The 48,427-nt window shown below is 62.8% G+C and carries 30 protein-coding genes and 6 rRNA genes (1 of these 36 cut by a window edge); 26 read left to right on the top strand and 10 right to left on the bottom strand.

All coding sequences use genetic code 11. From position 1 onward, the window contains the following. The 3 genes from ACP4XC_RS21900 (at position 1) to rrf (ACP4XC_RS21890) (ending at position 5,235) form a co-directional block, all read left to right on the top strand. Positions 1-1,270, top strand: a 16S ribosomal RNA gene (locus ACP4XC_RS21900). Between the two features lie 491 nt (positions 1,271-1,761). Continuing rightward, positions 1,762-4,888 (top strand): 23S ribosomal RNA (locus ACP4XC_RS21895). A gap of 230 nt (positions 4,889-5,118) precedes the next feature. Next, positions 5,119-5,235 (top strand): 5S ribosomal RNA (gene rrf, locus ACP4XC_RS21890). Between the two features lie 47 nt (positions 5,236-5,282). On the opposite strand, the gene ACP4XC_RS21885 is transcribed toward rrf (ACP4XC_RS21890), so the two are convergent. Continuing rightward, entirely contained in the window at positions 5,283-5,684 is a 402-nt protein-coding gene (locus ACP4XC_RS21885; RefSeq protein ID WP_427175198.1) for a Mu transposase domain-containing protein, read from the bottom strand. After that, positions 5,593-6,027: a hypothetical protein gene (locus tag ACP4XC_RS21880; RefSeq protein ID WP_427175201.1), complete on the bottom strand. Its 435-nt coding sequence runs from the start codon at positions 6,025-6,027 to the stop codon at positions 5,593-5,595. Before ACP4XC_RS21880 ends, ACP4XC_RS21885 begins: the two co-directional genes overlap by 92 nt. Before the next feature lie 1,003 nt (positions 6,028-7,030). Here ACP4XC_RS21880 and ACP4XC_RS21875 point away from each other — a divergent pair. The 6 genes from ACP4XC_RS21875 (at position 7,031) to ACP4XC_RS21850 (ending at position 17,682) form a co-directional block, all read left to right on the top strand. After that, positions 7,031-8,554, top strand: a 16S ribosomal RNA gene (locus tag ACP4XC_RS21875). 491 nt (positions 8,555-9,045) lie between these two features. After that, positions 9,046-12,172 (top strand): 23S ribosomal RNA (locus ACP4XC_RS21870). Positions 12,173-12,402: 230 nt separating this feature from the next. Beyond that, positions 12,403-12,519 (top strand): 5S ribosomal RNA (rrf, locus tag ACP4XC_RS21865). The 16S, 23S and 5S rRNA genes sit together here, the layout of an rRNA operon. A 614-nt stretch (positions 12,520-13,133) precedes the next feature. After that, positions 13,134-13,421: an HU family DNA-binding protein gene (locus tag ACP4XC_RS21860; protein WP_427172834.1), complete on the top strand. Its 288-nt coding sequence runs from the start codon at positions 13,134-13,136 to the stop codon at positions 13,419-13,421. A gap of 152 nt (positions 13,422-13,573) precedes the next feature. Continuing rightward, complete coding sequence (locus ACP4XC_RS21855; RefSeq protein WP_427172833.1) at positions 13,574-15,721, top strand: cytochrome c oxidase assembly protein; 2,148 nt, start codon at positions 13,574-13,576, stop codon at positions 15,719-15,721. After that, a complete protein-coding gene (locus tag ACP4XC_RS21850; protein WP_427172832.1) occupies positions 15,721-17,682 on the top strand; it encodes an NHL domain-containing thioredoxin family protein in 1,962 nt (653 codons plus the stop codon). The genes ACP4XC_RS21855 and ACP4XC_RS21850 overlap by 1 nt, the downstream gene beginning before the upstream one ends. Before the next feature lie 103 nt (positions 17,683-17,785). On the opposite strand, the gene ACP4XC_RS21845 is transcribed toward ACP4XC_RS21850, so the two are convergent. The 4 genes from ACP4XC_RS21845 to ACP4XC_RS21830 all read right to left on the bottom strand — a co-directional run bounded on the left by ACP4XC_RS21845 (position 17,786) and on the right by ACP4XC_RS21830 (position 22,281). Then, positions 17,786-18,778 (bottom strand): hypothetical protein, encoded by a 993-nt coding sequence (locus tag ACP4XC_RS21845; protein ID WP_427172831.1) that lies wholly within the window; start codon positions 18,776-18,778, stop codon positions 17,786-17,788. A 107-nt stretch (positions 18,779-18,885) separates the two neighbouring features. After that, complete coding sequence (locus ACP4XC_RS21840; protein ID WP_427172830.1) at positions 18,886-20,592, bottom strand: helicase HerA-like domain-containing protein; 1,707 nt, start codon at positions 20,590-20,592, stop codon at positions 18,886-18,888. A 50-nt stretch (positions 20,593-20,642) separates the two neighbouring features. Beyond that, the gene (locus ACP4XC_RS21835; protein WP_427172829.1) at positions 20,643-21,344 is read right to left on the bottom strand and encodes a type 1 glutamine amidotransferase domain-containing protein; all 702 of its coding nucleotides are present in this window, start codon (positions 21,342-21,344) and stop codon (positions 20,643-20,645) included. A 67-nt stretch (positions 21,345-21,411) separates the two neighbouring features. Further along, positions 21,412-22,281 (bottom strand): aldo/keto reductase, encoded by an 870-nt coding sequence (locus tag ACP4XC_RS21830; RefSeq protein ID WP_427172828.1) that lies wholly within the window; start codon positions 22,279-22,281, stop codon positions 21,412-21,414. Between the two features lie 99 nt (positions 22,282-22,380). On the opposite strand from ACP4XC_RS21830, the gene ACP4XC_RS21825 reads away from it, so the two are divergent. The 16 genes from ACP4XC_RS21825 (at position 22,381) to otsB (ending at position 43,881) form a co-directional block, all read left to right on the top strand. Then, the gene (locus tag ACP4XC_RS21825) at positions 22,381-23,178 is read left to right on the top strand and encodes a hypothetical protein (RefSeq protein ID WP_427172827.1); all 798 of its coding nucleotides are present in this window, start codon (positions 22,381-22,383) and stop codon (positions 23,176-23,178) included. 184 nt (positions 23,179-23,362) lie between these two features. Next, complete coding sequence (locus ACP4XC_RS21820; protein ID WP_427172826.1) at positions 23,363-25,687, top strand: PxKF domain-containing protein; 2,325 nt, start codon at positions 23,363-23,365, stop codon at positions 25,685-25,687. A 268-nt stretch (positions 25,688-25,955) separates the two neighbouring features. Continuing rightward, a complete protein-coding gene (locus ACP4XC_RS21815) occupies positions 25,956-26,945 on the top strand; it encodes an LLM class flavin-dependent oxidoreductase (RefSeq protein WP_427172825.1) in 990 nt (329 codons plus the stop codon). A gap of 179 nt (positions 26,946-27,124) precedes the next feature. Then, positions 27,125-28,147: a LacI family DNA-binding transcriptional regulator gene (locus ACP4XC_RS21810; RefSeq protein ID WP_427172824.1), complete on the top strand. Its 1,023-nt coding sequence runs from the start codon at positions 27,125-27,127 to the stop codon at positions 28,145-28,147. 83 nt (positions 28,148-28,230) lie between these two features. Further along, positions 28,231-29,532 (top strand): extracellular solute-binding protein, encoded by a 1,302-nt coding sequence (locus ACP4XC_RS21805; RefSeq protein ID WP_427172823.1) that lies wholly within the window; start codon positions 28,231-28,233, stop codon positions 29,530-29,532. A gap of 13 nt (positions 29,533-29,545) precedes the next feature. Then, positions 29,546-30,511: a carbohydrate ABC transporter permease gene (locus tag ACP4XC_RS21800; protein ID WP_427172822.1), complete on the top strand. Its 966-nt coding sequence runs from the start codon at positions 29,546-29,548 to the stop codon at positions 30,509-30,511. Between the two features lies 1 nt (position 30,512). Beyond that, on the top strand, positions 30,513-31,487 hold the full coding sequence (locus ACP4XC_RS21795) for a carbohydrate ABC transporter permease (RefSeq protein ID WP_427172821.1): 975 nt from the start codon (positions 30,513-30,515) through the stop codon (positions 31,485-31,487). Between the two features lie 3 nt (positions 31,488-31,490). Further along, positions 31,491-32,573, top strand: a complete 1,083-nt coding sequence (locus ACP4XC_RS21790) for a glycoside hydrolase family 130 protein (RefSeq protein ID WP_427172820.1) — start codon at positions 31,491-31,493, stop codon at positions 32,571-32,573. A gap of 55 nt (positions 32,574-32,628) precedes the next feature. Further along, the gene (locus ACP4XC_RS21785) at positions 32,629-34,692 is read left to right on the top strand and encodes a hypothetical protein (RefSeq protein WP_427172819.1); all 2,064 of its coding nucleotides are present in this window, start codon (positions 32,629-32,631) and stop codon (positions 34,690-34,692) included. A gap of 26 nt (positions 34,693-34,718) precedes the next feature. After that, positions 34,719-35,777 (top strand): hypothetical protein, encoded by a 1,059-nt coding sequence (locus ACP4XC_RS21780; protein ID WP_427172818.1) that lies wholly within the window; start codon positions 34,719-34,721, stop codon positions 35,775-35,777. 67 nt (positions 35,778-35,844) lie between these two features. Continuing rightward, positions 35,845-38,442 carry a glycoside hydrolase family 2 protein gene (locus tag ACP4XC_RS21775; RefSeq protein ID WP_427172817.1) on the top strand — a complete coding sequence of 866 codons (2,598 nt, stop codon included), beginning with the start codon at positions 35,845-35,847 and terminating at the stop codon, positions 38,440-38,442. Then, positions 38,439-39,320, top strand: a complete 882-nt coding sequence (locus ACP4XC_RS21770) for an N-acetylglucosamine kinase (RefSeq protein ID WP_427172816.1) — start codon at positions 38,439-38,441, stop codon at positions 39,318-39,320. Before ACP4XC_RS21775 ends, ACP4XC_RS21770 begins: the two co-directional genes overlap by 4 nt. Positions 39,321-39,368: 48 nt before the next feature. Further along, positions 39,369-39,584 carry a hypothetical protein gene (locus tag ACP4XC_RS21765; protein ID WP_427172815.1) on the top strand — a complete coding sequence of 72 codons (216 nt, stop codon included), beginning with the start codon at positions 39,369-39,371 and terminating at the stop codon, positions 39,582-39,584. A gap of 41 nt (positions 39,585-39,625) precedes the next feature. Next, positions 39,626-39,916: a hypothetical protein gene (locus ACP4XC_RS21760; protein ID WP_427172814.1), complete on the top strand. Its 291-nt coding sequence runs from the start codon at positions 39,626-39,628 to the stop codon at positions 39,914-39,916. Positions 39,917-40,321: 405 nt separating this feature from the next. After that, positions 40,322-40,918, top strand: coding sequence for a hypothetical protein (locus tag ACP4XC_RS21755; RefSeq protein ID WP_427172813.1), 597 nt, complete (start codon positions 40,322-40,324; stop codon positions 40,916-40,918). 335 nt (positions 40,919-41,253) lie between these two features. Then, positions 41,254-43,881 (top strand): trehalose-phosphatase, encoded by a 2,628-nt coding sequence (otsB, locus tag ACP4XC_RS21750; RefSeq protein WP_427172812.1) that lies wholly within the window; start codon positions 41,254-41,256, stop codon positions 43,879-43,881. Here the strand turns inward: otsB and ACP4XC_RS21745 are convergent. The 4 genes from ACP4XC_RS21745 to ACP4XC_RS21730 all read right to left on the bottom strand — a co-directional run bounded on the left by ACP4XC_RS21745 (position 43,838) and on the right by ACP4XC_RS21730 (position 47,581). Beyond that, a complete protein-coding gene (locus tag ACP4XC_RS21745) occupies positions 43,838-45,049 on the bottom strand; it encodes an FAD-dependent oxidoreductase (protein WP_427175197.1) in 1,212 nt (403 codons plus the stop codon). The genes otsB and ACP4XC_RS21745 overlap by 44 nt on opposite strands. Before the next feature lie 47 nt (positions 45,050-45,096). Next, complete coding sequence (locus ACP4XC_RS21740) at positions 45,097-46,023, bottom strand: AEC family transporter (protein WP_427172811.1); 927 nt, start codon at positions 46,021-46,023, stop codon at positions 45,097-45,099. A gap of 127 nt (positions 46,024-46,150) precedes the next feature. Next, positions 46,151-46,594 carry an aspartate 1-decarboxylase gene (gene panD / locus ACP4XC_RS21735; RefSeq protein ID WP_427172810.1) on the bottom strand — a complete coding sequence of 148 codons (444 nt, stop codon included), beginning with the start codon at positions 46,592-46,594 and terminating at the stop codon, positions 46,151-46,153. Positions 46,595-46,654: 60 nt separating this feature from the next. After that, entirely contained in the window at positions 46,655-47,581 is a 927-nt protein-coding gene (locus ACP4XC_RS21730; RefSeq protein ID WP_427172809.1) for a LysR substrate-binding domain-containing protein, read from the bottom strand. Positions 47,582-47,723: 142 nt separating this feature from the next. Between ACP4XC_RS21730 and ACP4XC_RS21725 the strand changes: the two genes are divergently transcribed. Then, on the top strand, positions 47,724-48,427 hold the beginning of the coding sequence (locus ACP4XC_RS21725) for an amino acid permease (protein ID WP_427172808.1). Its footprint extends 760 nt past the window's final position; the window shows 704 of its 1,464 coding nt (coding positions 1-704); it begins with the start codon at positions 47,724-47,726; the stop codon falls past the right edge of the window.

The raw sequence follows: 48,427 nt of genomic DNA, 5'->3' as shown, positions 1-48,427 counted from the left end.
GTAATGGCTCACCAAGGCGACGACGGGTAGCCGGCCTGAGAGGGTGACCGGCCACACTGGGACTGAGACACGGCCCAGACTCCTACGGGAGGCAGCAGTGGGGAATATTGCACAATGGGCGAAAGCCTGATGCAGCGACGCCGCGTGAGGGATGACGGCCTTCGGGTTGTAAACCTCTTTCAGTAGGGAAGAAGCGAAAGTGACGGTACCTGCAGAAGAAGCGCCGGCTAACTACGTGCCAGCAGCCGCGGTAATACGTAGGGCGCAAGCGTTATCCGGAATTATTGGGCGTAAAGAGCTCGTAGGCGGTTTGTCGCGTCTGCCGTGAAAGTCCGGGGCTCAACTCCGGATCTGCGGTGGGTACGGGCAGACTAGAGTGATGTAGGGGAGACTGGAATTCCTGGTGTAGCGGTGAAATGCGCAGATATCAGGAGGAACACCGATGGCGAAGGCAGGTCTCTGGGCATTAACTGACGCTGAGGAGCGAAAGCATGGGGAGCGAACAGGATTAGATACCCTGGTAGTCCATGCCGTAAACGTTGGGCACTAGGTGTGGGGGACATTCCACGTTTTCCGCGCCGTAGCTAACGCATTAAGTGCCCCGCCTGGGGAGTACGGCCGCAAGGCTAAAACTCAAAGGAATTGACGGGGGCCCGCACAAGCGGCGGAGCATGCGGATTAATTCGATGCAACGCGAAGAACCTTACCAAGGCTTGACATGGGCCGGACCGGGCTGGAAACAGTCCTTCCCCTTTGGGGCCGGTTCACAGGTGGTGCATGGTTGTCGTCAGCTCGTGTCGTGAGATGTTGGGTTAAGTCCCGCAACGAGCGCAACCCTCGTTCTATGTTGCCAGCGCGTGATGGCGGGGACTCATAGGAGACTGCCGGGGTCAACTCGGAGGAAGGTGGGGACGACGTCAAATCATCATGCCCCTTATGTCTTGGGCTTCACGCATGCTACAATGGCCGGTACAAAGGGTTGCGATACTGTGAGGTGGAGCTAATCCCAAAAAGCCGGTCTCAGTTCGGATTGGGGTCTGCAACTCGACCCCATGAAGTCGGAGTCGCTAGTAATCGCAGATCAGCAACGCTGCGGTGAATACGTTCCCGGGCCTTGTACACACCGCCCGTCAAGTCACGAAAGTTGGTAACACCCGAAGCCGGTGGCCTAACCCCTTGTGGGAGGGAGCTGTCGAAGGTGGGACTGGCGATTGGGACTAAGTCGTAACAAGGTAGCCGTACCGGAAGGTGCGGCTGGATCACCTCCTTTCTAAGGAGCGCCTACAGTCACCTTGCCCCGTGTATGCGGGTGTGGAGGGGTTGTCAGGAGTAGGCCCGTTGCGCAGACGCTAGTTCTGCGGCGGGTGCTCACGGGTGGAATATCAACGAATAGCGGCCGCCGGTTTTTTCCCGGCACCCAGTACGGATACACGCCCTTTGGGGCGGTGGTCCTGGAACGGTGCGGGGGGTTGCGGGTGGTTTAGTGTTTGGCACACTGTTGGGTCCTGAGGCAACAGGGCCGGGGTTTTGGCTCCGGGACTTGTGTGTTTCTGGTTTCCTGGCTGCACCGATCATGCGCGTTTGTGTGTGTGGGGTGTGTGGTACGGGGTTGTTGTTTGAGAACTACATAGTGGACGCGAGCATCTTTTATAAGAAGCAATTTCCAAGATATATGAACCTGGATCTGTTGCGTCATCCTTCGGGGTGGGGTGATGGTTTCTGTGGTTCTCTCGAAAGAATAGCGTTTTATTGATCTTTTGTGGTCAAGTTTTTAAGAGCACACGGTGGATGCCTTGGCATTAGGAGCCGAAGAAGGACGTAGGAATCTGCGATAAGCCTGGGGGAGTCGATAACCGGACTGTGATCCCAGGGTCTCCGAATGGGGAAACCCCGCCAGGGGCGCGAGCTGCCTGGTGACCCGCATCTGAACACATAGGGTGCGTGGAGGGAACGCGGGGAAGTGAAACATCTCAGTACCCGCAGGAAGAGAAAACAATAGTGATTCCGTCAGTAGTGGCGAGCGAACGCGGATCAGGCTAAACCGTTCCATGTGTGATAGCCGGCGGGCGTTGCATGGTCGGGGTTGTGGGACTTTCCATACCAGCTCTGCCGGGCTGGTGAGGTGTGATGTGCGGGCATAGGTGAACGGTCTTGAAAGGCCGGCCAGAGAGGGTGTGAGCCCCGTAACCGAAATGTTTGGCACCGCCTGGAGAGTATCCCAAGTAGCACGGGGCCCGAGAAATCCCGTGTGAATCTGTCAGGACCACCTGATAAGCCTAAATACTCCCTAATGACCGATAGCGGACCAGTACCGTGAGGGAAAGGTGAAAAGTACCCCGGGAGGGGAGTGAAACAGTACCTGAAACCGTGTGCTTACAATCCGTCGGAGCCAGTCTGATTCTGGTGACGGCGTGCCTTTTGAAGAATGAGCCTGCGAGTTAGTGTTACGTCGCGAGGTTAACCCGTGTGGGGAAGCCGTAGCGAAAGCGAGTCTGAACAGGGCGTTGCAGTGGCGTGATCTAGACCCGAAGCGAAGTGATCTACCCATGGCCAGGTTGAAGCGACGGTAAGACGTCGTGGAGGACCGAACCCACTTCAGTTGAAAATGGAGGGGATGAGCTGTGGGTAGGGGTGAAAGGCCAATCAAACTTCGTGATAGCTGGTTCTCCCCGAAATGCATTTAGGTGCAGCGTTGCGTGTTTCTTACCGGAGGTAGAGCTACTGGATGGCTAATGGGCCCTACAAGGTTACTGACGTCAGCCAAACTCCGAATGCCGGTAAGTGAGAGCGCAGCAGTGAGACTGTGGGGGATAAGCTTCATAGTCGAGAGGGAAACAGCCCAGACCACCAACTAAGGCCCCTAAGCGTGTGCTAAGTGGGAAAGGATGTGGAGTTGCGAAGACAACCAGGAGGTTGGCTTAGAAGCAGCCATCCTTAAAAGAGTGCGTAATAGCTCACTGGTCAAGTGATTCCGCGCCGACAATGTAGCGGGGCTCAAGTACACCGCCGAAGTTGTGGCATTCAGATTTTTGCTAAGCCCTTGTGGTTCAGGCGTCTGGATGGGTAGGGGAGCGTCGTGTGGGCAGTGAAGTCGCGGTGTAAACCAGCGGTGGAGCCTACACGAGTGAGAATGCAGGCATGAGTAGCGAAAGACGGGTGAGAAACCCGTCCGCCGAATGATCAAGGGTTCCAGGGTCAAGCTAATCTGCCCTGGGTAAGTCGGGACCTAAGGCGAGGCCGACAGGCGTAGTCGATGGACAACGGGTTGATATTCCCGTACCGGCGAAAAACCGCCCATGCTGAACAGGGGATACTAACCGCCCGGAGCCTGCCCTATCACCCTTTGGGGTGTGTGGGTTTTGGCCGAGCGCGGGACCTGATCCTGGGAGGTAAGCGTATTAACAGGTGTGACGCAGGAAGGTAGCCGGGCCGGGCGATGGTTGCCCCGGTCCAAGGATGTAGGGCGAACGGTAGGCAAATCCGCCGTTCATGATGCCTGAGATCTGATGGGACTCCCTCACGGGGGGATTCGGTGATCCTATGCTGCCTAGAAAAGCATCGACGCGAGGTTTTAGCCGCCCGTACCCCAAACCGACACAGGTGATCAGGTAGAGAATACTAAGGCGATCGAGAGAATTATGGTTAAGGAACTCGGCAAAATGCCCCCGTAACTTCGGGAGAAGGGGGGCCCCTATCGTGATGGACATTCACTGTCCGGAGCGTGGCGGGGCCGCAGAGACCAGGGGGAAGCGACTGTTTACTAAAAACACAGGTCCGTGCGAAGTCGCAAGACGATGTATACGGACTGACTCCTGCCCGGTGCTGGAAGGTTAAGAGGACCGGTTAGCCGCAAGGCGAAGCTGAGAATTTAAGCCCCAGTAAACGGCGGTGGTAACTATAACCATCCTAAGGTAGCGAAATTCCTTGTCGGGTAAGTTCCGACCTGCACGAATGGAGTAACGACTTCCCCGCTGTCTCAACCATAAACTCGGCGAAATTGCAGTACGAGTAAAGATGCTCGTTACGCGCAGCAGGACGGAAAGACCCCGAGACCTTTACTATAGTTTGGTATTGGTGTTCGGAGTGGCTTGTGTAGGATAGGTGGGAGACGTTGAAGCCCGGACGCCAGTTCGGGTGGAGTCATCGTTGAAATACCACTCTGGTCACTTTGGACATCTAACTTCGGCCCGTAATCCGGGTCAGGGACAGTGCCTGATGGGTAGTTTAACTGGGGCGGTTGCCTCCTAAAAAGTAACGGAGGCGCCCAAAGGTTCCCTCAGCCTGGTTGGCAATCAGGTGTCGAGTGTAAGTGCACAAGGGAGCTTGACTGTGAGAGAGACATCTCGAGCAGGGACGAAAGTCGGGACTAGTGATCCGGCGGTACATTGTGGAATGGCCGTCGCTCAACGGATAAAAGGTACCTCGGGGATAACAGGCTGATCTTGCCCAAGAGTCCATATCGACGGCATGGTTTGGCACCTCGATGTCGGCTCGTCGCATCCTGGGGCTGGAGTAGGTCCCAAGGGTTGGGCTGTTCGCCCATTAAAGCGGTACGCGAGCTGGGTTTAGAACGTCGTGAGACAGTTCGGTCCCTATCCGCTGCGCGCGCAGGAAATTTGAGAAGGGCTGTCCTTAGTACGAGAGGACCGGGACGGACGAACCTCTGGTGTGTCAGTTGTACTGCCAAGTGCACCGCTGATTAGCTACGTTCGGATGGGATAACCGCTGAAAGCATCTAAGCGGGAAGCTCGCTTCGAGATGAGATTTCCATACACCTTGTGTGTGAGAGGCCCCCAGCCAGACCACTGGGTTGATAGGCCGGATGTGGAAGCGAGGACTAACGACTCGTGAAGCTGACCGGTACTAATAGGCCGATAACTTACACCACACACCACCCCGCAAACGAACTTCAAAAGCGTTTGCACCCATGGGGTGGTACAAAGAAACAAGACTGCTTGCGTCCACTATGTGGTTCCCAACCAACAAACCCGCACCCGCGGCACGTTGCCTGGCGAACCAACAACTGAATAACAACACCACACCTGCCCGCACCGGGCAGGAACACATGTTGTAACCACAAGATTTCCCACCCCCTAGAACGGGGTGCGGAGCAAGGGTTACGGCGGTCATAGCGTGGGGGAAACGCCCGGTCCCATTCCGAACCCGGAAGCTAAGACCCACAGCGCCGATGGTACTGCACCCGGGAGGGTGTGGGAGAGTAGGTCACCGCCGGACATAAATTAGAGCTCAGGCTCCGACAACAACGTCGGAGCCTGAGCCATTTAAGCCCACCTTTCCGTAGCGGGCACGGTGTACGTTCCCAGGGGATATGCCCGGGTCAAGGGTGGTGACGAGGACCCGCCTGGTGGTGCCAACACCGGCCATCCTCGCCTCCACGAACTCTTCGAGTGATTTGCGGGCTGGGAACCCGGCTGCCCGCGCGGGCTCCGGGTCCGGAGGCTTCCCGGGCGGCGGCTTCTCGTGAGAGAACCGCGGAAAGGTGCTCCCCGTGGGTCCTCCCGTTCTGACGGCCCTGGTCCGGGAGCCTGGCTGCTGCTTCCCGGATCCGGGGCCTCCGGGTGGACGGAGTAGTCATTCGCTCCCATCCGGACGTAGTAGTCCGGCGGGAGCCTGACCCAGGTCGCAAATCCGGTCACGGGCGGAACCGGCGGCAGTCCCAGCATCGCCGCCTTGTCCTGGCTGAGCAGCTCCGCGGGCCGGGCCCCGGTCCGCCGGACCAGCCGGGCGTTCGCCCTGGGCAACCACGGGCCGAGCTGGGGCATACTCCGGCCGGATCCTGGCCACGTTCTCCCGGAACCACGCCGGGGACCCGGACCAGCCCACAAGCTCCGCGAGCACAGTGGCCGGCATACGCGGGTTCTCCGTCAGCAGGGCCCTGACCGCCGGTTCCACGGCCTTGATCCCGGAGTCCTGCGGCCCACGCACATACGTCGGCGGACCCTCGGCGCTGACCGCTCTCGCGACCGTGTTCCGGGAAATACTCAGCCGCGCCGCTATCGACCTCATCGGCTCACCCTCGGCAAGATCAACCGCGGAGTGGGAGCCCAATCCTCCACTGTGATCACCCACCCACTCGTCTGGGAACGGGTGGCTCAGTTTTCGACCGTCACCGACACCTTGTGCAGGCATTCCCGGGCTACCATGCCGCTTCCTGACTGCGGTGCGGCCCAAACAGCCCACCGCAATAAGCAGCGCATCGACCTCACGCCCTGCGAAGGGCGCGTGAGCTCGAGGACCACTGCCTGGTCGTCAGTGGCGGGTAAGGCATGAACCCACTGAGCCGGCCGTCTACGCCGGGACACGATCACGCGGCCGGCATCCTGCCTTTCCAGCTCGAGCGCAGGTGGAAGTGCGGGGCGACCCTCGAGGTACGAGTGTCACCCAGAATGCGAAACTATGGCACCGGTCGCCGAGAGACTGCTCCGCATGTGCCGCCAAACCCACGACGAACCTGTGACTCAGTACACAGTGGAGGCCCGGTGGAGGGATCGCCCGGTTAGGGGCGCTATTCCCTGTGTTGGCGGGGTTTTTGACCCCGCCGATCGCATTCTTAGTGGACTTGCGGTGGGGGCCGGTTGGGGGTATTGTTTTCTAAGTCGCCGAGAGGGAGACCAGCGAGAAGCTGGAAGCTGAAGGCGACCGACCCCCTAACAAAACAGCCTGAAAAATGGTTCGCTGACTGGCGTGCCTGGATCGGGTGGGGACCTTCCTGGATGGGTGTGAATCGTTGAGATACGGTTTGTGTTTTGATTCGGGATCGGGTAAGTTTGGGAAGTTGCTCCGGAGCGATCCGCGACCGTGTGGTTGTGGTGGTGCCGGGTGTGTCTGTTGTTTGAGAACTCAATAGTGTGCCAAGTTTGTTGATACCAATTTATTTATATGGATTGGTTGAATTGACTGGATCCGCCACCCCGTGGTGTGGTCTGGTTTTTACAGCTGGTTTCAAATTTTGCAGCCGTTTTCTCCCGTTTTCCCGGGGGTTGGTGGTTGTGTTCGTTTTTGTTTTACTTCAACGGAGAGTTTGATCCTGGCTCAGGATGAACGCTGGCGGCGTGCTTAACACATGCAAGTCGAACGATGAACCTCACTTGTGGGGGGATTAGTGGCGAACGGGTGAGTAACACGTGAGTAACCTGCCCTTAACTCTGGGATAAGCCTGGGAAACTGGGTCTAATACCGGATATGACTCCTCATCGCATGGTGGGGGGTGGAAAGCTTTTTGTGGTTTTGGATGGACTCGCGGCCTATCAGCTTGTTGGTGAGGTAATGGCTCACCAAGGCGACGACGGGTAGCCGGCCTGAGAGGGTGACCGGCCACACTGGGACTGAGACACGGCCCAGACTCCTACGGGAGGCAGCAGTGGGGAATATTGCACAATGGGCGAAAGCCTGATGCAGCGACGCCGCGTGAGGGATGACGGCCTTCGGGTTGTAAACCTCTTTCAGTAGGGAAGAAGCGAAAGTGACGGTACCTGCAGAAGAAGCGCCGGCTAACTACGTGCCAGCAGCCGCGGTAATACGTAGGGCGCAAGCGTTATCCGGAATTATTGGGCGTAAAGAGCTCGTAGGCGGTTTGTCGCGTCTGCCGTGAAAGTCCGGGGCTCAACTCCGGATCTGCGGTGGGTACGGGCAGACTAGAGTGATGTAGGGGAGACTGGAATTCCTGGTGTAGCGGTGAAATGCGCAGATATCAGGAGGAACACCGATGGCGAAGGCAGGTCTCTGGGCATTAACTGACGCTGAGGAGCGAAAGCATGGGGAGCGAACAGGATTAGATACCCTGGTAGTCCATGCCGTAAACGTTGGGCACTAGGTGTGGGGGACATTCCACGTTTTCCGCGCCGTAGCTAACGCATTAAGTGCCCCGCCTGGGGAGTACGGCCGCAAGGCTAAAACTCAAAGGAATTGACGGGGGCCCGCACAAGCGGCGGAGCATGCGGATTAATTCGATGCAACGCGAAGAACCTTACCAAGGCTTGACATGGGCCGGACCGGGCTGGAAACAGTCCTTCCCCTTTGGGGCCGGTTCACAGGTGGTGCATGGTTGTCGTCAGCTCGTGTCGTGAGATGTTGGGTTAAGTCCCGCAACGAGCGCAACCCTCGTTCTATGTTGCCAGCGCGTGATGGCGGGGACTCATAGGAGACTGCCGGGGTCAACTCGGAGGAAGGTGGGGACGACGTCAAATCATCATGCCCCTTATGTCTTGGGCTTCACGCATGCTACAATGGCCGGTACAAAGGGTTGCGATACTGTGAGGTGGAGCTAATCCCAAAAAGCCGGTCTCAGTTCGGATTGGGGTCTGCAACTCGACCCCATGAAGTCGGAGTCGCTAGTAATCGCAGATCAGCAACGCTGCGGTGAATACGTTCCCGGGCCTTGTACACACCGCCCGTCAAGTCACGAAAGTTGGTAACACCCGAAGCCGGTGGCCTAACCCCTTGTGGGAGGGAGCTGTCGAAGGTGGGACTGGCGATTGGGACTAAGTCGTAACAAGGTAGCCGTACCGGAAGGTGCGGCTGGATCACCTCCTTTCTAAGGAGCGCCTACAGTCACCTTGCCCCGTGTATGCGGGTGTGGAGGGGTTGTCAGGAGTAGGCCCGTTGCGCAGACGCTAGTTCTGCGGCGGGTGCTCACGGGTGGAATATCAACGAATAGCGGCCGCCGGTTTTTCCCCGGCACCCAGTACGGATACACGCCCTTTGGGGCGGTGGTCCTGGAACGGTGCGGGGGGTTGCGGGTGGTTTAGTGTTTGGCACACTGTTGGGTCCTGAGGCAACAGGGCCGGGGTTTTGGCTCCGGGACTTGTGTGTTTCTGGTTTCCTGGCTGCACCGATCATGCGCGTTTGTGTGTGTGGGGTGTGTGGTACGGGGTTGTTGTTTGAGAACTACATAGTGGACGCGAGCATCTTTTATAAGAAGCAATTTCCAAGATATATGAACCTGGATCTGTTGCGTCATCCTTCGGGGTGGGGTGATGGTTTCTGTGGTTGTCTCGAAAGAATAGCGTTTTATTGATCTTTTGTGGTCAAGTTTTTAAGAGCACACGGTGGATGCCTTGGCATTAGGAGCCGAAGAAGGACGTAGGAATCTGCGATAAGCCTGGGGGAGTCGATAACCGGACTGTGATCCCAGGGTCTCCGAATGGGGAAACCCCGCCAGGGGCGCGAGCTGCCTGGTGACCCGCATCTGAACACATAGGGTGCGTGGAGGGAACGCGGGGAAGTGAAACATCTCAGTACCCGCAGGAAGAGAAAACAATAGTGATTCCGTCAGTAGTGGCGAGCGAACGCGGATCAGGCTAAACCGTTCCATGTGTGATAGCCGGCGGGCGTTGCATGGTCGGGGTTGTGGGACTTTCCATACCAGCTCTGCCGGGCTGGTGAGGTGTGATGTGCGGGCATAGGTGAACGGTCTTGAAAGGCCGGCCAGAGAGGGTGTGAGCCCCGTAACCGAAATGTTTGGCACCGCCTGGAGAGTATCCCAAGTAGCACGGGGCCCGAGAAATCCCGTGTGAATCTGTCAGGACCACCTGATAAGCCTAAATACTCCCTAATGACCGATAGCGGACCAGTACCGTGAGGGAAAGGTGAAAAGTACCCCGGGAGGGGAGTGAAACAGTACCTGAAACCGTGTGCTTACAATCCGTCGGAGCCAGTCTGATTCTGGTGACGGCGTGCCTTTTGAAGAATGAGCCTGCGAGTTAGTGTTACGTCGCGAGGTTAACCCGTGTGGGGAAGCCGTAGCGAAAGCGAGTCTGAACAGGGCGTTGCAGTGGCGTGATCTAGACCCGAAGCGAAGTGATCTACCCATGGCCAGGTTGAAGCGACGGTAAGACGTCGTGGAGGACCGAACCCACTTCAGTTGAAAATGGAGGGGATGAGCTGTGGGTAGGGGTGAAAGGCCAATCAAACTTCGTGATAGCTGGTTCTCCCCGAAATGCATTTAGGTGCAGCGTTGCGTGTTTCTTACCGGAGGTAGAGCTACTGGATGGCTAATGGGCCCTACAAGGTTACTGACGTCAGCCAAACTCCGAATGCCGGTAAGTGAGAGCGCAGCAGTGAGACTGTGGGGGATAAGCTTCATAGTCGAGAGGGAAACAGCCCAGACCACCAACTAAGGCCCCTAAGCGTGTGCTAAGTGGGAAAGGATGTGGAGTTGCGAAGACAACCAGGAGGTTGGCTTAGAAGCAGCCATCCTTAAAAGAGTGCGTAATAGCTCACTGGTCAAGTGATTCCGCGCCGACAATGTAGCGGGGCTCAAGTACACCGCCGAAGTTGTGGCATTCAGATTTTTGCTAAGCCCTTGTGGTTCAGGCGTCTGGATGGGTAGGGGAGCGTCGTGTGGGCAGTGAAGTCGCGGTGTAAACCAGCGGTGGAGCCTACACGAGTGAGAATGCAGGCATGAGTAGCGAAAGACGGGTGAGAAACCCGTCCGCCGAATGATCAAGGGTTCCAGGGTCAAGCTAATCTGCCCTGGGTAAGTCGGGACCTAAGGCGAGGCCGACAGGCGTAGTCGATGGACAACGGGTTGATATTCCCGTACCGGCGAAAAACCGCCCATGCTGAACAGGGGATACTAACCGCCCGGAGCCTGCCCTATCACCCTTTGGGGTGTGTGGGTTTTGGCCGAGCGCGGGACCTGATCCTGGGAGGTAAGCGTATTAACAGGTGTGACGCAGGAAGGTAGCCGGGCCGGGCGATGGTTGCCCCGGTCCAAGGATGTAGGGCGAACGGTAGGCAAATCCGCCGTTCATGATGCCTGAGATCTGATGGGACTCCCTCACGGGGGGATTCGGTGATCCTATGCTGCCTAGAAAAGCATCGACGCGAGGTTTTAGCCGCCCGTACCCCAAACCGACACAGGTGATCAGGTAGAGAATACTAAGGCGATCGAGAGAATTATGGTTAAGGAACTCGGCAAAATGCCCCCGTAACTTCGGGAGAAGGGGGGCCCCTATCGTGATGGACATTCACTGTCCGGAGCGTGGCGGGGCCGCAGAGACCAGGGGGAAGCGACTGTTTACTAAAAACACAGGTCCGTGCGAAGTCGCAAGACGATGTATACGGACTGACTCCTGCCCGGTGCTGGAAGGTTAAGAGGACCGGTTAGCCGCAAGGCGAAGCTGAGAATTTAAGCCCCAGTAAACGGCGGTGGTAACTATAACCATCCTAAGGTAGCGAAATTCCTTGTCGGGTAAGTTCCGACCTGCACGAATGGAGTAACGACTTCCCCGCTGTCTCAACCATAAACTCGGCGAAATTGCAGTACGAGTAAAGATGCTCGTTACGCGCAGCAGGACGGAAAGACCCCGAGACCTTTACTATAGTTTGGTATTGGTGTTCGGAGTGGCTTGTGTAGGATAGGTGGGAGACGTTGAAGCCCGGACGCCAGTTCGGGTGGAGTCATCGTTGAAATACCACTCTGGTCACTTTGGACATCTAACTTCGGCCCGTAATCCGGGTCAGGGACAGTGCCTGATGGGTAGTTTAACTGGGGCGGTTGCCTCCTAAAAAGTAACGGAGGCGCCCAAAGGTTCCCTCAGCCTGGTTGGCAATCAGGTGTCGAGTGTAAGTGCACAAGGGAGCTTGACTGTGAGAGAGACATCTCGAGCAGGGACGAAAGTCGGGACTAGTGATCCGGCGGTACATTGTGGAATGGCCGTCGCTCAACGGATAAAAGGTACCTCGGGGATAACAGGCTGATCTTGCCCAAGAGTCCATATCGACGGCATGGTTTGGCACCTCGATGTCGGCTCGTCGCATCCTGGGGCTGGAGTAGGTCCCAAGGGTTGGGCTGTTCGCCCATTAAAGCGGTACGCGAGCTGGGTTTAGAACGTCGTGAGACAGTTCGGTCCCTATCCGCTGCGCGCGCAGGAAATTTGAGAAGGGCTGTCCTTAGTACGAGAGGACCGGGACGGACGAACCTCTGGTGTGTCAGTTGTACTGCCAAGTGCACCGCTGATTAGCTACGTTCGGATGGGATAACCGCTGAAAGCATCTAAGCGGGAAGCTCGCTTCGAGATGAGATTTCCATACACCTTGTGTGTGAGAGGCCCCCAGCCAGACCACTGGGTTGATAGGCCGGATGTGGAAGCGAGGACTAACGACTCGTGAAGCTGACCGGTACTAATAGGCCGATAACTTACACCACACACCACCCCGCAAACGAACTTCAAAAGCGTTTGCACCCATGGGGTGGTACAAAGAAACAAGACTGCTTGCGTCCACTATGTGGTTCCCAACCAACAAACCCGCACCCGCGGCACGTTGCCTGGCGAACCAACAACTGAATAACAACACCACACCTGCCCGCACCGGGCAGGAACACATGTTGTAACCACAAGATTTCCCACCCCCTAGAACGGGGTGCGGAGCAAGGGTTACGGCGGTCATAGCGTGGGGGAAACGCCCGGTCCCATTCCGAACCCGGAAGCTAAGACCCACAGCGCCGATGGTACTGCACCCGGGAGGGTGTGGGAGAGTAGGTCACCGCCGGACATAAATTAGGGCTCAGGCTCCGACAACAACGTCGGAGCCTGAGCCATTTAACCTCCGAACCGCGGCTTCAACGGGACCGTCGGCCTCCGCCGTCAGCTATCCCGGCCTCCCGCAGGCAGAGCGCATTTAGTGCACAGTAAATCCGAGAGAGCCGCTCTTGGCCGTAGCCAGGGCGTCGGAGGCCCCTGGCTGGCGCCCGGGCGGTATTCGCCTGGGAGGTATTGGCCCGTCCGCCTCCTGCTTCGCCTCGTAGGACCTCTTGCGCGAAGCGGGCAGCCAGGCCACACTAGCGGCGCACGACGCCTCCGGGCGCGCGAGTGCCAGCGCCAGTCATCCCTGTCCCGTGTCCCGTGCCCCGTGCCCCGTGCCCCGGCGGCTTCCCTTCGGGGGTCCACGCCTCGGGCCCGCCACACATCTCTCCGCGCAGCCATCGCGTCCGCTACGGGCGAAATACGGGGTCAAAAGGCCGGATATTCGGTGATTTGGGTCAATAAATGGCGGAAACACGCGGAATTTGCGGCCGCGAGGGCGGCAAGCTGGTAAGTTTTCGAACAGTGGCTTGTGCGCATGCCGCGTTCAGGCTCCAGAAATCATGAACGTCCAGGAGGACATAAATGGCTAAGAACCGTAGTGAACTTGTTGCAGAGGTAGCAGGCAAGGCCGGCACCAGCCAGGCAGCCGTCAACTCCGTACTCGATGCACTGTTCGAAGTTTTCGAGACCTCTGTCGCCGCGGGCGAGAAGATCACCATCCCGGGCTGGCTTGCAGTTGAGCGGACCGACCGTGCAGCTCGCAGCGGCCGCAACCCCCAGACCGGCGAGACCATCCAGATCGCCGCTGGCCACAGCGTCAAGCTGACCGCTGGCTCCAAGCTGAAGGCTGCAGTCGCCAAGAAGAAGTAGTCCTTCACAATGCTTGTGACGGGAGCGGCAACCTGGCGGTTGCCGCTCCCGTCACCGTTAAGGCCTCTTGCGTGCCTTCACCCGAGCAGGGCCAAAAGTGTTTCGAAACCAGCCGATTCGCGACAGGGCCACCCTTAGCGGACAATGGACAGGTGCCCTCAGCCGCAAAATCCCGCCCTAAAGTCCCGCAGCCCAGCCCCACCCCGGGAACGCCCGGTGGGTTGAATGGGGCTGCTGGAGTCTCCAAGCTGTGGCAGATTGCCGGCCTCGCCGCGCTCTTTCTTGGGCTGGCAGCGGCCCTCCTCTTCTCCGGTGCAGCGGCCGCCCGTCAGGTTTCCGATCCGGGAGCCCTGGTGCGCTGGGGACTGCCCATCAGCAAGGCTATCCACAACGTGTCCCTGGCGACGGTGATTGGCGCTCTCATCTTCGCCGTCGCCATCCTGCCCCGGAACATCAACGGTTCAAGGGCCAAGGACAACAATTCAGGCGAACACCCGGCCTTTGCCCGGTCGCTTGCCGTAGCCGCGGCGGCAGGGGTTGCCTGGACGCTTTCCGCGATCGCGGTGCTGATCCTGACCTATGCCGACGTCGCTGGCCAGTCGCTGGCGGGTGACGCTGAATTCACCCGGGCGCTGGTGTATTTCATGACCGACATCGATACCGGCCGGGCGTGGCTCACAGTCACGATCGCAGCCGCGGTGGTCACTACGGCGCTGTTCGGCGTCCGCTCCCTCGGCGGCCTGGCCGCGACACTGATACTGGCGATCGTGGGAATGGTTCCTATCGCCTTGATCGGCCACTCCTCCAGCTCCAGCGACCACGAGGGAGCCATCAATTCGCTGGCGCTGCACCTGCTTGGGGTCTCGGCCTGGGTTGGCGGAATAATCATGCTGGCGCTGTTGTCCGGCACCCTGACGGGCGCCAAAGTGGCAGGCAAGTCTGACATCACAGAGCCGACCCTCCGCCGGTTTTCGTCCCTCGCCGGCTTCGCTTTTGTTCTGGTGTTCGCCTCCGGGATCATCAATGCCAGCATCCGGATCACCAGCTTCGGCGATCTGGTTGGTTCGCCCTACGGCCAGCTGGTCCTCGCGAAGTCCGCCGCCGCTCTGGTCCTCGGCGGCATCGGCCTGATGCACCGGCAGTGGGTCATTCCGCAGCTCGGACGCAACGGCGCCGCTGTTTCGTCGCGACGGGTGCTGTGGCAGCTTGTGGTGGCGGAACTGCTGATTATGGGCGCCACGTCGGGAATCGCCGTGGCACTGGGCCGCTCGGCTCCGCCGCAACCCACCACGTTTGCCCCTGATGCCTCGCCAGCCTTCATCCTGTCGGGCTACGAGCTGCCTCCGGAGCTGACCCCCGAACGGTGGCTCACCGAATGGCGCTTGGACTGGCTCTGGGTCGCGGTGGCGCTCTTTGGCCTTGTGGCCTACATCCGCGGCGTGGTCAAAGTCCGGCAGCGCGGCGACCAATGGTCTCTATTCCGCACGGCCAACTGGCTTATCGGGCTTGTGGTCCTCACCTACGTCACCTCGGGTCCGCCGTCAGTGTACGGCCGTGTGCTGTTCTCGGCCCACATGGTGGACCACATGGCACTCACCATGGTGGCGCCCATCTTCCTGGTGCTTGGCGCCCCCGCGACGCTTGCCCTGCGGGCACTGCCCGCCCGGGGCGACGGCTCCCGCGGCCTTCGCGAATGGCTACTGATATTCGTGCACTCGAAGTTCTCCCAGCTGGTGACGCATCCGCTCTTCGCCGCCGCGAACTTCGCCGGCTCGATTGTACTGTTCTACTACTCGGACGCCTTTGGCTACGCCATGCGGGACCACGTGGGCCACGAACTGATGAACCTGCACTTCGCCCTGACGGGATACATCTTCGTGTTAACCATGCTTGGCACGGATCCGCTCCCACGCCGTGCCCCCTACCCCATGCGCCTGCTCCTGCTGCTGGCCACCATGGGGTTCCATGCCTTCTTCGGTGTGTCGATCATGGGCGGCACGGGACTTCTGGCCGCCGACTACTTCGGCAACCTTGGCCGCACCTGGGGCCCCCCGGCATTGCTGGACCAGCAGATGGGCGGTGCGGTGGCTTGGGGGATCGGCGAGGTGCCCACTCTGCTGGTGGCAATCGGCGTCGCCATCATGTGGTCCCGTTCCGATGACCGTGAATCGCGCCGCACCGACCGGGCGGCTGACAGGAATAACGACGCCGATCTCACCGCTTACAACGATATGTTTGCCAAGCTGGCCGAACGCGATGCCAAGCTGGCAGAACGCAACTCAAAGCTGGAAGGACGCTGATGAGCGAAACCGTACGCACCCACCTCCGGGTCCGAGCCTCCGAACTGGTGGGCCGTAACTGGCTCAACACCGGCGGCAAGTCCCTGGATCTGGAATCCCTCCGCGGCAAGATCGTGCTCTTGGATTTCTGGACCTTCTGCTGCATCAACTGCCTTCACGTCCTGGACGAACTGCGGCCCCTCGAGCAGGAATACTCCGATGTCCTGGTCACCGTGGGCGTGCACTCGCCCAAGTTTGAGCACGAGGCCGACCCCGTGGCTCTTGCCGCCGCCGTGGAACGGTACGAGATCCGCCACCCCGTGCTGGATGACCCGGAGCTTGAAACCTGGAAGGCCTACACGGCCCGCGCGTGGCCCACCCTCGTGGTCATCGACCCCGAAGGGTACATCGTGGCCCACCTCTCCGGCGAGGGCCATGCAGACGGCCTGGCTGTGCTCATTCCCGAGCTGATCGCCGAGCACGAGGCCAAGGGCACTCTGCACCGCGGCGACGGGCCGTACGTGGCACCGGAGGCGACGTCCGGCACGCTTCGGTTCCCGGGCAAGGCCCTGTATCTGCCCAGCGGCCGCGGCGTCGGCAGTGCGGCCGCAGCGGGTTCCTGGCTGGTCACCGATACCGGCCACCACCGCCTCGTGGAATTGTCCACCGACTTCACGACTGTCCTGGCGACATATGGCTCCGGCGAAAAGGGCCACATCGACGGAAACGCAGCGTCGGCCCGGTTCAACGAGCCCCAAGGCCTGGTCCTCCTGCCCGAAGACGTCGCGGCCGAGGCCGGTTACGACGTCGTGATTGCCGACTCCGTCAACCACCGCCTCCGCGGACTCTCGCTCGACGACGGAACCGTGACCACTCTCGTGGGCAACGGCGTGCAACGTCTGCTTGAGGTTGGACCGGCACGCGTGAACGAGGAAGGCGCAGCCTTCGGCGGCCGGCTGGAGGATAATCCACTGGACGTAGCGCTGAGCTCCCCGTGGGACGTTGTGTGGTCCACCAAACTCAATGCCGTGGTGGTGGCCATGGCCGGCGTGCACCAGATCTTCAGCTTCAGTCCTCTTTCGGGAGCGGTGTCCATCATTGCCGGCAACGGGCTTGAGGGGCTGTTGGATGGGCCGGCCGCCGAAGCCTGGTTCGCCCAGTCCTCCGGTCTCGCCGAGGACGCTGAGGGCAACATCTGGGTGGCCGACTCCGAAACTTCAGCGCTGCGCAAGCTCGTGGTCGGCGACGGCGGAACCGTCACCGTGGAGACCGCCGTCGGCAAGGGCCTGTTCGACTTTGGCTTCCGCGACGGGAAGGCCTCCCAGGCCCGCCTGCAGCACCCCCTTGGCGTGACAGTCCTGCCGGACGGCTCGGTGGCCGTCGCCGACACCTACAACGGCGCGGTCCGGCGTTATGACCCCGCTTCAGGCACTGTTTCCACCCTGGCCCGTGGACTTTCCGAGCCGTCGGACGTGATCGTGGACCACACGCAGGTGGCCGGTTCGGAGCCGCTGCTGGTGGTGGTGGAAGCGAACAAGCACCAGCTGGTGTACGTGCCTATCCCCAAGGAGGCGCAGCAGGTGGACGAGGGCGCGGTGCAGACGCACAGGCCCAAGAGCCCCGTGGCGCCCGGCCTGCTGGAGCTCACCGTTCGTTTCACGGCGCCCACCGGCCAAAAGCTCGATGACCGCTGGGGCGACCCCACGCAGCTGAAGATCTCCTCGACGCCGCCGGAACTCCTGGTCAGTGGCGGCGGCACGTCGGTGGGCCTGCTGCGCTCACTTGAGCTTGCCTCCGATGTCCCGGAAGGCGTGCTGCACATTACGGCCCGCGCTGCAGCCTGTGACGGACCGGAAACGGCCGACGGCGAGATCCCCGACCACGCCGCCTGCCACCTGTACCAGCAGGACTGGGGCATCCCGGTGCTTCTGCAGGCGGACGGAGACCGTGAGCTGGTGCTGGACCTGCGCGGAATGGACTGACCGTGCACGTTGGTTTTCGGGGCGGCCACGTACCTCCCGGGAAGCCACCAAGGGCATGCCGCCCGCACGGCCGCCCGCACGGGCGCCCGTGCGGCGGTACGGGCTAGTAGCTCAGGAGCGGGGTCACCTTGATGGTGTCGCCGTTCACGTCCAGGCGCGTGGTGAAGCTGAAGTCGTGGATGACGTTGAGATCGCTGACGGCGCCCGTGAAGAGGTCGACTTGGCGGGCTTTGATCCGGGCTTTGCCGTCCAGTGGAGCCACCACCCAGCGTCCCCCGAACGGTTCGATGCTGATGGCGGGGTATTCCGTGATGGTCCAGTCGATGGTGCCATCAACCACGCGGTTGTTTGTGGCGTGGTAAAAGGGGCAGTCCGGTTGGAGCCGCTGCTGCTTGTTGGCCTGGGCCGCGCAGGAATCGAGGAATTCCTTGATTTTGCCCCCTACGGCGTCCTTCAGGCCGCTCGTGGCCTGGGTCAGCAGGCTCAGTGGCGCGGTGGGCGTATCGCGGCTGGATACGGTTGCCCGGGTGGCAGGCGCCGCAAAGTACTGGCCGTTAAGGCTGGCCTCGTATTCGCCGGGATAGAAGACCGCGAAGGAGTTGCGTCCGTTGGGCATGTTCACCGGCACGCCGTTCAAAGTGGCCTCGTTGGAATTGACCACGGTGACCTCCAGCACAGGCAGGGAAGCGGGGACGAAAGCCCATTTGTTGAAGAAAAGCCATTCGGTTCCGGTCTTCTCCAGCAGGAACTCGGTGTGCAGCTTGCTGCCGTCGATGGTGTAGTCCATGGGGACCATCACCTGGTTGCCGGGGCGCTCCTCGGTATCGCCGAAATGCACGTTCGCGATCCGGGACGCCGCCGTCTGGAGTGCCGTTCCATCGAGCATGGCGGCGTTGCTCTCGGGAACGGAAGCTCGCAAGAGACCGAGCGCCTTTTCTCCCTCACCCTTTTGCAGGGCGTCGAGATACTCCCGAACCGGCTGCTCCGGACTCGCCACGGAACTGTTCACCAGGTTCACTGCCACCACGGATGCGGCGACGGCAAGCATCAGGCCCAACAGCCATCCGGCTGCGGTCCTTACCAAGGCTTGACTCATCTGCACGGACCTTACGTTACCGGCAAGGCGCCTGGATGCGGGTGTGGACGCCGTGCCCGCGACCTGAACCTGCCGCAGCGGAGCAGCCCGACGCCGGGACCCAGCTCCTAGCGGCGCCGCCGGGACGAGGTCCCGAATACTCCGCGCAAAAGCTCGCGGCCCAGCTGGGTGCCAAGGGAGCGGGCCATGCTTTTGAGTCCGCCGCCAAGCGCCCCGCCCAGGGCGTCGGCCAACTCGCCTGCCATTCCGGCCCCGGCGCCCTGACGCGGTTCGGGTGCCGTTCGCTCCGGCGTCCGGTGCCGTTCGGATGCCGAGGCGGGGCGGCTGCTGGGCCGTCCCAGGATCTCCTCCTCGATGCGCCGGGCATCGGCGTCAACGGCATCTTGGTCCACACCCGTTTCCGTGCCGCCGCCCCCGGGGACCGGAGGCCGACCGGGGGCTGCCGCGCCGCTGTGCGCCGCGCCCTTGCCGGATAATTTCTCATACGCGGAGACGTTCTCTACCGCGGTGCCGTATTTGGCGAGCAGGGCAGATCCGGCCACGGTTTTCTTGACCAACGCTTCCGGACTGGGCCCCATCACTGATTCCGGAGCGCGGAGGCGCGTTAGGGCAACCGGCGTCGGGGCGCCTTTTTCGTTCATGACGGTAATCACCGCTTCGCCGATTCCGGCAGAGGTCAGCGTCTCCTCGAGGTCGTAGTCGCTGATGGGGAAGGTGGAGACGGTGGCTTTTAGCGCCTTGGCGTCCTCCGGGGTAAACGCGCGGAGAGCGTGCTGAATGCGGTTGGCGAGCTGGCCCAGAACATCGGCCGGAACGTCCTTGGGAGTCTGCGTCACGAAAAAGATGCCCACGCCCTTAGACCGGATCAGGCGCACGGTGGTGGTGATGGCTGCCAGGAAGGCCTTGGAAGCGCCATTGAACAGCAGGTGGGCCTCGTCCAGGAAGAATACAAGCTTGGGCTTGTCCAGGTCCCCGGCTTCGGGCAGGTCCTCAAAAAGGTCGGCCAGCAGCCACATCAGGAATGTGGAGAACAACATGGGCTTCGTCTGCAGGGTTGGCAATTCAAGGCAGGTGACCACGCCGCGGCCGTCGGGGGCCGTGCGCAGCAGTTCGGCAGTGTCGAACTCGGGTTCCCCGAAGAACATCTCCATGCCCTGGGCTTCAAGAGTCACCAACTCGCGGAGAATCACCCCGGCGGTGGCCTTGGACAGGCCGCCCAGCTCCTCAAGGGCGTCCTTGCCTTCCTCCGAGGTAAGAAACGATATAACGGCGCGCAGATCCTTTAGGTCGATCAATTCAAGATTGTTTTTGTCCGCGAAGTGGAAGACGAGCTGGAGACTGGACTCCTGCGTTTCGTTGAGCTCCATAATGCGGGAAAGCAGGATGGGTCCGAACGATGTGATGGTGGCGCGCACGGGGATGCCGTTGCCATCGCCGCCCAGGGCCAGGAACTCCACCGGAAATGTCTTGCCGGTCCAGGGCTGCCCGATGCTCTGGGTCCGTGCCAGCAGCTTCTCGCTGCCCGTAGCGGCCATGGCGAGCCCGGACAGGTCGCCCTTGATGTCCGCCAGGAAGACGGGGACCCCTGCGGTGGAGAGCTGCTCGGCCATCATGTGGAGGGTGACGGTCTTTCCCGTCCCCGTTGCGCCGGCCACGAGACCGTGGCGGTTCATCATGGCCAGCGGCAGCCTGACGGGGGCATCCTTGTGGAGTTCGCCGTCGACTATGGCGGCTCCCAGCTCAATTGTGGCGCCTTCCAGCGTGTAGCCCTTCTGGATGGTGGCGACTTTATCCGCCGTGGATTTGATGGCCATGCGGTTAGCTTAGCCGGGTCCGGCCGGTCCGGACCCGGCTTGGGCCACTGCTATTTGGTGAGTGCCTTGATGACTTCCTTGGCCACGGCCTCGCTGGACTGGGGGTTTTGCCCCGTGATGAGGTTGCCGTCGCGGACCACGTTTGAGCTCCAGGCGGCTGCGTTTTCGACGAGGGCGCCCTTTTCCTTCAGTGCATCCTCGACGAACCAGGGAGTATTGGGCCCCGTGCCGCCATTAAGCTCTTCCTCGTTCGTGAAAACGGTGAGGCGGCGCCCCGCGAAGGCGAACGTGCCGTCGTCGCCGACCGCGCTGAGCAGGGCCGCCGGGCCGTGGCAGAACGGCGCAATAACCTTGCCGCCCTTGTCGGTTGAGATGAGCAGCCGGCCCAGATCGGGGTCCTTGTAAAGGTCGGTCATGGGCCCGTGGCCGCCGGACATCACGACGGCGTCGTACGCCGAGGCGTCCACGTCGGCCAGCGTCAGCGGCGAGGCCAGTTCGGCATCGATCGAAGCGATATACTCCCGGAAGCTGTCCGCACGTTCCTGGCTCCCGGCCGATTCGGCCGTGAGGCTCACCTGATCCACGGTGGGCTTCACGCCGCCCGGAGTAGCGATGTGGACGGTGTGCCCGGCGTCGCGCAGGGTCTGGTGCGAAACCACAAGTTCCTCTGCCCAGTAGCCGGTGGGGTGTTCGCCGCCGTCCCTCATGGTGAGGGAATCGGCTGCGGAAACGACCATCAGAATGTTAGCCATGTTGTTGCTCCTGTCTTGCCGGCCCTTCCGGGCCTGCGGGGTCGGGTTGGTGGTGAGGCGGAAGGGTTCAGTGCGCCGCTTCGAGCTCCGCATACGTGTCGTCGTCGAGTATCACGCCGGCCGCTCCCAGGTTCTGCTCGAGGTGCTTGACGGAGCCGGTTCCGGGAATCGGCATCATGACGGGCGAACGGCGCAAGAGCCACGCCAAGGCCACCTGCGAGGTTGCGGCGCCCAGCCGCTTGGCTGCCTCATCCAGCGGGCCGCCTGGCTGTGCCAGCTCACCAGCGGAAATCGGCGCCCAAGGGATGAATCCGATGCCGTTCGCCTCAGCGTAGTTGAGGACGTCCTCGGAGCTGCGGTCGGTGAGGTTATAGCGGTTCTGTACGGTGGAGACGGTGAAGTACCTCCCGGCTTCCTCGAGTTCGGCCACGCTGACCTGGGACAGGCCGAGCGCCTTGACCTTGCCCTCTTTCTGCAGATCCCGGAGAACTGTGAACTGCTCTTCCGGGTCCACCTTGGGATCGATCCGGTGCAGCTGCAGGAGATCCAGGGAGTCGACCTTGAGCTTGCGGAGGCTCAGCTCGGTCTGCTGACGCAGGTATTCGGCGCGGCCCAGAGGAACCCATGCGTTGGGACCGGTACGGGCAAAGCCGACCTTGGTGGCGATCTTCAGCCCGGCCTTGTATGGGTGGAGAGCCTCAGCCAGGATCTCCTCGCTGATGTTGGGCCCATACGAATCGGCGGTGTCAATGAAGTCCACGCCGAGCTCCACCGCACGCCGCACGACGGCGATGGCGGCCACTCTATCCGCCGGCTCGCCCCAGACGCCGTCCCCGACGATGCGCATTGCGCCAAAGCCGAGGCGATGGACAGTTCCCAAGTCCTTCAGATCGATCGTGGGTGATGGTTCCGGATGCTGTGGTTTGTCGTGGCTCATAAGGGCGGCAACTCCCTAAGCCTGCTGTGTATTCCATTCGACCGGCGCCACGAAGTGGATTTCCAGGCCTCGCCGGGCCTCCCGCCCTTAGACTTGGGCATGGCCGCATCGATGTTGAAGCTGGTTTTGTCCCTCGCCACCGCGGGCGCGCTCGCCCTTCTGGGCAGTTCCCCGGCCGCGGCAGGGCCACCCCGCCCGTCCGAACCGGTCGGCGTCGACGTCTCCTGGCCGCAGTGCGGCAAGGCACTTCCGGATAAACCCGCGTTTGCCATCGTGGGGGTCAACAACGGCCTGGCGAACACCACGAATCCCTGCCTCGCGGATCAGCTGGCCTGGGCGGCAAACTCAACGGGCACCACAAGCCAACCTGCGGCTGCCCTTTATGTGAACACCGCTAACCCCGGGACGGCAGGCTCCTGGTGGCCCACGTCGAACACTTACATGGACGTTGTGGTGGAGAACCCCTACGGCGACTGCGCCAGCGGAGACTTCAGGGCCTGCTCCTACATGTACGGCTACGCGAAGGCTTATGACGACGCCAATCTCCGGGGTGTGGACAATCCCGGCGGCCAGTTCTGGTGGCTCGACGTGGAGACCGGAAACAGTTGGCAGACCGACAAAGCTGCCAACGTTGCCGACCTTGAGGGCATGGCCGCCTACTTCACAAGCATCAACGCCGAAGTGGGCATTTATTCGACCGGCTCCCAGTGGGGGCAGGTCGCCGGCGCCGTGCCGTCGGAGAGCGAGCTGGCCGGGTTGCCAAGCTGGCTTGCGGGTGCCCGGTCGCTGAAGGGGGCCAAAAGTAACTGCTCACTTGCCGGGCTAACGCCCGGAAGCCGGGTTTCCGTGACCCAGTTTATTTCCGGCGGTTTGGACCACGACTACGCGTGTCCCTGATTCTGGTGATACAGAAGAGAGCTGAATTTACCTAAGTGAAGAACTGAGTACCTCGTGAGAAAACAGGTATAACGAGCCCAAAAGTAGAGTGGAGTCCACTGGTGTGCTCGTGAAGGCGCGCCCCTAGCATCGGGGTTACATGTGCGGCCAACGGTGGCCGCATTGTTGCGAGGGAGGCGCTGCAATGACACGTTCAGATCGGAAGAAGCCCAAATCCGGGCCAAACAACCAGCGAAGAGAAGGTCTGCTCTTCGCTGTCACTGCCGGACAGGCAGGCAGGAGGGTCCTGGCCGTTGCCGCCGCCGGCGGTCTCATCCTCGCCGGGGCGGGGGTGGCGCGGGCGGACGTTATCTACAACACCCTTGATGTGACCGTGGACTCCGTGGCCGAAGTCATGCCATTGAACGCGGGCGGCGCCGCCGGCACTACAACGCTGGCGCTGTCACCCACAAATGGCGACGGGAAAAGTGGCTGCAATCTGACAGGGGGCACCATTCTGACCCTCAGCCTCGCCTCAAGCAACCCTGCCGCGGCCACCGTTAGCCCCTCGTCCGTGACGTTCACCAGCTGCGGTGACTCCAAGACTCTGACAGTCACGCCGCTTGCCGCGGGGACTGCAACGGTTAGTGCCGCCGCCACGGCCAACACCAGCGGCGGATCATTCGACCTCACGCCAGCGACTTTCACCGTCAACGTGGTGGCGCCCGCCCCCTCGAACACGGCACCCTCCGTCACGGTTGGGGGAGTGGCCACGGGCGGGTCCTACGCCAAGGGATCCGTCCCTGCCGCGTCCTGCAACGTCGTTGACGCCGAGGATGGAAACAGCACGGCTCCGGCAACGCTCAGCGCCGTCTCCGGGCCCTACGCCTCCGACGGCATCGGCCAGCAGACCGCCAGCTGCACTTACACGGACCGCGGGGGACTGACCGCCAGCGGATCCGTTACCTACAGCATCACGGACCCCAGCGGTCCCCAGATCACCTACTCCCTGAAGCCCGGAACACCCAATGGCCTCAGTGACTGGTTCACCGTGCCGGTGGTCCTCAGCTGGACGGTGACGGACACTGAGTCCCCGGGTTCTGTGTCCACCACAGGATGCGAGGACCGCGCCATTTCGGCAGATCAGGTGAAGACCACCTACACCTGTTCCGCGACCAGCGCCGGCGGTTCAGCCTCCAAGGACACCGTTCCGGTGGGCCTTGATGCCACCGCACCGGACGTGAGTTACACAGGCGCCGAGGGACCCGTCGGCAACAATGGCTGGTTCAGGGGCCCGGTGACGGCAACGTTCACGGGTACTGACGCGACGTCAGGGCCGGCCTCGGCGACCCAGACCGCATCGACCGCTGCGGGGGCCGAGGGGCTGAACATCGGGGTCAGAAGCCCGGTGTTCACCGACGCCGCCGGAAACGCCTCAGCCCTCGGTGCCGCGTTCCAGTCCTTCAACATCGACGCCACGGCTCCCGTGGTCAAGTACACGAAGGCGGACCGGGATCCCAATGCCAAAGGTTGGTACAACGCTCCTGTCACGGCAACCTTCACCGGCACGGACGCACTCTCCGGTCCGGCATCGGCGGAGCAAACCATCACCTCCGACGGCGAGGGGAGCGCCGTAGTGGTTGGCAGCCCTGTGTTCGAAGACCTGGCCGGCAACGCAACAACGTCCGGAACTCCTTCCGCCTCGTTCAAGATCGACCTCACTGCCCCGGAGGTCGCCTTTAACGGGCTGGCCGGGACCATGGGCGAGAACGGTTGGTACATAAGCCCGGTCACGGCGACGTTTACCGGGACAGACCAGCTTTCAGGCCCGCTGTCGGCAACCAAGACCGCTGCTTCGGCCGGGGAAGGCGCAGGCATAACTATCGGCAGCCCGGCCTTTACCGATGACGCGGACAACACAACGCCGGAAGGGGCCGTTTCCAGCGATGCCTTCAAGATTGACCTGACGAATCCCGTTGCCACCTTCGACTCCGTGCTGGCTGACGCCTACTACGGGTCGCTGGGCACACAGCCCACCTGCACCTCGACCGATACGGACTCCGGACCGGCCAGCTGCACGGTGACAGGCTATGCGCCGGGGGTGGGCACGCACACGTTGACCGCCACCGCAAAGGACAACGCGGGGCGTACGTCGGTGGCCACCCAGACCTACACCGTGAATGCCTGGACCCCCAAAGGCTTCTACCAGCCCATCGACATGGGCGGAGTCCTCAACACGGTCAAGGCCGGAAGTACCGTTCCGGCAAAGTTTGAGCTGTTCGCCGGTGCCACGGAACTGACAGACACCAGCGTCGTGAGCATGGGGGTCCGGCCGATCCAGTGCAGTTTGCTGGCGGTGCAGGACAGCATCGACATCACCGCCACCGGCAACACCTCGCTGCGCTACGACTCCACCGGTGGCCAGTACATCTATAACTGGAAGACGCCGAACATGCCCGGCTCGTGCTTCCAGCTCACCATGACTGCGGCGGACGGTTCCCACATCGACGCCAATTTCAAACTGAAGTAAAGCAGGGGCCGCAGTGCCGTGCGGCAAAGCTGAACAGCATAGGCGAGTTTAAACGGGAAGGGACCTGCCTCAGGCAGGCCCCTTCCCCATTTTTCGGGCGAATCAGGCGCTCCTCGCCAGGCTGGAAACATGCGCCGGCCGGACAGGCCCCAGCAGAAATAAGGCAAGGTCGAAATAACCCGGCCCCTGCCGTCGTTGACGAAAGAGTGCCTACGCCGCTAGCCAAGTGGGCCACGCCAACGCTCCGCTACGAAAGGCCGGCTTCCCCGTGACTGTTCCGTTCTCCATCCTTGATCTGGCCACCATCGGTAAGGGCCAGACGGCGGCGGAAAGTTTCGCCGGCAGCGTGGCCATGGCGCAGCGGGCCGAGGAACTGGGTTACCGCCGCGTCTGGTACGCCGAACACCACAACATGTCCTCCATCGCCTCGTCCGCCACCAGTGTGCTGATCGCCCATGTGGCCGCCCATACCAACAGCATCAGGCTTGGCGCCGGCGGGGTGATGCTGCCCAACCACTCCCCGCTGACCATCGCCGAGCAATTCGGCACCTTGGAAACCCTGCACCCTGGACGGATCGACCTGGGCCTTGGCCGCGCTCCGGGCAGCGACCAGAACACCATGCGTGCGCTGCGCCGCGACCCGATGTCCGCCGACAGTTTTCCGCAGGATGTCTTGGAACTGCAGGGGTACCTGACCGGCCCCACCCGGATCCAGGGAGTGGAGGCGACCCCCGGCAAGGGTACCAATGTGCCGCTATACATCCTGGGCTCCTCTCTCTTCGGGGCCCGGCTGGCGGCCCAGCTCGGTCTGCCGTACGCCTTCGCCTCACACTTCGCTCCCGATGCCCTTCAGGACGCCGTGGCAATTTACCGCCGCGAATTCCGGCCGTCCGCCCAGCTTGAGGCGCCGCACGTCATCGCCGGGGTAAACGTCATCGCCGCGGACTCCACGTCCGAGGCGCAGGAAATGTTCCAAGCCACCAAACGGGCCCGTGTTTCCCTGTTCTTCGGCAACGGCCGGGTGTTCTCGGATGACGAGGCGGATATGATCCTGGATTCTCCGCAGGGCCAGCACGTGTCCCGGATGGTCAAGTACTCGGCCATCGGAACGCCCGATGTGGTGATGGACTACCTTGAGGAGTTCACCGCCCACGCGGATGCCGACGAGCTGATTGTGGCGCACCAGAGCACGGCCACTGACGCCCGCCTCCGTTCCGTGGAGCTACTCGCCGCTGCGGCCGGACTGGCCCGCGTGTAACGCCATCTAAAGTTCCAGGCGCCCCCAAACCCGGGAGCCGCGCGGCCCATCGCCGAGCGGCTCCCGTTGCCTTTTCTGGCAGCCCCCTTGACAGGGCGCAACTGAACCGGTTTAGTAGTGGTTACTGAACCGGTTCAGTGAGCTAGATCACGGAGCCGTCACCAAGAAGGGAAGGCCCCATGGCAGTCACCATCAGCGACGTAGCCCACGCGGCAGGCGTGAGCAAGGGTGCTGTCTCCTACGCGCTCAATGGCCAACCCGGCGTCAGCGACGGCACCCGCGAGCGTATCCTCCAGGTGGCCAAGGACCTCGGCTGGAAACCCAGCCTCCGGGCAAAGGGACTCTCCTCGGCCAAAGCTTATGCCCTGGGGCTCGTGGTGGCGAGGGACCCTTCCCTGCTTGGCACAGACCCTTTCTTCCCAGCCTTCATTGCCGGCATCGAAACCGCGCTCGCGGAACACGACTACACGCTGGTGCTCAGCGTCGCCACCGGCACCGGAGCGGAGGAGCGCTGCTACCGCAAGCTGGCGGACAACGGCCGGGTTGATGGATTCATCCTCACGGACGTCCGCCAGGACGACTCCCGCATCCCGCTGCTGCAGGAGCTTAGCCTCCCCGCCGTCACGCTGAACCGTCCCGACGCCGCTTCACCGTTCCCTGCCGTCTCCATGGATGACTGCGCTGGAGTCACGGCCGCAGTGGAGCACCTGGTTTCGCTGGGACACACCCGGATTGCGCATGTGGGCGGCGGCCAGGAATACATCCATGGCCGGAGCCGGCGCCGGGCCTGGGAAGCCGCGCTTACCAAGGCCGGGCTCCGTACGGACCTCTTCGCGGAGGCTGACTTCACCGCTGCCGGCGGCGTCGCGGCCACCGCGGAGCTCCTTCGCGCAGCGGAGCGGCCCACGGCCATCGTCTTCGCCAATGATCTGATGGCCACCGCCGGCCAGTCCTACGCGCAATCGCTGGGGCTGCGCGTGCCGCAGGACCTCTCAGTGGTGGGCTACGACAATGCCGACTTCACGCAGTACCTCAACCCGCCACTGACCACCATCTCCACCGACCCCATGCTCTGGGGCCGGGTGGCGGCCCAGGTGCTGCTCAACCAGCTCGCCGGCGTACACAGCGGCGGGGACACCGATCTGCAAGCCCCGCGGTTACTTGTCAGGGCATCCACCGGACCGGCACCGTCAACGCAGTAGTCCTGGCCAGCCGCGCAGGACCTCCCCAATTTTCCTTAAATCCCAACCTCACAGAACCCCGGTTCTCCCAAATAGGAGTCGCAATGAAGCGCTTTACCACTGCCACGCGCGTACTGTCCGTGGCCGCCCTGACCATCATGGGAGCCGGCCTGGCTGCCTGCGGCGGGGGAGCAGGTGGGACTACCGCGGCGTCGGCCACCACGGCCAAGGGTCCCATCAAGATCTGGTACTCCAACAATGAGTTCGAGGTGAAGTGGGGCAAGGACATGGTGGCGGCCTGGAACGCGGCCCACCCGGACCAGCAGGTCGACGCCCAGGAGATCCCGGCCGGCAAGAGCTCCGAGGAGGTCATCGGGGCTGCCATCACCGCCGGCAACGCCCCGTGCCTGGTCTTCAACACCGCTCCCGTGGCGGTGCCGCAGTTCCAGAAGCAGGGCGGTTTGGTGGCGCTGGATTCGTTCCCGGACGGTGCCCAGTACATCAAGGACCGCACCGGTGACCTTGCGGACCAGTACAAGTCCTCAGACGGCAAGATGTACCAGTTGCCGTGGAAGTCCAACCCGGTGGTCCTGTTCTACAACAAGGACGTCTTCGCTAAGGCCGGGCTTGATCCGGAGAAGCCGAAGATGGCCACGCAAGCCGAGTTCCTGGACACGGCGCGCACCCTGGTGAAGTCCGGCGCAGTCGCCAATGCCGTGTGGCCTTCTCCCGCCAGTGACTTTTACCAGTCCTGGTTCGACTTCTACCCGTTCTATGCTGCCAACTCCGGCGGCACAACGCTGCTCAAGGATGGCAAGGCCACCTTCGACAGCGAGCAGGGCAAGCAGGTCGCCACCATGTTCCAGACCCTTTACAAGGAGAATCTTGCCTCCAAGGAAGCCTATAAGGGTGACTCCTTTGCCGAGGGCAAGGCCGGCATGTCGCTGGCCGGCCCGTGGGCTGTCGCCGCGTACAAGGGCAAGGTCAACTGGGGTACGGTCCCGGTCCCTGGCGCCCAGGCCCAGAGCGCAGGCTCCACCTTCTCCGATGCCAAGAACGTGGCCATGTACTCCGCCTGCAAGAACCAGGGCACGGCCTGGGAGGTCATGAAGTTCGCCACGAGCAAGGAGCAGGACGGCAAGCTTCTCTCCGCAACCGGCCAGATGCCGATGCGCAAGGACCTGACCACTGCCTACGCCGACTACTTCAGCAAGAACCCCGCCTACAAGCAGTTCGCTGACCAGGCCGGCCGCACCGTGGAGGTTCCCAACGTATCCAACTCGGTCCAGATCTGGCAGACCTTCCGCGACGCGTGGGGCAAGTCAGTGATCTTCGGCAACCAGGGCATCGATGACGCGTTCAAGGGAGCATCTGAGAAGGTCAACCAACTGGCAGCCCAGAAGTAGCAGGGGACTTCCCATGTCACTTCGCTCAGCTGACGGCGGCCCGGCAACAACGGGCGCTGCCGGGCCTGGGCGGGACCGGCAGCCGGCGCCCAGGAAACGGAAGAACCTCCTGGGCCGCCAGCCGCTGGGACTGCTGTTCAGTGCCCCGTATGTCATATATGTCCTGGCCGTGCTGGCCTACCCGCTCGGGTACGCCGTGTACATCTCGTTCCACCAGTTCTTCTTCACCGCTCCCGGCGTCCAGGTCGACCGGCCCTTTGTGGGACTGGAGAACTACATCACCGTCTTGTCGGATCCGGAAGTGCAGCGCTCCTTTGCCAATATCGGCGTGTTCCTGGTCATCAACGTCCCGCTGACCGTGGGACTGTCTCTGATCCTGGCCAACGCCCTCAACCGCGTGACCAGGCTGAAGACCTTCTTCCGGGTCAGTTACTACGTCCCGTACGTCACGGCGAGCGTCGCCGTCGTCGGCGTCTGGCTGTTCCTGTTTCAGCAGAACGGACTCGTCAACGCACTCCTGGGGCCGCTGGCCCCGAATCCCTCGTGGCTGACCAACTCCTGGCTCGCGATGCCCACGGTGGCGCTCTATGTGACCTGGAAGCAGTTGGGGTTCTTCATCCTGCTCTACCTGGCCGCGCTGCAGAACATCCCGGATGAGCTGTACGAGTCCGCCTCGGTGGACGGCGGCAACAAGTGGGTCCAGTTCTGGAACATCACCGTTCCGGGCGTGCGCTCAGCCAGCGTGCTGGTCACCCTGCTTGCCACCATCACCGGTGCGAACCTGTTCACCGAGCCGTACCTGCTTACCGGCGGAGGCGGTCCGGACGGCGCATCGACGTCGCCGGTGTTCCTGATGTACCAGAAGGGCATCCTGCAGGGAAACCCGGACGTGGCCGCCGCGCTGGGCGTGGTGCTGGTGATCGGCGTCCTGCTGATTGCCCTGATCCAGAAACGCCTCGTGGGCGGGAAGGAGGACTGAGATGTCGATCATCGATGCGGCAACCGCCGCCAACAATGAAAACGAACGGAATGACGACGCCGGACACCCGGACGCCCCTTCTTCGGGCGGTGGCGTCCGTTCCGCCCGCCGCGCCGCTTCCGAGGAAGCCTCCGGGGTGGAGAAGCGCAAGAACCTCGGCGCGGGCAGCTTTGTGCTGCTGGCCGCCGGCGCCTTCGTGTTCCTGTTCCCCTTCTACTACATGTTCATCGGCTCGCTCCAGACCTCACCGGACACCTCGGTGGCCGGGGCGTTCCCCAACCCCGCGAACATCACGGGCGAGAACTACGCGAACATCAACAACTCCATTGACCTGCTCAAGGGCCTGGTCAACTCGGGGATCTTCACTGGCGGCGTCATCTTCTTCACCGTGGTGTTCGGTCTTCTGGTGGGCTACGCCCTGGCGCAGATGCAGTTCCGCGGGAAGGGTTTCGTGTTTGGCATGATGCTGCTGGTACAGATGATTCCGTTCCAGCTTCTGCTCATCCCGCTGTACGTCATGATCGTGCGGGACTACGGGCTCGCGGACACGTACCTGGGCATGATCCTGCCGTTCGCGATCAACTCGACAGCGGTGTTTGTCTTCCGCCAGTACTTCATGCAGCTGCCGTCGACCCTCTTCGAGGCGGCCCGGATCGACGGTGCCTCAGAGCTGCGGATCCTCTGGCAGATCGCCATCCCCCTGGTCCGGCCCGCCATTGTCACCGCCGTGCTGCTGACCTTCATTGGGCCGTGGAACGAGTTCCTGTGGCCGTTCCTGGTCACCAAGGACCAGTCCATTCAGCCGCTCGCCGTCTCCCTGGCGAATTACATCTCAAACATCGCCGCCACGGCATCCAACCCGTTCGGTGCCATCCTCGCGGGAGCGTGCGTCCTCGCGGCGCCCGCCGTCGCACTCTTCATTTTCTTCCAGCGCCAGTTCATTTCCACCAATATCGGTTCAAGCGTAAAGGGCTAATCTATGACCTCCCCCGAGACCTCCACACTGCCCACCGTCCCGTTCACCCTCACCCGCGCCGGCGTCATCATGACCCCGGAGGCCGGCAACGAGTTCGAAGCCGAAGGCGTCCTCAACCCGGCCAGCGGCCGCGGACCCGACGGCGAGCTGTACCTGCTGCCGCGCCTCGTGGCCAAGGGCAACGTCTCCCGGGTGGGACTGGCCAGGGTCATCATCGAGGACGGCGTGCCCACCGGCGTCGAGCGCCAGGGCATCGTCCTGGCCCCCGACGAGGGCTGGGAGCGCGGACTGAACAACGCCGGCACCGAAGACCCCCGCACCACCTGGGTGCCCAGCCTCGGCAAGCACCTGATGACCTACGTGGCCTACGGCCCGCTGGGTCCGCGGCTGGCCTTCGCCTACTCCGAGGACCTGCGCAACTGGGAACGGCTGGGCCCGTGCCATTTTGAATACCAGGCCGATCTTTCCATGGACCTGAACCTGTTCGCGAACAAGGACGCCGTATTCTTCCCGGAGCCCGTCAACGACCCCGACGGCGTCCCCTCCTATGCGATGCTGCACCGCCCCATGTGGGACCTTGGATGGATCCGCGAAGGCGAAGGCGAGCACCTGCCCGCCGGTGTCACCGACAACCGCCCCGGCATCTGGATCTCCTACGTCGCCGCCGCCGACGTCGAAAAGGACATCCGCGACCTCGTCCACATGGCCAAGCACCGCCTCGTCGCCCTGAGCGAATTCCCCTTCGAGGAACTCAAGATCGGCGGCGGCCCCGCCCCGATCCGCGTGGACGAAGGCTGGCTGCTGATCCACCATGGCGTGTCCGGAGTCCTGGAGAAGTCAGCCTTTGACCACCAGCAGAACGTCAACTACACCGCAGCCGCGATGATCCTCGACGCCGACGACCCTTCCAAGGTGATCGCCCGCAGCGACAAGCCGCTCCTGGCGCCCGAAACCGAGGACGAAATCTCCGGCATCGTTCCAAACGTCGTGTTCCCCACCGCGATCGAAGAGATCGACGGCCAACTGTTCGTCTTTTACGGCATGGCTGATTCGAAGATTGGTGTGGCCAAACTGGACCGCGTCTAAGGCCGCACCACGCCGCAAGCAGCTCAGCCCCATCCCATCGCCACAGGAGCTAGACATGACCCGTCTCACTGTTCATGCACGACTGAAATCCGCCCCGGTCGCAGTCGTTGCAGCACTGTCGATGCTGCTGACCGGGGCAGGAGTGGCGTCCGCGACGCAGCCGGCCCCGGCCGCTGAGTCACAGACACCACTGACCAATCTCTCGCACCTGAATTTCCTGCTCGATGCCGTCCCGCTCCAAGCCGTGGATGGCCACACGACATACCAGATCGGTGAAAACCCCACAGCACAGGCACCGTGGACATACGCCAATAAGAACCCCGACGGCTCCTACACCCGAATTGGCGGAGGTTCCAAGGACCCCACCACCGGCTACTGGAGCCAGGGCGCCTTCAACGCGGACGACATTGCGCGCACCGCGGTCGTGTACCTGCGCCACTGGCAGCAGACCGGGGATGCCTCAAGCCGCAACCGCGCTTTCGACGTGCTGCGGGAACTGACATACCTGCAGACATCCTCGGGCCCCAACGCCGGGAACGTGGTTCTCTGGCAGCAGGCTGATGGCACGCTCACCCCTAGTGCGAAACCGGTGGAACTTCCGGACCCCAGCGATTCAGCCGAGTCGTACTGGCTTGCCCGGACCGTGTGGGCGCTGGGGGAAGGGTATGCCGCGTTCAAATCAGCCGACCCACAGTTTGCCTCCTTCCTGCAGGCCAGGATGGACCTCGCCGTCGCGTCCCTGAACAAGCAGTCTCTTGCCAAGTACGGAAAATATGACGTTGCTGACGGCGCCAAGGTCCCTGCATGGCTGATCACCGGAGGGGCGGATGCGTCGGCCGAAGCCGTTCTCGGACTCGCCGCTTACTCCAAGGCTGCGCCCGACGACGGCGCTGCGGCCGGCGCACTGAGCGAGCTCACCGAGGGTATCGCCGCGATGTCCTCGGGATCGGTTCAGCAGTGGCCCTTCGGCGCGATTCTTCCGTGGAACCAGTCGAGAACCCTGTGGCACGCGTGGGGCGGAATGGCCGCGGCCGCCGTCGCGAACGCGTCGCCGTTGCTGCATCGCCCTGACCTGCTGACCGCGGCCGTGAAGGACTCCGCCCAATTCACTCCGCAGCTCCTGGCCGCGGGTGGACCGGACAACGCCTGGAGCCCTACCCCGGGTGAGGCACAGATAGCCTACGGCGTGGACTCACGGGTTGAAGGACTCGTGGCAACCGCCAAGGCAGCGGATGCTCCGGGCCTGCTCGACGTCGCAGCAGTGGCGGCAGGCTGGTACTTTGGCGCCAACCGCAGCGGAAAGCCCGCCTACAATCCGGCGACCGGCACCGCCATCGACGGCATCGAAACCGACGGCCGGGTCAACCCCAACTCCGGGGCCGAATCCACCATCCACACCCTGCTCTCGATGCTTGCCCTGGACGCCAACCCGGAGCTCAAGGCCAAGGCTTTGGGCATCAGCACCACCGTGGGGACGGACGGACTCAAGGTGGCCGAAGCCGAATCCGGGACCATCACCGGCGGCGCCGTCGTCAAACCTGCCTCCGCCTGGACTGGTGAGGCCAACTGGTCCGGCGGTGCCTACGTCGCCCTCAACGCAGGCGGCACCGTCAAGATCCCGGTCCCCGCCTCGGACCAGGCCCGCAATGCGTACCCGATCGTGAACCAGCGCCCGGAAGCCGCCGGAACAACGTCATGGTCTTCCGGGAGCACTTTCCTCGGCAGCACACCCGACGGCGGGGCTGGCGAACAAGGCATCACGGCAGCCCCTGGCAAGCTTTTCCCGTTCTCCCTTGACCGGGCCCTCCCGGCAGGAGCGGACAGCGTCGTCGCGAAAGCCGGAAGCGACGTGTCGATCGACGGCGTGCTGCTGCAGCCGCAGATTTCCTCGGTTTCCGTCTCCGGCTCCGGAGGCACATCAACCCTGTACATCAGCGCGGCCACCGGAAGCATCGATCGAAAAGTGGACATGCCCCAAGGCTTCCATCTGAACCAGCAGGCCTTTGATGCTTCGGGCCAGCCCATCAAGGCAGGCCCGGACCAGAACGGGGCAGACCAGTCCGGCCGAGTCACCGTAGCCCCGGGTGGGTTCACCTGGGTGACCCTGGTCCGCAACTAGTACTTATCACCACAGGAAGAACCCACATGCAGAAGATCACCACCGAAGCACTGCTCCACAGTTACCAAGGAGCGCTCACGTTCAGCAATCCGCTGACCGACACCATTTCCACCGATCAGTTTTCCTCCGAGTATCCCGAGCACCCGGAATGGGCGGTGGGCCCGTTCCGCAAGGACGATTCCCTAACCTTCCGGCAAGTCCGGGACTGGGCTGACCCCACGGGCATCGGCTGGACCGCGGATTCGATCTTCAATCCCTCCCTCATGGAACGCGATGGCAGACTCTACCTCTTCTACCGCGCCTCACCGCGCAAGGAATCGGTCTCCAGCCGCATCGGTGTCGCCGTCCACGACCCCGAAACCGGTTGGCGGGACACCCCCTCCAACCCGGTGATCTACCCCACCCAGGACAATGAAATCCTTGGCTGCGAAGATCCCAAGGTGTACCAGGCCAACGGCCGCTACTACATGTTCTACAACGGGATCTGGACGATCGATCGCAGCGATGATCAGGCCGGCCAGAATCCGGATTCCTATCCCCTCGGTGAGGTCGGTTGCGACATCAATGTTGCGGTGTCCGACGACCTGATCCATTGGGAGAAGCTCGGCCTGGCGGTCCCCCACGAGGTTTCTCGATTCTGGGCCAAAGGAGCCGTCATCCCCCGAAACGCCCGTGGCGAAGCCGTCAAAATCGACGGAAACTACCTGATGTATTTGTCCGAAGGCTGCGGTGGAACCACCCACGTCGGACGGTCCGCGGACATGGTGAACTGGGAGTTTGAGCCGCAAGACTACCTGGACCTCGGGCCGCTGGGCGGCTCACTGCACGAAGTGGCCTGCGCCGTTGTCGACGATGACGGCAAGCTGGTTCTGGACTTCTTCTACGGCGACCCCGACGGCCATTTCTCCGCCGCGCAGGCCCTGTATGACGTGAACCGACCATTCACCCAGAAAGCGGTGCACAGAGGAGGGTCGCTGGCCTGGGGCGGCCTGCTCAAGTTCGGTGGAACCTGGATGTTCGCCCAAGGCTGGGATGCCCCGTCCGGATCGCGGGAGATGTACTTCTACCGCGCGGAACACAGCTAAGCACGCCAGCCCGGCTGCCGCACCGTCCCCGCCCTTTGGCCGCCGCTCCACTGATAAGGCAAACATCATGATGGAAACGACCCGTCTGGCAAAGGGATGGACGTTGAGAATGACGGCCCCGGCCCCGGACGCCCCGTCCGGGGCCATGGGCTGGAAGCTTGCAGCACCCGTTCCGTCCGTTGTGCACACGGTTCTTACGGACCATGGGCACATCCCCGACCCCTACGTGGGGCAGAACGAGGAGGCTCAGCATTGGGTGGGCCAGAGCGAGTGGGAATACTCCACAACCTTCAACCACGACGGCAATGAAGACGGGCGGACGGAGCTCGTCTTCGACGGCCTGGACACCGTCGCCGTCATCCGGGTCAACGGGCAAGACCTTGCGCACACATACAACCAGCACCGCAGCTACGTCGTGGACGTCACCGAGGTCATCAGGCCCGGTGCCAATGACTTGATAATGACCTTCAAGAATGTGCGCGACTACGCCGAACAAATCCGGGCATCCGTGGGGGAACTACCCAACGGCAATCCGGAGCCATTCCAGTATGTGCGCAAGTCGGCCTGCAATTTTGGGTGGGACTGGGGCCCCAACCTGGTGACGGCCGGTCCTTGGAAACCCGTGGACATCAGGCGGTATGAGACAGCACGGCTACAGTCAGTTCGCCCATCCGTCACCACCACCGTTGCACCCGGCACCGGGCGCGGAGAACTCCCCGCCAACGGACATGCCCGTGTGGAAGTGGATGTCGAGATCCTGCGGGCGCCCGGCGTTTCAGGTGAGCTCGGACTCAAGGTCGCCCTTCTGGGCAGGACCGAATCAGTCTCCATTCCGCAGGGCTCCCACAAGGCCCGGGTCGTGATCGATCTTGAGAATGTTGAACTGTGGTGGCCGCACGATATGGGTGCCCAGCCGCTCTGCCCGCTGACGGTGACGCTAGATGCTGACGGGCATGACCTTGACGTCTGGTCCAAGAGCATCGGATTTCGGCAATTTGAGCTCAAAACCGAACAAGACGAAGCCGGAACCAGCTTTGTCTTTGCCGTCAACGGAGCCGAGATCTTCGTGAGGGGCGCCAACTGGATCCCCGACGATTGCTTCCCCTCACGCGTCACCGAGGACCAGTTGCGCCAACGCATCTCGCAGGCCACCGCGGCAAACATGAATCTCCTCCGCGTGTGGGGCGGTGGAGTGTATGAATCCGATACCTTCTATGACCTTTGCGACCGCATGGGCATCCTCGTCTGGCAGGACTTCCTCTTTGCCTGTGCCGGATACCCCGAGGATGGACCCCTCTACGAGGAAGTCGCCGGCGAGGTCCGGGACAATGTGGCACGGCTCATGAGCCATCCAAGCCTGGTGCTTTGGAACGGAAACAACGAATGCGTTTGGGGCTTCTGGGATTGGGATTGGAAGCCCCAGCTCGACGGTCGAAATTGGGGATGGTGCTACTATTCCGAGCTGTTGCCGGCCCTCATAACAGAGTTGGATCCCACCCGCCCGTACTGGAACGGCAGCCCCTACTCCGGTGATCCCGAACTGCACCCCAACGATCCCAGGCACGGGAACGTGCATATCTGGGACGTCTGGAACCAAAAAGACTACTCACATTACGCACAATGGAATCCGCGGTTCGTCTCCGAATTCGGATTCCAGGGACCCCCCAACTGGTCCACCCTCACCCGCGTCCTGGAGCCGGCGGACATGGACCTCGAAGCCCCCGCCTTCCTCCAGCACCAGAAAGCCGAAGACGGTACAGCAAAGCTGGAGAAGGGGCTCGCCGCCCATCTTCACGAGCCTGCAAATTTCCAGGAATGGCACTTTCTCACCCAGATAAACCAAGCCCGTGCAATCCGGTTCGGCATCGAGCACTTTCGTGCCGGCTGGCCCGTTTGTGCGGGATCCATCGTCTGGCAACTCAACGACTGTTGGCCCGTCACCTCCTGGGCCGCTATTGATGGATACGGCCAGCTGAAACCGCTGTGGTACGCAATCCGGGAGGCCTACCGGCCCCGCCTGGCGACCATACAGCGCCGCGGCGACGCGCTGGCCCTTGTGCTGGTCAACGATTCCGCGCAAACCTGGAGCGGAACCATCACCGCCGAACGCCTCCGCGCAGACCCATCAACGGCTGTTCCCCTGCAAAGGCTGACACTGGAGGTCTCGCATCAATTCGCGTTCGACATCGACCCCAGAAACAAAACCGAAATCCCCCTCCCAGAAGACCTGGGTGAGACCGACCGGCCCTTGACCGATGTCCTGGTGGTCCGGGGTCAAGGACTCGGACACGGGGACCGCATCCTCCACTTTTACGCCGAGGACAAAGACCGCGTCACCGAGCCAGCACGGATCACCTCCCGGGCATCCGGGGGGACGGGGGGTATTGAGGTGACCGTTACCGCCCGGACCATCGTGCGCGACCTGGTCCTGCAGGCGGACCGGATTGACCCCGGGGCGACAGTCTCCGAACAATGCATTTCGCTGCTGCCCGGAGAAAGCCACACCTTCCGCATCTCATCCGCCATGGCGGGAAACGGCGCGTCCGACCTCGATGCATGGACCCGGTACCCGGTACTCCAAGGCGTGGGAATCCGGGAAGACAGCATCACGGCCCCCACCCTGCACGCGCCGGGCGCATTCACGCAGGACGGAACACGCCAGTGACAATAGCAGGGGCAGTCATAGGCTTGGACATCGGAGGTTCAAAAACACGCGGTATCAGATGGCTGGACGGAACCGCCGAGGCCGATGCTTCCGGCGGCAGCGCCAATGTGCAGAACGTGAGCCGAACTCAGGCCCGCAAGAACCTTGAGGGCGTCTTCGCGCGGCTCCGCGGTGGTCCCATTTCAGAAGTGGTGGCCGGGTCCGGAGGGATCGATACTGCCCACGACGCGAAAGCACTGACGGAACTGATTCAGCCCCTGGCCCCTGGCGCTGTCGTCACCGTTGTCCATGACACACGGCTCCTGCTGGCCGCCGCGGATTGCAGCAGTGGAATCGCAGTAATTGCCGGCACCGGATCGGCGGCCTGGGGCACCACCGGCGGGCACCACGCGCGGGCCGGAGGCTGGGGCTACTTGCTCGGCGACGAAGGCAGCGGCTACTGGTTTGGCCGTGAAGCGGTCAGATACAGCCTTGAACGCATGAACCACGGGCACCCGGCCGACGAACTCACGCAGGCACTGCTGGAAGCCTGCGGCATCCCGGGCCCCGAGGCATTGATCGCCCTCTTCCACAGCGGCGCCGGACGTCAGTACTGGGCGGGGATGTCTCGGCTGGTCTTTGAACACGCCGCCACCGGGCATCCCGCCGCTCTGGAAATGATCGATCAGGCCGGAGCCGATCTCGCCTCGCTGGCGGCAAAATGCGCGGAACAACTGAACATCGAAGGCCCGATCGTCCTCGGCGGTGGACTTGGCATGAACCAGCCTGCATTGCAGGCGGCAATGCGGAGCGCACTGGCCGGTCACGACCTCGACACCCTGCAGGTCCTCACACAGGACCCGGTCTTCGGAGCGTTGTGGCTAACCACAAGACCCTAAAGCAACCGTCCCAGGAAGTTGAGCCTAAGCACTGAGAAGGATTTTTCCATGAACACCACTGCTGACCTCACGATCACAGTCACCGCAAGCGACCCTGTAAGCATAAAAAACCAGTTAGACGACGCCGTCACCCTCGCCATGGCACGAGCAATGCGCGACGGATCTCACGGAATTCTGATCACACAAAACGGCTACGGTTCCTTCACGGTCACTCTCAGCGATGCTGTCCCCTTCGGCGTAACCCTCGAACGTCGGGACTGGTAAGCGTGCCATATGGAGCAGCCCGTCACCCTGACGTCGTTCCCATGCCAGACCAAAGACAATCCCTTGGTTTCGAGCGGTCTCACGCCCCAAAAGCGGTCAGTGAGGAATCAACCGCCATCGAGGACCTGCGGGGCGCAGCCCGTTCCGGCGTGGAACACGGAAATTTCACCCTCCCATATCTCTGGGTCAGCTTCTGGTCCCACGGAGGTCATGCCGGCCTAGCAGAGATGACGTCGTTTTTTCAGGGTTTGCAGGACCTGCCCGACAATGACGTGCTCGTGCTGGTCTCGGTCCTCGACGAACTACAAGACCAGAAGTGGACTTCGGCTTAGTCAGATTCACGAGCGGGAAGTCCGGAACGTCGTATAGGGCTGGCGTCCTGCCGACGGCCAGGGTGCGTCCTGGGATTCATTCAGGCTTAAGACGAAGCTGCGGCGGCGCCTCAAGAATGCGACCCGGGGGTGCTACGAAATTTCGGACTCGCACGAATTAGTCGGAACGCCGAAGCTGGCCCGCCGAGCGATGCGCTCGATGCGATCATCGCTCCCCGAACGCCAGCTTGTCCTAATCCCGGTTATCGGCGTTAGCGCGGGAGTGGAAGTAGCTGCGAGAACTCCCTCCGTCCGGTCTCATTCCAGATGCCGGTTTTCGCATTGAACGTGCCAGCTATGGGGTGATTCTCAGCCGAGTTGCGATGGTGCCATGGATCTTTCAGGTTCTTCCCGAACAAGGACGCAGTGTTCTTCCCAGAACCTGTTATCGACCCCGACGGGGTCCCCTCCTATGCGATGCTGCACCGCCCCATGTGGGACCTTGGATGGATCCGCGAAGGCGAAGGCGAGCACCTGCCCGCCGGTGTCACCGACAACCGCCCCGGCATCTGGATCTCCTACGTCGCCGCCGCCGACGTCGAAAAGGACATCCGCAACCTCGTCCACATGGCCAAGCACCGCCTCGTCGCCCTGAGCGAATTCCCCTTCGAGGAACTCAAGATCGGCGGCGGCCCCGCCCCGATCCGCGTGGACGAAGGCTGGCTGCTGATCCACCATGGCGTGTCCGGAGTCCTGGAGAAGTCAGCCTTTGACCACCAGCAGAACGTCAACTACACCGCAGCCGCGATGATCCTCGACGCCGACGACCCTTCCAAGGTGATCGCCCGCAGCGACAAGCCGCTCCTGGCGCCCGAAACCGAGGACGAAATCTCCGGCATCGTTCCAAACGTCGTGTTCCCCACCGCGATCGAAGAGATCGGCGGCCAACTGTTCGTCTTCTACGGCATGGCTGATTCGAAGATCGGCGTGGCCAAGCCGGACCGCATTCCCGCAGCAAACTAGCCGGCCACCGCCGTCCTGCATCCCGCCCGTCCCACCAGGAGTACCCGACGACGAACACTGATGTGCGCTCGAAATTGAGTACGAAGCCGATGGCCATCACCATGGCGGCATCGATGCTCCTGATGGGGGCAGAATGGCTCCGGCGGGCATTCGGGCCGCGTCACGGTTGCACCCGGGGGATTCACCATGGCCACATTGTTGGCAAAGTAGCCGGATCCCGTTACATTCCGGCAACGATGGGGATATTCTGATGTAACGACGGCGCCGGAGACTAGTGACATGTCCCTAGCCGGACTTTTCTCATGCAGTATTGGGGATTATCCGAAGGACGCCACGTGCCCACTCCGCTAAACCAATCAGTAGCTGACTCTGCCCTGCTGACCCGGTCCCTGCCCCTCGGCCTGCTCCGCGCGTTCGTGCAGTCCGATGCCGCCGACGACGGCCTGACGCCCCAGCTCCTGGCGGAGCTCAAGATGCTGGCCCGCACCCCTGGATTGCTGGTGGCCTGCAACTACGGCGGCACCCTGTGCACCGCCGAGGGCATCTCCACCGAAACGCTGCCGCTGGGCAGCGCCGCCATAGCCCTCCGTGCCTTGGCGGCGCTGCCCAATACACACGCGGCGGTGATCTCCGGCAGGTCCCTGCGCGATCTTGCCGCAGTGTCCCGCCTTCCCGCGGAGGTGCACCTGGTAGGTTCGCACGGCGCGGAGTTCGACATGGGGTTTGCCCACGGGCTCTCCCTCGCCACCGAATCCGTGCTGCAGCAGGCAAGCCAGGCGCTGATCGAAACCGTGGGCGCGTACAAAGGGATCAGTATCGAGCGCAAGCCGGTTGCGGTGTCGGTGCATACCCGGCCGGCGTCCCCGGAGGTGGTGGCCAAGGTCCTCCAGAAGGCCGAGGAAGTGGCCAGGGCCCACGGACTCTTCTACATCGTGGACGGCTCGGTCCTGGATCTGTCCGTGGTGGAACCCTCCAAGGCGGACGCCTTGGAGCACCTTCGCGCCCGGCTCGGCGTGAGCGCCGCGCTCTACGCCGGGGACGCCTCGAGCGACGAACTGGCCATCGCCACGCTCCGCGGCCCGGACCTGGGCATTCGGGTGGGGGAGGGTGCCACCGCGGCGGCCCACCGGTTGCGGGACCCGGAGTCCTTCGCCCGTGTGTTGGCGATCCTCTTCGAACTGCGCCGCGCCTGGCTCTTCGGCGAGGACGCGGTGGGCCTGGAACGGCACTCGATGATCGGCAACGGATCGTCCACGGCGCTGATCACGCCCGAGGCCAAGGTCTGCTGGATGAGTCATCCGCTTCCGGACTCCGGCTCGCTCTTCGCCCACATCCTCGGTGGCGACGCCGCCGGGCACTTTTCGGTGGAGCCGGTCAAAGCCTCGCAAGTGTTGGGCCAGCGCTACGTTGACAGCACCATGATCGTGGAAACCCGGTGGGCGGATGTCACGGTGACGGATTACCTCGAACCGGCCCCCGACGGGATCACCAGCCTGGTCCGGGTGCTGTCCGGGACCGGCGCGGCGAGGATCGTGTTCGCCCCGCGTCCGGACTACGCAAATGCCCCGTTCAGCATGGAGGCCAGGGGAGAGGAGCTTCACGTGGTGGGTACCTCCGATCCCATCGTCCTGCTGGCTCCCGGGGTCAGTTTCTCAATCACCTCGGACGGGCGGCACGCCACGGCCACCGCGGACGTCAACCTGAAGAACGGCCCGGTGGTCCTCAACCTGCGCTGTGGCGACACCGAGCCGCAGCACAACGGCGTCACGGGTGAAACCGAGCGGCGGGCCGCCGTCGCGCATCATTCCCGCCGCTGGGTGCAGGCATTGGAACTGCCCGGGGTGAAGCCCTCGCTGGTCCGCCGCTCGGCGCTGGTGCTCCGTGCCCTGGTGCACGAGCCGACGGGAGCCGTCCTGGCTGCGCCCACCACCTCGCTTCCCGAAGGGATCGGCGGGACCAGGAACTGGGACTACCGCTATTGCTGGCTGCGGGACGGATCCATGACTGTAAACGCCCTGGTGGACCTCGGCTCCACTACGGAGGCATACGGATTCCTCCGTTGGCTGGGACGGATCCTGGAGAACGCGCCGGGCCCGGAATGGCTCCACCCGCTCTACTCGGTCACCGGCGCCCCGCTGTCCACGGAAGCCATCATTGAGAGCCTGCCCGGCTATGCGGGCTCGCGGCCGGTGCGGATCGGCAACGCCGCGGACCACCAGGTCCAGCTGGACGTGTTTGGTCCCATCGCTGAGCTGATCCGCGCAGTCAGTGAACGCGAGGGCACGCTGGAGGACGAGCACTGGAAGCTCATGGTCCAGATGGCATCTGCCGTGATGGCACGCTGGCATGAGGCTGACCACGGTATTTGGGAAGCCCGCCGTGCGCCGCGGCACCACGTTTACACGAAGGTGATGTGCTGGGTGACGCTGGACCGGGCCCTTCGCACGGCCGGGCTCCACGGCAGGGAACCGGATCCCGCCTGGGCGCCGACTGCCGCCACCATCCGCGACGAGGTGCTCCGCGAAGGCTGGGACGACTCGGCGGCGTCCTACACCGTGGCCTACGACAGTCCGGATCTGGATGCGGCTGTGCTGCACGTGGGCCTGTCCGGGCTGCTGGACGTCAACGACGAGCGTTTCGTGGATACCGTCACCGCCGTCGAACGTGAGTTGCGGGTGGGTCCCACCGTCTTTCGCTACAGGTACGACGACGGCCTGCCGGGCTTGGAGGGTGGCTTCCACATCTGCACCACGTGGCTCATTGAGGCCTACGTGGCGGTGGGCCGGATCGAGGAGGCATGGGACCTGTTCGATCAGCTGGTGAACTTGTTCGGCCCCACCGGCCTGCTGCCCGAAGAATACGACCCCGGCACCGAAACGCACCTCGGAAACCATCCGCAGGCGTACTCGCACCTGGGCTTCATTCGTTGCGCCCGGCTCCTGGATCAGCACCAGAGGATTTAGCCTCCGGCGCCCCCGCGGCACCTGTGCGGGAGCGTCGATGCCGTAGGGACGGCCGGGAGGCGGAGAAGGCGGCCGGGGCGCCCCCACGGCCGGTGGCGAGGTCGGCCAGGATTCGGCCGATGGCCGGTGTGAATTTGAACCCGTGGCCCGAGAAGCCGGCTCCGATGACCACCGGGCCGACGCGGTCCAGGATGAAGTTCTCATCCGAGGTGCTCGTGTAGGTGCAGCTGATCTCTTTCAACGAGTCGGCATCCACGCCCGGAAGCCACTCCCGGGCGTAACGCTGGAGCGCCGCCAGTTGGCGTGGTTCAGGGGTGAAGGACCGACGATCGGGATCCACCACCGGCCCCACTCCGTGCCAGCCGGCCTTGATCCCCTCCCCGGGGGTCTGCATGCCGTAGACCGGCGAGTACCAGTAATCGAAGGCCTTTCCGCTGCCGGGGAAATGGTTGAAGCCGGGCCACCGCGCGCTTTCGTCGGCGACGGCGAAATGCGCGGGTTGTTCCTGCGTTACCCTCAGCCGGGGGAGAGCCGCGACGCCGTCGAGCAGCTTCGCGGTCCAGCCTCCCGCCGTGACGATGACCTGCCGGGCGGTCAGCACCATGGCCGCGCGGCCGTCCTCAACGGTGAGTTTGACGCCCTCGTCCGTGATCTTCAGCGCCGCCACCCGAACGTGGTGCCGGACCTCGGCGCCGTGCCCGGTGGCGAGGCGCTGCAGGGCCGGCAGTGCGGCGTCGGGATTGAGTTGGCCGCCGTCGGGCATGTGAAGGACCTGCTGGTCGAACCGGATGCCGCGCCAGCGCTCGGCAGCCTCCGCCGGCGCGAGGAAATCCGCGCGCATCCCGGCGCCCCGCAAGGCGCTCTGCACGGCTCCGAGCCGGGGATCAGTGCCATGATTGACGACGCCGGTGCGGGCCAACAACCGTTCGCCGCTGTCCGCCTCGATTTCGCTCCACAGACGGGCGGACTCGGCCAGCAGTGCGACGTAGTCTGGATCAGAGTAGCCGGGGTTGAAGTTCCGGGTGGTGCCGTGGGACGCGCCGTTGCGGTGCCCGGGCCCGAACTGCTCCAGCAGCGTCACGTCGCGGCCGCGACGGGCGAGTGCCCACGCGGCAGCGGAGCCCATGGCGCCGCCTCCGATGACGGCGGTGTCGAGGATGGTATTCATCGGTCCTCCGGTGTGGATGTTGCGGGCATCGGGAGCGTCGGGGGGCGTCACGCCAGCAGCAGTGCCACGCCGATCATGGCCGGGACGGCCACCACGGTGGTCAGCAGCACGGTGTCCTTGGCCACGGTGATGCCCGTCCGGTAGCGGCTGGCGGCGACGAAGACATTCTGGGCAGTGGGGAGCGCCGAGGTTACCACCACGGCGAACAACGCCTGGCCCTCCAGGCCGAGGGCGAACTTCGCGAACAGGAACGCAAGCAGCGGGTGAACAACAAGCTTGAAGCCGCTGGCCAGGAGGGCGTCCACCCGGCGCCCGTCCGCCGCCTGCAGGGGGCGCGAACCGTTCAGGCTCATCCCGAACGCGATGAGCATTGCCGGGATGGCGGCGCCCCCAATGAGATGGATGGGCTGCATGATCAGCTCGGGCACACGCCAGCCTGTGCCCGCGACGACCAACCCCAGCCCTGAGCCCACGATCATCGGGTTTCTGAGGATCATCAGGGCGAAGCCGGCAGGAGTGGTCCGGTGCGCGCTGGTGCTCGCATCCAGTGCCATGAGGAACAACGGGGTGAAGAAGGCGAGCTGGAAGATCAGCAGCGGAGCCACGTAGCTGGCGTCGCCCAGGACGTACACAGCGATGGGGATCCCCAGGTTGGCGGAGTTGGCCAGCGAGGCGCTCATGGAGGACATCAGCGACTCGGGCATGGTCCGCTTCAGGACGAACCGCACCACCGTGAAGAATAAAGCGGCCGTGGCTATGCCCCCGGCGGCTGCCACCAGCAGGGGCGCTGCAAAAACCTCGTGCAGCTTTGCCTTGCCGAGGGTCTCGAATAGCAGGGCCGGGCTGGCCACAAAGAAGGTCAGGGCGCTCAGGACCGATCGGGCATTCTCACCCAGGATGTTCTGGCGGCCCACGAACGTGCCCACCAGGATGATCGACCACACAACAAAAAAGCCCGCCAGGACACCTAGCATCCGGCGTTCCCTCGCGGGGAGGTGGGGGCGGGGGTGCTGTTCACCCTCTCACCCTAATCAGATTTATTCGGCCGAGGGGCGCGGGCGGCCGGGATCTCGCCATGCGGACCGCGGCGGTCCCTGACGCCTAGTTCAGTGCGGAGTTGTTCAGTGCGGAATTGTTCAGGGCGAACGGCGGGCGCATGAGCCCGGGCGTGAGGCCCTCGGCGGGGTCGTTGCCCAACTGGATGATCTTGTTGTCCTTGTCCACGTGGACCACCTTGGGATCGTAGGCCTTGGCCTCTTCGGTGGTCATCTGCGCGTAGGTGATGAGGATAACGACGTCGTTTTCATGAACCAGGTGCGCCGCGGGACCGTTGATGCCGATCACGCCGGAACCGCGCTCGCCCGCAATCGTGTACGTCTCCAGGCGCGCGCCGTTGGTCACGTCAACGATCGCGACGAGTTCTCCGGGCAGGATGTCCGCCGCGTCCAGCAGGTCCAGGTCGACGGTGACGGAACCCACGTAGTGCAAGTCCGCGTGCGTGACGGTGGCCCGGTGAATTTTGGACTTGAATATTGTTCGATTCATAACGTGAACAGTCTAACGCGGGGCTTCGTTTCGCGCTGTGACGCAGGGAACTATGGCCTCTCAGGGTGACGCGGCCGTTCCGATGGCCGGCGCGATGGATTCAGCGGTCACGGCGAGGACTTCGCGGGCCGCCATAATGGCCGGACGCTTAGCGCTGGAGCGCCGCACCGAGGTGAACACTGTCCGGTGCGGATTCCCGGGCAAATCCAGTAGCTGCGCCGAGGTGCCCCGGTCCGTCCAGACAAGGTCCGGCATCAGGGCCACGGCATTTCCGGATTCGATGAGCCGGATCTGTGCCTGCAGATCGGCGGTCTCGAAGCGGACGTCAGGCTCGAACCCGGCACTCCGGCACGCCTGTTCGGCCCAGTGCCGCGACGCTGCTCCGCGGGGCTCCATGACCCAGGCCAGGCCGGCCGTGTCGGCCAGGGAGGTCACCGCGGGTCGCTCTGGGGACGCAGGCGGAACAGCGAGGCGGATCGCGTCGCTGGTCAGCCGGACGCGGTCCAGTTCCGTGTAGCGCGGGGCGGCATGACCCGGGTATTGCTCGGCTATCACCAGATCGAAATCACGGGCCCACGTCTCGTGCAGGGCGGTTTCCGGTTCCCGCTGGGTCATCTCTATCCTGACCTCGGGATAGCTGGCGGCCATCCTGGTCAGGGTGTCCGGCATCAGGGCAAGGGCGGCCGACTGGAAGACCGCGATCCGGACGGTTCCCGTAACGGTGGTGAGTGAGGCGGCAAGGTCAGCCTCCGCCTGCTCCAGCGTTTCAAGCAGGTGAGCCGTGTGCGCCACAAGAACCTCCGCCTGGGGTGTGAGTTGCACCCTGCGGCCGGTCTTCCGGAGTAGCGGGACCCCCGCTTCCTTTTCAAGGAGCGCAAGCTGCTGAGACACTGACGACGGGCTGTACTGGAGCGCGTCCGCCACCTCGGCCAGCGTGCCCCGGATTTTCAGTTCGCGTAGCAGACGCAATCGCCGGACGTCGAGCATCGCCGTTCCTTCGCATTTTCTAACGGTTATTGTTTAGGAGAATTCACTTTATCTAATGCAATCCGGCTTGCATACTGTTGTCACTCAGTAGTCCCCATCACAGGGTGGATTGATGGGCATCACACCTAGCGGGAGACCCCGGATGAATACCAAAGAACTAACCAGGTCGATCATGCGGCGCAAGCCCATCGACGACATCGAAGAAGAAAACAAACACAGCGGCCTGTTCAAAAGCCTCGGGCTGTGGCAATTGACGGCCATCGGCGTCGGCGGCATCATCGGCGTCGGCATTTTCTCGCTGGCGGGCCTCGTGGCCCATGGCAGCGAGAACGAACCGGGGGTCGGTCCTGCGGTTCTCTTCTCGTTCCTGATCGCCGGCCTGGCCTCCGCTGCCGCGGCCCTCTCCTATGCCGAGTTCGCCGGCATGATCCCCCGGGCGGGTTCGGCCTACACCTATGGCTATGTGGCGCTTGGCGAAGTCATCGGCTGGTTTATCGGCTGGGACTTGCTGCTGGAATACATTGCCATCGTGGCCGTGGTGGCGATCGGTATTTCCGGTTACTTCGATGCTTTCCTCTCCGGAATCGGAATCCACATGCCGCACGAGATTACCTCGACAGTGGACGAGGGCAAGGGCGGCATCATCAACCTCCCCGCCATCCTGGTCTGCCTGCTTGTCACGTGGATCCTCTCCCGCGGCACCAAGGCGTTCGGCCGCTTTGAACTGGTGGCGGTGGCCATCAAGGTGGTCCTGATCCTGTTCATCATTGGCCTGGGCCTCTTCTACATCAACACCAACAATTACAACCCGTTTATGCCCAGCGGTTTCGGCCCGGTGCTGGCCGG

The sequence above is a fragment of the Arthrobacter sp. 92 genome, from assembly GCF_050260325.1.
GTDB lineage: Bacteria > Actinomycetota > Actinomycetes > Actinomycetales > Micrococcaceae > Arthrobacter.
Note: the sequence above shows the minus strand (reverse complement) of the source record. Positions and strands in the feature narration are given on the sequence as shown.

Bases quoted from the DNA above. Each gene is read 5' to 3' on its own strand.
- ACP4XC_RS21885 (WP_427175198.1), bottom strand. From the start codon at position 5,684: ATGCTGGGACTGCCGCCGGTTCCGCCCGTGACCGGATTTGCGACCTGG.
- ACP4XC_RS21880 (WP_427175201.1), bottom strand. From the start codon at position 6,027: ATGAGGTCGATAGCGGCGCGGCTGAGTATTTCCCGGAACACGGTCGCG.
- ACP4XC_RS21860 (WP_427172834.1), top strand. From the start codon at position 13,134: ATGGCTAAGAACCGTAGTGAACTTGTTGCAGAGGTAGCAGGCAAGGCC.
- ACP4XC_RS21850 (WP_427172832.1), top strand. From the start codon at position 15,721: ATGAGCGAAACCGTACGCACCCACCTCCGGGTCCGAGCCTCCGAACTG.
- ACP4XC_RS21845 (WP_427172831.1), bottom strand. From the start codon at position 18,778: ATGAGTCAAGCCTTGGTAAGGACCGCAGCCGGATGGCTGTTGGGCCTG.
- ACP4XC_RS21840 (WP_427172830.1), bottom strand. From the start codon at position 20,592: ATGGCCATCAAATCCACGGCGGATAAAGTCGCCACCATCCAGAAGGGC.
- ACP4XC_RS21835 (WP_427172829.1), bottom strand. From the start codon at position 21,344: ATGGCTAACATTCTGATGGTCGTTTCCGCAGCCGATTCCCTCACCATG.
- ACP4XC_RS21830 (WP_427172828.1), bottom strand. From the start codon at position 22,281: ATGAGCCACGACAAACCACAGCATCCGGAACCATCACCCACGATCGAT.
- ACP4XC_RS21825 (WP_427172827.1), top strand. From the start codon at position 22,381: ATGGCCGCATCGATGTTGAAGCTGGTTTTGTCCCTCGCCACCGCGGGC.
- ACP4XC_RS21820 (WP_427172826.1), top strand. From the start codon at position 23,363: ATGACACGTTCAGATCGGAAGAAGCCCAAATCCGGGCCAAACAACCAG.
- ACP4XC_RS21810 (WP_427172824.1), top strand. From the start codon at position 27,125: ATGGCAGTCACCATCAGCGACGTAGCCCACGCGGCAGGCGTGAGCAAG.
- ACP4XC_RS21805 (WP_427172823.1), top strand. From the start codon at position 28,231: ATGAAGCGCTTTACCACTGCCACGCGCGTACTGTCCGTGGCCGCCCTG.
- ACP4XC_RS21800 (WP_427172822.1), top strand. From the start codon at position 29,546: ATGTCACTTCGCTCAGCTGACGGCGGCCCGGCAACAACGGGCGCTGCC.
- ACP4XC_RS21795 (WP_427172821.1), top strand. From the start codon at position 30,513: ATGTCGATCATCGATGCGGCAACCGCCGCCAACAATGAAAACGAACGG.
- ACP4XC_RS21790 (WP_427172820.1), top strand. From the start codon at position 31,491: ATGACCTCCCCCGAGACCTCCACACTGCCCACCGTCCCGTTCACCCTC.
- ACP4XC_RS21785 (WP_427172819.1), top strand. From the start codon at position 32,629: ATGACCCGTCTCACTGTTCATGCACGACTGAAATCCGCCCCGGTCGCA.
- ACP4XC_RS21780 (WP_427172818.1), top strand. From the start codon at position 34,719: ATGCAGAAGATCACCACCGAAGCACTGCTCCACAGTTACCAAGGAGCG.
- ACP4XC_RS21775 (WP_427172817.1), top strand. From the start codon at position 35,845: ATGATGGAAACGACCCGTCTGGCAAAGGGATGGACGTTGAGAATGACG.
- ACP4XC_RS21765 (WP_427172815.1), top strand. From the start codon at position 39,369: ATGAACACCACTGCTGACCTCACGATCACAGTCACCGCAAGCGACCCT.
- ACP4XC_RS21760 (WP_427172814.1), top strand. From the start codon at position 39,626: ATGCCAGACCAAAGACAATCCCTTGGTTTCGAGCGGTCTCACGCCCCA.
- ACP4XC_RS21745 (WP_427175197.1), bottom strand. From the start codon at position 45,049: ATGAATACCATCCTCGACACCGCCGTCATCGGAGGCGGCGCCATGGGC.
- ACP4XC_RS21740 (WP_427172811.1), bottom strand. From the start codon at position 46,023: ATGCTAGGTGTCCTGGCGGGCTTTTTTGTTGTGTGGTCGATCATCCTG.
- panD (WP_427172810.1), bottom strand. From the start codon at position 46,594: ATGAATCGAACAATATTCAAGTCCAAAATTCACCGGGCCACCGTCACG.
- ACP4XC_RS21730 (WP_427172809.1), bottom strand. From the start codon at position 47,581: ATGCTCGACGTCCGGCGATTGCGTCTGCTACGCGAACTGAAAATCCGG.